The organism is Bacillus cereus group sp. MYBK139-1, assembly GCF_051916915.1.
GTDB classification, from domain to species: Bacteria; Bacillota; Bacilli; order Bacillales; family Bacillaceae_G; genus Bacillus_A; species Bacillus_A pacificus.
The window spans coordinates 692,058-749,728 of record NZ_JBQAHO010000001.1 but is presented as its reverse complement, the minus strand read 5'-3'; the positions used below and the strand labels follow the sequence as shown (position 1 = coordinate 749,728).

Here is a 57,671-nt window from a genome sequence, read left to right as displayed (position 1 = left end):
TCCCCCCTTACAAGAAAAACACCATATGTTCATCATCACTATACACACCATTCATCTTTATAGCTCTCTTTTCAATCCCATACGTTTTAAAGCCCATAGATTCATACAACTTTTTTGCTGGCTCATTTGTGGAAACAACACCTAATGTCAATTGTTCCAAGTCCATTTCTCTTGCTCTTTCAATTGCCTTACGTATTAACTCACGTGCAAGGCCACTTCTTCGATTGCTTGCATCTACATACATGGCAACGATATGCCCTTTATGTTTATACGCCTTTTTCTCTTCTGTTAGTAAAGTGACAACTCCAACTAATTGATTCTCTTCATTAAAAACACCAAATGTACAACTAGTAGCAGCTGTTAAATTACTTTCCACTCGCTTAATAGGATTTTCCTGACGAATCGCCTCTTCATAAGTTGTTACAAATGCCTCAGGGTTTACTTGTAATGCTTGTAACCGTAAGTCCCAATATTTTTTTGCATCTTCTTTGGTAAGTAATCGAATCATATTTCTCTAGCTCCTTTTAATTAACATAATATTTTTATAAACTACTAATTAAAGATTGATATTCTTCTCTTAACATACTATAACGATAGCGATGAATGAACTGACCTTTACGTAATCGATCATTTCTCATTAACCCTTCGCATACAAAACCAGCCTTTTCATAGCTCTTTCTAGCTTGAAAATTATCTTCATCTACACGTAGCCATACTTTTTCTAATTCAAATTCAAAGAATGCCACATGTAACATACTATATAAGGCCGCTATTCCATACCCTTTACCCCAGTATTCTTTATTACCAATTGCGATTCCCAGTTCTGCATTTTCATTTGTTTTATCAAAGTTTTTAAGATCTATCCATCCAATATGTATGCCGTTCTCTGTAGTGATTGCTCTTTGTTCATAACCATTTTTTCGATTTATACATGCTTCAATCCATTTTTTTGTATCTTCACGAGTGAACGGTGGATATTGATCTGGTACAACTAAATGTTTTGTTACTTTTGTATCTAATGACCATTGATATCGGTCTTCTACATCATCTAGTGTCAGTTCTCTTAATTGAACGAATGGTATATTCATTGTATTATCCCCTTTTTACTTTCCTATAGAAAACCCTTCGAACATTCTTCCTCCATACTGTTCTAGCGTTTTTTCTACAAAAGTAATTAATTTCATTTTTTCTCCCGTTGTATAAAAATGATCGAACGCCGCTACAAATTGATCTGCATAATGTTCATCATATCTTCTAAGTACCCTTATAAACCATTTTGAACTTCCAAGCCATTTCCCATTTACTCTTAATACATATTCATGTAATAAATCAGCTAATAAATTCGCGATAAACAACTCTTCTTCTCTTTTTGATGCACCAATAAAATCATCCAGAGTATCTGTAATAAAATAACGCTTCTGCTCCATCATTTCTTCCGTCCATTTAGCTGGTCCTTTATTTAGTAACTCATTCGCTTCGCTTTTTAATTTCTCAACAATTTCATTTTCCCCTTTTAATACAATACCTTCTGCAACTAATTGTGGTAACGAAGGTCTTCCGCGGTCACAATCTATTTTAAAAAAGGTTTTTAACGTTTCAAAATTATGTACAAATACCTCAACTGGCCATCCATTACTATAGAAAGATTCTCTATAACAAGATGACAAACTACAATCTATTATTACAATGTCCAGATCAGATGTTTTTGTCGCTTCTCCTCTTGCAACACTTCCTCCAAGTAAAGCTACATCACAATTCGGAAATTGTGATGTAATGATGCTTTGTGCCGCTTCCATTGCTTTCATAACCGTTCCCCTTTTCTTATTTCACTTTCTTTTTTTCAGCTCTTTCACTCGCTTTTTTTATATACGGCTCTGCGTCTGGTGTTTTGCATGACGTTGCCCCGTGATCAACGTGTACTTTTCCAATTTCACGTGCAATTTCAATCGCTGCTTGCTCTAAGTATTCATTACGAATTCCTATCGCGATTAAAGCACGATTCATCGCTTCTTTTTTTCTATTTTTTTCATTATGTATATTTACTTTAATTTCTTCTAGATACGGAGAGAAGAAATCGTCTTGTAACGTTTTATTTTTAATCGCTATATTTGCTAATAAAGACCAGCCTGCTCTTCCAATCCATTCATCATCACACGTTGTCCATTCTTCCATTCTTTCTATCGCGATCGGCGACGTACAAATAGCCGTCATTAAAACATCCATTAAACAATAATAATCAACTTCCTGTACCCATTTATTTAGCAGTTCTGTCGTAACTTTCTTTGGATCTAAAATCATTGTTGCTAATGTCATTGCATCCATATTTTTTGTTTCCCATAATAAAATTGCTAAATCATGATCTTTTTTTATTTTCTTTTTTAACAATTTTAAATTAGCAAAACTAACTCCGAATAGTGGCTCTTTCGCCCCATGGTTTTTATACGTTTTACGATTCTGTTCTGTTCCGTATTCCTCTAGCTGCTGCATTACTTCTTCAAGTAACATATGTCCACCTCTTTATCTTTTCTGTTGACTTCATATATGTATGTACGATATATTCTACATTACTTTTTGGTTTTCCTATATTTATTTTTAAAATACGGTATGTGAAATTTTATAGGTGCGTTTTAATGCAACAGGCACACTCTTCGTCATCATTCTCTGTATAACTCACTCATTGGGTTTATTATATATAGCAACAAACTACATGCATTTTCATTCCATCCTTGTTTCATTTTAGTAAACCAGCAAAATATTGAAATCTTGCATACTTTTGGACAAACTTTTTTGCTCTTGTAAAAAAGTTTTTTTGCAATTACCTCCCTATAATTGCTAATATAGTAGAGTAGAACTTTTATAGAGAGAAGGAAAATTATGCACAATGGAATTCGAATGACAACTTTAGTGAAAAGGGCTATGTTGATTTGCGCGGGGGTATTATTTACATACGAAGCGGCCTTAGGATCAGCACATACTGCTCTAGCGAGTACAGAGGATGAAGCAAAATCTGTTCAACTTGTAAGTGAAATTCAATCATCTCTTGCACCGAAAGAAGCTCCAAAACAATATAATGGGCAAGTTAGAAAAGTAGCTTACTTAACATTTGATGATGGTCCTGGAAAATACACAGCTGAGCTTTTAGATATGTTAAAGAGAGAAAATGCAAAAGCAACATTCTTCCTTATTGGTTCAAATGTAAAAGCTTTCCCTGATCTTGTAAAACGTGAAGATGCTGAAGGCCACTACGTTGGAATGCACAGTATGACTCATAACTACAAGAAACTTTACACAGAAGGTCATTATGTAGATGAGATGAAGGAAGATCAAGGCTTAATCGCTGGCGTTTTAGGCAAATCACCAGTATTAACTCGTCCGTCTTACGGATCAATGCCAGGATTAAATGAGGCTCTTCGCAACAAAGTTGTTGAGAATGGCTTAAAAGTTTGGGATTGGACAATCGATTCATTAGACTGGAAGTACAACAAAATGCCTGTTGATGCTGCATCAGCAAAAATTGTAGAAAACGTTCTAAATGGCGCTAACAAGCCAACAGAAGTTATCCTTATGCACGATATTCATCCACAATCCGTAAAAGCAGTACCTGGTATTATTAAAGGACTGAAAGAAAAAGGATATGAATTAGAAGCTTATAGTGAGAACGAACACTTCCCATTAAACTTCTGGCATGATAATCGTATGTAATGAAAAAGACTTGATTTCCTTTAGGATATCAAGTCTTTTTTATCGTTTTGGAAATTTTATATGTTGTTCTTCAATGAAACGAATAATATTTTTTCTATCTTCTTGCGTAATAGTAATACAAAATTCGTACTCTTCTTCTTTACACCATGAAGGATTTAGTTCTATAGATAAACGAACTATAATTTGAAATGTCTCTTCTTTTTCTCCTATAAATTCAAACGACAGATTAGGTTCTATGAAGTCTAGTCGGGTATATGTAGGATTCGGCAATGTTTGAAACCATTCTTTCATGTGTTGTAATTCGCTAGTTTGTAAAAAAGGATCCATCGTTTCAAAAACTTTATTTCCCTCTGAAAGTTTCACTTTTATTATTAGCCAATTACGATCAAATGTATCAAATGCATTGTTAAACTCGTATTTTACAGCTTCTAAATGTAATGATACAATTTCATTTTGAAAAATCATAAATTACCTCCTTATTATTCAAGTAGCTTTATCTTCAAGTATAGAGACTATCCAATTAATATTTAATAATGCTTTTTAAATTATTTTATCATAATTTTTAAATGCATTAATGAAATAATAAAAAAGACTTGCATTCATTACAAGAATCCAAGTCTTTTTCATCTTATCTATTAAAAAATATATCCTACTAACTTCACAATTTCACTAATTAAAATACCTACAACTGCAAAATCAGAATCACCAAATGTTGTATTCTCAAATCCTAATCCGCCTAATATCGGTAATAATATTGCTGGTAGGAATGAAATTAGTAATCTATTTACAAAAGCTCCTAGTATTGCGCCTCGTCTTCCTCCTGTTGCATTACCGAATACGGCTGCTGTTGCTCCTGTGAAGAAGTGAGGAATTAACCCTGGCACTATTACACTCAAACCAATAAATGGAAGTATAAACATGGATAGTAATCCGGCAATAAAACTTGTTAAGAAGCCAATAATAACTGCATTTGGTGCAAACGGGAAGATTGTTGGGCAATCTAACGCTGGTTTTGCATTTGGTACAAGTTTATCTGCAATCCCTTTAAATGCAGGTACTATTTCTGCAATTAACATGCGGACACCCGCTAAAATAATATATACTCCTGCTGCAAATGTAATTGCTTGCATGAAAGAATACACAAGGTAATTTTGTTTGTTACTTAATTCCGTTTCGATAAACTCCTTACCCGCAAATGGTGCAACAATAAAGAATAATACAGCCATCGTTAATGACATAGAAACTGATGTATCACGTAAAAAACCTAGTGACTTAGGCACTTTAATTTGTTCTGTTGATTTATCCTTATTTCCAAATTTACTCCCAACAAACCCTGCCGCTAAGTATCCAACTGATCCAAAATGGCCGATTGCGATATCATCCATTCCTGTAATTTTTCTAACGTATGGTTGTAATAATGCTGGAAAAATCACCATGAGTGCCCCTAAAATGATTGATCCAACAATCACTAATGTAGCACCTTTCATCCCGGTAGTTGACAATACCGCTGAAATTAAACATGCCATGAATAAGGTATGATGACCAGTTAAAAACACATATTTAAATTTTGTAAAACGTGCAATTAGTAAATTCGCAATCATACCAAATACCATAATTAACGCTGTTTCTTTTCCTAATGTTTGCTGTGCTATTGCAACTACAGCTTCATTATTTGGTATAATCCCTTTAATATGGAATGCTTTATCAAATATTTTACCAAAAACATCTAAAGCTCCAATTAATATAGTGGCTCCACCTCCTAAAACGACGAAGCCCATAATTGTTTTTAAGGTTCCTGAAACCGTATCTGCAAAATTTTTCTTTTGCAGTAGTAAACCACACATAGCAAATAATCCGACTAATATTGCGGGTTGTCCTAAAATATCCTTCATAATTATATCAAACATAGCACTACTCCCCCTTCATTGTTACTACATTAGGTGTTTTTGTAATGCTTCTTTAATTTCATTTAAATCTAAAATATTCGTTAATCCAGCAACTGTTCGATTACCATCTTCAAGGTTACAAATAATATCTTTCGCACCTAAATATAAATCTGCTTGTTCTGATTTACTTGATGCTAAATCTGTGTGTGATACTTCTGCTTGTAATCCTAATTCATTTAAAATTTTCTTCACATTCATTTCTACAATAAAACTACTCCCTAATCCATTTCCACATACAACTAATACTTTTTTCATTTCAATCTCCCCTTTAATTAGAATATTTAGCTATCATTTTTAGCATTTCGTCTATTGAATTTGAATGAATTAACATTTCCACATTTTTCGGATCCGATAACATCTCACTTAATTGTGCTAATGCTTTCAAGTGTGTCTCATTATCAATCGCTGCCAATACAATAATTAAATTTGCGGCATGCTCTTGTTTTTCTGAAAATAGAACACTTTCTTTTAGTTGTAATAAACTCATCCCTAACTTTTTGACCCCCGCTTCTGGGCGAGCATGAGGTATTGCAATTTTAGGTGCAATAACAATATAAGGACCTAATTTTTCTACATTTACAATCATTTCATTGATATATTCTTCAAAGATGTATTGGTTTTGTAATAACGGATCAGCCGCTAGCCTGATCGCATCTTTCCAATTATCAACACGATCTTCAAGATGAATAAATTCTCTAGTTAAAAGTTCGTTTAACATTGGTTTATATTTCTCCTCCTTCTCAAAATACGCAGGACCACTCATAAATTCAATCAGTTCTCTTTTTAAAGATTTCTCATCCACTACGTCAGCATATTTTCGAATTATTCCCATCACTAAATCCACAGAATCTTTTTGGTTTTCTCCATACAATACTCCACTCACTTTTCTTAATAGAGCTGCTTTTTCAGAATCCGATAAAATTGGGTTAACCTTAAAAACCGGCACATTCCCTTTTTCAATTTCAGTAGTCGTAATTATACAATCTACATCAAATATATTTGATTCATATTCCCGTTTTGAAATTGCATTTAATATATCTATATTTGAAAATAACTTCTCTAATTGATACTGCAACATACGTGATGTACCAATACCATTTGGACAAACAAGTAATGCCGTTTTTCGTGGATTGGGAACGATTCCCTCTTTCCTCATCCAAGCTCCAAAATGCATAGTAACATACACAATTTCATCATCGGAAATAGATTTTTTCACATATTCTTCAAAATGATGAATTACCTTTTTCGTAAGAAAATATACCTCTTCATAGTTTTCTTGAATTGTATTTCGTAATGGGTTTTCAATTTCTATTCCATACTTCACACGATAAAATGCAGGTTTCATATGCAAATATAGATCAGTAAACAGCCCATTAAAGTCTTGAAATAATACACAAGCATAGTGTTGAAAATCTTTAATCATGCGGTCAACAATTGAATGTATTTCATCCATATTATTTTTCTCATAAATATTTTCCTGATAATTTACTTTTGCACCTAACAAATGAGTCGTAATATAATAGATTTCATCTATTGGAAATTTAACAATAAACGCTCGTTCAAACTGCTTTGCTATATATTTTGCAGCTTCAAATTGCTTTGAATCTTGCAGAACATTTTTTTCAGCTTCTTCCATCTCGACGCACTTACCCTTTAGAATACGTCTATGGAACAAATACATGTAAACGCTTAAATTTTCTAGTACCTCATCTGTATATTGGACACCTAAAAACTCTTCACAATTCGCAAGAATTTTTTTTATAGTGTATAATGTTTCTCGTGCAAGAGTATCTGTTTCACTTCCCATATCACACATAATATAATTTACTTGTGATATTAAATACTCCCAGCTATGTTGGCAAATAACTTGAGAGAGGCTTAAAATTAATAAATTTCGTTTACTCTGTTCATCTCCAACGATTTGATATCCTTCCTTACGACCAAAATGTAAAGATAAGTTATACTTATTTAACTCTCCTTTTAGCTTTTTCAAATCTGCGAGTACAGTATTACGACTTACCTGCAAAAGGTTTATTAAGTCTTCCAATAAAATTCTTTTTTCCTGTATTAGCAAATATAATATTAACCATATTTTTCTTTCTTTCGGAGAATATTCATATTGATTAATCACACACTCATTTAATTTTTTTACTATCATTTGTTTCGTTTCTTTATTTAAGCAATAACCTAAGTGTCGTATATATTCAATAGAATGTAATCCTTCCTCTTGTAACCAATCGTCAATCTTCTTAATATCATAATAAAGCGTTCGTTTAGAAACTTGGATTACATCAATTAGTTGATTTATAGGCACATAACCTTCTGCTTGAATAATTTGTTGCAAAATATTTATACTTCGAGTATCTAATATCATATTTGGTGTACACCCTTTCTATACTTGTTCACTAATTGACTTGCAAGTATAGATACTAACTTTGCAAAATTAGATTTTTTGAAATCGCTTTCTATTAATATAATATCTATTATTGCTTTTAAATATAAGTCCAAATTTTTGTTTTTCTGCAGTGCAAAGATTGTGCTTTGAAAATTTCTTATGCCTGTGTTTAATGCTATTATTCCCCTTTCTGTTCCTTTTCAACAAAACATGAATATTACCCCTCAGAATTTTTAATACTGTATAGTAGCTTAGCACATATTACTCTTAAGGAGTGATATGTATATGGATTTTCTTTCAGCTGAATATTTGTCAGCCTTGCTTGCCATTATTGTAATTGATTTAGTGCTGGCCGGTGATAATGCCATTGTAATTGGATTAGCAGCAAGACGATTACCGAAAGATCAACAAAAGAAAGTTATTATATGGGGAACTATCGGGGCAATCGTGATTAGAGCTCTCGCTACTTTAGTTGTCGTTTGGTTGTTAAAAATACCAGGGCTACTTCTAATTGGTGGTGTACTTCTTATATGGATCGCTTACAAATTAATTGCTGAAGGCAAAGATCATGATATTAAAGCAGAAGAAGGTTTTTGGTCTGCTATTAAAACCATTATCATTGCTGATGCATTAATGGGCATTGATAATGTCCTCGCTGTTGCTGGAGCTGCGCATGGCAATTTTTCTTTAGTAATCATCGGGCTATTGGTTTCAATTCCAGTAGTAGTTTGGGGCAGTACATTAATTTTAAAATGGGTCGACCGTTATCCTATCATTATTACAGTTGGAGCAGCTGTTTTAGCTTATACTGCCGCGAAAATGATTGTGGATGAAAAGTGGTTCACTGCATTTTTCGAAAGTAACCCTTTCATTAAATGGGCATTCATCATTATTGTCATTGCTGGTGTAGTGTTCTTTGGAAAGATGAAACAAAAGACTAAAGATGTTTCTATATAATAACAACGTTCTATTTATAAACAAAAGCGCCACTCATATGAGTAGCGCTTTTTAATATTTATTTCGTTTCCCCATCTTCAGTCGTCTTTACCTTCGTTTTATTTTTATCACGATGGTTATAGTTGTACTTCGAACGATCAACCGGTGTAAATCCTTCCGGTGTGTAGAATCGTAATAAGTCACCATTCACGACTTGGTCAGAGTATTTTAACGATTTTTGAACCATTTGTTCATTTTGTTTTATTTCATCTGTAAATTCTACTGGTTTTCCAGTCGTTGTATCATAGTATTTGCCGTTTAATGCAGTAACTGTTGGACTTACGTAGTTACCATTACGGAACGCAACGACTTGTTTATGATCTGGTGATAATAAATCTGAACCAAATTGAACATAATCTTTTGTATCTGTTCCAAGTAAGTGTAAAAGAGTTGGAAGAACATCAATTTCACCACCGTATTGATGTTGTACGCCACCTTTCACACCTGGTACACGAACGATTAAAGGTACACGCTGTAACTGTGCATTTTCAAACGAGTTAATTTCTTTACCCATTACTTTTGACATTGCTGCGTTATGATTATCTGAAATACCGTAATGGTCTCCGTACATAACGATAATAGAATTATCGTATAAACCAGATTGTTTCAAGTAATCGATGAAACCTTTTACAGATTCGTCTAAATAACGTGCTGTTTGGAAATACGTATCTACAGACGAGTCACCTGTGTTCGCTGGTTCAATTGTCGCTTCCTCTTTATCAATTGGATACGGGAAGTGATTCGATAACGTAATAAACTTCGTATAGAACGGTTGTTTCAATGTCTCTAATAACGGAATGGATTCATTAAAGAATGGTTTATCTTTTAATCCATAGTTTACTACATCTTTTTCGTTCATATCATAGTATGAAGCATCAAAGAATTTATTAAAACCAAATGATTTATAAATATCGTCACGGTTCCAGAATGTTTTATAGTTACCGTGGAATACTGCTGATGTGTATCCTTGTTGCCCTAAAATAGCTGGTGCTGATTGATACGTATTATGAGATTTCGTTGTAAATACAGAACCCTGTGGTAAACCAAACATAGAATTCTCTAACATAAACTCCGCATCAGACGTTTTCCCTTGCCCTGTTTGATGGAAGAAGTTATCAAAGTAAAGCGTATTCGCATCTTTTGTGAATGAGTTTAAGAACGGCGTTACTTCTTGACCATTTAATTTATAGTCAATTAAGAAGTTTTGGAATGACTCTAAATGAATATAGATTACGTTCATTCCCTTTCCTTTACCGAAATACTCAGGGTTTGGACTAGCGTAAGTTGATGTTAAATAATTTCTTACTTCTGTCATATTATCTCCATCAGCTAATGCTCGTTCTGTTGATGCTTTCGCACTTTGAATTCCATCATAAATAGTATAGTTATATGCCCCTAAATATTTCACAATATAATTACGATCGAATGTTCTTGTTAATAATTCAGGACGGTCAGATTCTGCAAGTCCTAAGTTAACACTGAATAATAAAATACCTGCTACAAATACTAAAGATAATTTATGTTTCGCAACACGAATTGGTTTTGGATTTGCAAATTTCGTTGCTACTAACACAATTAAAATAATTGTATCTAAGAAGTATAGCGGATCATAAAGATGTAACAACGCAACAATACTACCACCTAAATCTCCAAAGTTATTCGTTTGTGTTAATGTCGGGAACGTAATAAAGTCACTGAAAAAGCGATAGTATACGACGTTTGCGTATAAAAGAATCGACAATAACAAGTTGATAACAATTAACCAAATATAAGATCGTTTCCCTTTTGCAAATAATGCAAGTCCTAAAAATAGAACTGCTGAACTAAGTGGGTTGAAAAACAGCAAGAATTTTTGGATTGTGTTTGAAATTCCTAAATTAAATTCCGTTACATAAGCTGCATATGTTTTGAGCCAAAATAAAATAACGGCAAACAGAAAGAATCCAAAATGATTGCTTAACACACTTTTGCTCTTTAATAAGAATTGTTTCATTTCTCCACCTCTTTTGATCATCCAAGGCTTATTTTTTTATAAGTCTGTCTCTCTATTCAATTTTTTATCTTCAAATAGATTTTATATATTTAACTATATGAAGAATACTAGTAATTATAATTTGAAGCTAGTATTTATTCAACTATTTCTTTTTAGACATTTTGACCTTGGTTTCTATTTAACAAAATAAATTTGTAACATTTCCTGTTTTCTCCCAAGATTCATCCACTAATTATGACATCACATACTATAAACCTTTATTCACTACTTCGCAAATAAATATGTCTCCAGTTCTGGAACATTAATGTAATATAATGAAATTCACAATAGATAGCATTTAATTTTTCGATATATATTATTTCTTCATTCAGTTATTTATGCTTTAGCCATTCTTCTATGTGCAACATCCAAATCTCTTCCCTCTAATAAAGTTATTCTTGAATAATTATTCACAATCCATAAAAATAATGGATTATAAAAAACCTCGCTCTCATAACGAGAGCGAGGTTTTTTATCATTTATTATTGACCTTTGTACATTGCATCTACTTGTTTTTGAAGTTCTTCATTTTCTAAGAACTCATCGTAAGTAGCCTCTTTATCGATTACACCGTTTGGCGTTACTTCGATAATGCGGTTTGCAATTGTTTGTACGAACTGATGGTCATGAGATGTGAATAACATTGTACCTTTGAATGCGATTAAACCGTTGTTTAGTGCTGTAATAGACTCAAGGTCTAAATGGTTCGTTGGGTCGTCAAGTGTGATTACGTTTGCACCACTTAACATCATTTTAGATAACATACAACGAACTTTTTCGCCTCCAGATAATACAGAAACGTTCTTCTTAACTTCTTCACCTGAGAATAACATACGGCCTAAGAAACCACGTAAGAAGCTTTCTGACTCATCTTGTGGAGAGAATTGGCGTAACCATTCAACTAAGTTGAGGTCACTGTTCTCAAAGTACTTAGAGTTATCTCTTGGGAAGTACGATTGAGAAGTTGTAACGCCCCATTTGAATGAACCGCTATCTGGCTCCATTTCACCCATAAGAATTTTAAATAATGTTGTCATTGCAATATCGTTACGACCGATAAATGCAACTTTATCACCTTTATTTAAAGTGAAGTACACATTATCTAACACTTTTTCGCCATCAATTGTTTTAGAAAGACCTTCAACAGTTAATAAGTCATTTCCTACTTCACGCTCAGGTGTGAAGCCAACGAATGGGTAACGACGAGATGATGGTCTAATATCATCTAATGTAATTTTATCTAATAATTTTTTACGAGAAGTTGCTTGTTTCGCTTTAGATGCGTTTGAGCTAAAGCGCGCAATGAAGTTTTGTAACTCTTTTACTTTCTCTTCTTTTTTCTTATTAGCATCTTGCGTTAATTTTAAAGCTAATTGGCTTGACTCATACCAGAAGTCATAGTTACCAACATAAAGTTGAATTTTACCGAAATCAAGATCAGCCATGTGCGTACATACTTTATTTAAGAAGTGACGGTCATGGGATACAACGATAACTGTATTTTCAAAGTTCATTAAGAAGTTTTCTAACCATTGGATCGCTTTTAAGTCCAAGTGGTTCGTAGGCTCATCTAGTAATAGAATATCAGGTTTACCGAATAATGCTTGAGCAAGTAATACTTTTACTTTCTCTGCCCCAGTTAATTCTGACAACTTCTTATCATGAAGATCTTCACCAATACCAAGTCCTTTTAGTAAGATTGCAGCTTCTGACTCAGCTTCCCAACCGTTAAGCTCAGCGAACTCACCTTCAAGTTCAGCAGCACGCATACCATCTTCATCACTAAAGTCTTCTTTCATGTAAATGGCATTTTTCTCTTGCATTACTTTATAAAGTTGCGTGTGACCCATAATTACTGTTTCTAATACTGGGAACTCTTCGTATTCGAAGTGGTTCTGTTTTAATACTGCAAGACGCTCACCTGGCGTAATATGTATGTCACCTGTTGATGGTTCAATTTCTCCAGATAAAATCTTTAGAAACGTTGATTTACCAGCACCGTTTGCTCCGATTAAGCCGTAGCAGTTACCTGGCGTGAATTTTATGTTAACATCTTCAAACAATTTGCGATCCGCGAAACGCAAACTAACGTTACTTACTGTAATCATTTGTGTCCTCCTACTAATACCGCTTATTTCAGCGTTTTCTCACCGATTGTCTTAAAAAATCGCATATTACGACTCAATTATTGTAGACTATAGCTATTATATAGTAGAAGCTGGATGAATAGCAACGGTTGATTGCTATTCCTTTCTTTCCAAACTCGAATAAAATCTTTGTTTTTAATTATATTAAAGTTACATACACACTTTAAGGAGGATTCATTTTGAAAAAAATATTTATAATTGGAGCATTATGTTTATCAATTGAAATAATACAATAATTTATATGCATTTCGCATTATAACTAGCAAGCTAAAACGCTCAGAAAATATTCTGAGCGTTTTTATTTCCTTCTTCAACTAAAGCACCCGTTAGTGTAAAAAGCTATTTCACCATTTGGATTGTTAACTTATCTTTTAGCATTGAACTATATGAGTCAATTTCATATTTTGTATTATTGATTTTTTCTTTTTTCATTTTTAACATATCGAATATTTCTAACTCTAAATCCCTTCTAGCCTCAAGAACTTTTATCGCTCCTTCTACACCTGAATGGTTATGTTCTTTCCCATAGCCTTGGTTCGTGTAATAGTCGACAATTCCTTTGGACCATTCTGGATTTCTTTCTTTTAATGCCTTCCTAAATGAAAATTCAAGATCATCTTGTTCTACATACAATAACATTGGATTTAAATTCTCTATGATTTTTGCAACTTTCATTACATAATTTATTATTTTTTCTTTTTGTTCACCGTATTTAATCATCCCAATTGTTAATGGGTTTTGTATGAAACAACATTCAAAGATATAAACCTTATTGTCTTCTACAGCAATTTCAGCAAAGTCCTGCCATTTATCAGCAATTAATTCAACATTTTTATCGAATGGTAATTCGTATATATCGTTTTTAAAAATATCATTACATAATTCGTCCGAAAACTGGTCACCAAACTCATTTTTTATCTTTCTGTATGGTAATAAGTAATTGCTTCCTTTTTTTAGAACTCTTTTAAGAAGCACTTCTTTAAAATCTCCACTGTTAGATACTAATCTATCGAATTCAAATTTATTAAAACAAGATACACCATCATAGTCGGCTGGATGGTTCAAATTTCCCTCTAAAAATAGTTCAACTTCAATTTTATTTTGGCTTAAAATTTCATTTATTAGCTTTGCAGTGGTAGATTTTCCAAATCCAGGTAAACCTTCTACTATTATTAGTTTTGTATTCATAGTTATAAATCCCTTCCTTCAAAGTATTTAACCAAGATCAAAAAAATTACTTACTCCACTGCAATCACTCCTTCAAAATACGATATTCAATATTTCCTTTGAAAAATCCTTCTTAAAGTAACGTGATCGCTAGTTTAAGAACATTTTTTCACAATCCCTATCATTATTTTAACATAAATTTTCCATTTATCTTGTAAAAAAGATAGTCCACCATTATTTGAGTGAACTATCTAAAGTAAATTATATCTTTTAAATCAAATGGTTTGTCAGGAATCCCCAATCGTTGCGCTGGTGTTTTTACTATTTTCTTTTTCTCTTCCTTTGCAATTTAACTATATATAAGTGTTTAAACACTGTAATAACAGTAAAAAAGGATGCTAAATCATATGTGATTTAGCATCCCTAATTTGTGTGTTATTTTATATTTTCTCTCCTATAACGGAACCAGTTACTTTTAAAAGTGGATTCTTTTATTTCCTTTCACTTAATTTCTTTGCATAATTCTTCATTTTACTCGTTAATCCTATTAAAGCAGGTAACAATATTGGCATCACAATAATAGCTAATAGTAACAGCGCAACACCAACAACGGATGCTACTTGTATAAGCGTTAATACACCTGAAGGGATTAATGCAGCAAATGTACCTCCTAAAATAAGTGCTGCTGATAATACGACTCCTCCAATATGACGAGAAGCAGTTACAATTTTCGTCGCTGGGTCCCCTTCTAACTCATTGTATCTCATCATTACAAAAATACTATAATCCACTCCTAAAGCGACTATCATTATGAAACTAAAGAACGGAACATTCCAGCTTAATGAATCTACATGTAAAACATGCGTACTAATTTGTTCACTTATCCCTAATGATGCAAAGTACGCTAATAGTAACGATCCAATAATAAAGATGGTATTTAATAATGAACGTGTAATCATCATTAATACAATCGCAATTCCAATTAACATAATTGTAGCTGTACGTAAGAAGTCTTGCCCTGTTACTTCTTTTAAATCAACGTTTCTAGCTGTCGTTCCTCCAATTGCTGTTTTCGCATGATTTAATTCCGTCCCCTTCAAAGTAGCATCTATCGTTTTATTGATTTCTTGAATAACTGGCATCGCTTCTTTTGAATACGGATTTACGTCTAAAATGATTGTCATTTTAGCAGTCTTTCTATCATGTGACATGTACGTATTCAAAGCTTTTTGGAAATCTTCTCCCTCCAAAACTTCTTTTGGAATATAGAATTTCTCAGAGCTTTTTGATTCATTTAGTTCCCCTAAATATTTCTGAGCATCCCCTAGGCCGTTACTTACCTTTTCAAGGCCTTCTGTACTTTTAGATAGTCCTGATTGTAATTGCCCCATCTGTTCTTGCAAGTCTTTCAGTCCGGTAAATAGCTGGCCTTGCCCATCGTTTATTTTCGTTAATCCGGTTTGTAATTCAGATGACTTGTTCGCAATTTGTTTTGAACCTGAAGCACCTTCATTTAATCCATTCTTAAGATCAGCTGCTCCTTTTTGTAACTTAGTAACTCCGTTGCTCATTTCTTTTAAGCCATTATCCACTTTCAATAACGATTGATTGGCTTCTTTAAATGATCCCATCGCCGCATTGTGTTGCGTTGCTAATTGATTTAATTCATTTGAAAGCCCACCCAATTGCTTTTGAGCCTCTTTAGCAATTCCTATCGTCTGCAGAATGTTAGGATCATTTGCTAATTCTGGTTTCGTTTGGATGAAATTGGTCATTAACATTTCAATTTGTTCATAACCTTTCTTCGCACCGTCAATCGCTTGAGAAATACTTCCGAAGTATTGATCGTAAGAACTTAAACCTTTTTCTAACTGCGTATAGCCAGCATGAAGTTGTGAAGCTGCATGAGATAATATACTTATATTTTCATTTACTGAAGTTAACCCACTCTCAATTTGCTGCGCACCTTTTGCTCCATCATTTATGCCATTAGATAGTTGATTTAAAGCTGTTCCTAATGCCGATACACCATTCTTCGCTTCATTTGTTCCATCAATTAACTTTTGAACGTTTGCAAGACTATTTGAGTCCTTATTACCCATCTTATCTTTCGCAGTAGTTAATCCATCATTAATTTCCTTTATACCACCATTGGCATCCCCTAAACCTGTATTTAGTTCACCCGCTTGTTTATTTATATATAGTTCTTTAACCCTATCACCAGTTGGACGTGTCGGCGCATATACTTCTGAAACACCTTTCACTTTCAAAATCTTATCAGTTAGTTCATCTAAAGTTTGAAGCGAACTCGCCTCATCTAACTTGTTATTCGATTGAATGACTAACGTACTTGGTGAAGAAAAACCAGGTGGAAAATGTTCTTCTATTACATTAATCCCCATTTTCGACTCATATTTATTGTCTACTTCAAATAAATCATTGTAATTAAGTGTATTAGAATACTTTAATACGAAAGGAATCGATATCACAAATACAATAATTAAAGCTACAAATGGTCTTACTACTGCGTTTTTCGCAAAGAATCCCCATAGACGACTGTCTTCATGACCTTTAAATGTTTTAACGGGATAAAACATCCCTTTTCCTAAAAACACCATGAAAAACGGATTTAACGTAGTTAATACTAGTAATAAAACTGCGACACCGATTGCTACCGCTGAAGTAGATTGATATAATTTAAAACTTGCTAAAGCAAGAGATGCAAAACCAATTAGTACTGCTATCCCGCTATATAAAACGGTTTTCCCTGCCGATTTAAATGTTTCTTTCGTAGCCAAAAATGCGTTTTCTTGTTTACTTAATTCTTCTTTAAATCTTGTAAATAATAAAATATTATAGTCTGTTCCAACCCCAAACAGGACAACAACGACAAACACTTGCGTAAAGTTAGAAAACGGAAAATTAAATTGATCTACTAAATGGGCAATAATCCCCATTGAAACTAAATATGATACCCCAACAGTAAGAAGAGAAACAATTGGAACAATAGGTGAACGGAATACAATGATTAATATTACAAGAATGAAAATAATTGAAATAACTTCAGTCTTTTTCACTCCCTCTTGAGAGGATGTAAGAAAATCACCCGCGATTAAGTCACTTCCTGTTAAGTACGTTGTTACCTCTTTCGTTTTCACTTTATTATGAAGATTATTTGTAACTTTCGATATTTCACCATGCTTTTTATCTATCGATATTTGCGTTAAAATAGTCGTATTATCTTTAGAAACTAATTGTTTCTCTAAATCTTTATTATCTAAATGTGAAACAATTTCTTTAATTCCTAATTGTTCTTTTTCATTTTGCAAAACGTTGATTGTTTTTGTTATTTCCTCTTTTTGTTCAGTCGTTAAAGCTGTTTTACTACCACTATTAAAAACTGCTATAATCTCATACTTTTCTGTCCCGTCTTTATTCATTTCTTTTATCATTTTGTCAGCAATACTACTTTGTTCTGTATTAGGAATCGTAATGTGCCCTTTTTCTTTCACTAATTTATCCATATTAGGCATCGTAACGATCATTGTAATGGTAATAACTATCCACAATAGAAAAGATAAACTTCTCCAATTTTTCAGCTTGCTCATTTGCATCATCTCCCGCGATTAAAATTTCATGTTAGTTTCGGAATGAATATTCATTCCCATCTTTTTAAAATACCATTCCGGAATGAACATTCATTCCTATTACTCTATTACATTGTTTTATAAACTCTATTAAACTACTTTTTCGGAATGAATGTTCATTCCTTTAGTTACACAAATACCCTCTCCTACTCTCATTTTTTAATTCTATTCAGGAATGAATATTCATTCCTGTCCTTATAAAGCTATAGAATCAAATGATTCTTATAGCGTTCCAAGAGCTTTCTTCCAATTCTTTTACTAATTCTTTTGAGTACTCTAATTGCCCTGTTGCAATTACTTTAATTAATTTTTCTAACGGTTGATATACAATAATAATTAAAGCAACTGGAGGTAACGGACGGAGTAAGCCTTTTACAATCCCATCTTCTATAATATTCATAAAGAAGCCTATAAAATCGTCAAATATTTTCTTACTCTGCTCGTCAAGAAAATAACTATCGCAGTGAGAATTTGTAAATAAAAAAGCATCCACATTGTTTCTCGCAAATTCAAATAAACGGTTATACGTATGACTAAACTGTTCACGAATATTTGCTTCAACAGGAAAATCTGTTTTTATCATTTCAGAAAGCTCTAACATACTTTTTGAAAATAATGAGTTAACAAGTGCCTCTTTATTTTCAAAATAGCGATAAATAGTCCCCGCACCGACTTTTGCCTTTTCAGCGATCATTGGAATTGTCGTACCATCGTAACCACGCTCTGCAAAAAGTTGCATCGCAGCATCAAAAATATCCTCTTGTTTGTTTTTAGCCATTTTTTCCACCTCTATTTTCAGGAATGAAAATTCATTCCGTTTTTAATTATAAATTACAGGGAATAAAAGTCAAGTGTGTGACTACGTATAGTTGTAATTTTATTCACTTATTTGTGAATAAAATTATATCAGCGATTTTCAGGATATATCAACTTACCGACAAAAACCGACACCCAAAGAGAAAGCTGTCCCAAAATTTGATTTGGGACAGCCCTATTTTTTAAAAGAAATCATAAATAAATGCTTCTCGTACCGGAACTATTTTCTCAAACGCTCGTATTTCCTCTTCGCTTCCGTTAATTAATTCAAGTTCATTTAGTTCTAATGGGCGTTTGTATCCAAGCAATATTGTAGATAGTGCATTTATATCTAGCTTGATCCCTTTATCCATTGGTTCTTCTATAATTGTTATTTCATAATTTGCAAGTCTCACCGATACATTATTCCACGGTGCAAATGAATCTGTAATATGTAAAATTATTTCTTGTTGTATATTGTTCCAGTTTAACTCATACTGTTTTAAGAACTGCTCTACATCTACAATTCTTCCCATAAAATATGGTTTTATTTCTGTTTTCACACGTGGTTCTTGCAATGTATATAACAACTGTTCGTTTTCACTTACTGTCATTTCAAGTTCTTTAATCATAGAATCATGTTGGCAAATAAAGTTCCATAGACCATTTCGTGCTTCATTATGCAGTGGTACGAATTCTTCTACAGTCATTTTAGATTTTTCTATTTTATATAACATGTAACCTGCTGCAGTTTTATTTTCATCGTAGTAAATTGCTAATGTTAAATCATCATAAACTGCTTGTAACCACCATTTTTCATTGCGAACTAGCATACCAGAAAAACGTTCTGCAAATGTTTCATAAAGCTTCTCGACTTCTTCTGAGTGATTTTCTTTATTGAAACGTTTCACAGTACCATTCACTTGTTTTTTCACAACTAAATCACTCTTTGTCATATGACATACAAGAAGATTCGCACAAAGTTCCCAGCCATATTTACGGTAAAATGCAACAGCAAATGGATGTAACATCGATACTGTATATCCGTCTTTTTTCATCGTTTGAAGTGAATGTTGAAGTAATTCTTTCACATATCCGCTTCTTCTATACTCTGGATACGTTGCTACCCCTGCAACGCCACCCATTTTAAATGTTTCTTTTCCTATGTATATATGAAACGGAATAAGGTGTAGTTTTGCCGCTAAGTCATTACCTTCCATAATACCGTACACTTCATGACTTTCCTTCATTCTTGTAAGTTGCCGCTGCAATCGATCCTCTTCAACTTTATATTGAAAAGCGTATTCTGATAAGCGTAATGCTTCTCTAAATTTATCTTCCTTTAATCGTATAACGTTCATATATTCCTCCCCTTCCTTTGTTTGAATTGTACCATAATTCTAAACGTTATAGTTCGGTGAATGAAATTATACTAGCTTACTAACAAACATCCAATATGAAAAAGCAGATACATCTCGTATCTGCTTCTCATCACTTTATTTAGCTAACTTTTGAAGTTCTTCGAAGAATGTAGGGTATGATACACCAACTGCTTCTGCATCTTCAATTGTTGTTTTTCCTTCTGCAATACATCCCGCAATCGCAAGCATCATTCCGATACGGTGATCACCATAGCTATTAACTGTATTACCTTTTAGAGCTGATTTCCCGTAAATAATCATCCCGTCGTCAGTTGCCTCTATGCGAGCACCAAGTTTTGTTAATTCCGCTACAACTGTATCAATACGGTTTGTTTCTTTTACTTTTAATTCGTGTGCATCTTTAATTACTGTAATTCCTTCTGCTTGCGTTGCCGCTAAAGCGATAACAGGAATTTCATCAATTAATCTAGGGATAATATCTCCGCCGATTTCGATTCCTTTTAATGAAGATGTTTCAATTGTAATGTTTGCAGCTGGTTCTGATGCTCCTTCGTTAATTGGCTCTACAGTGAACGTAGCACCCATTTTCTCTAAAACATCAATAATACCTGTACGAGTTGGATTCATTCCTACATTTTGTAATACTAGTTTACTATTTGGAATAATTGCACCTGCTACTAAGAAAAATGCAGCTGATGATACGTCACCTGGTACTTGAACATCTGTCGCTGTTAACTTTTGTCCACCTGCTAGTTTCACTGTCTTTCCTTCGCGAGTTACTTTAACGCCAAATGCTTCGAGCATTCTTTCCGTATGATCGCGTGAAATATGTGGTTCTGTAACAGCTGTTACACCTTCTGCACGAAGTCCTGCAAGTAAAATAGCTGACTTTACTTGTGCGCTTGCTACCGGCGAAGTGTATTCAATTGCTTTTAAATCTCCACCACGTATTGTTAGCGGTGTAAACGTTCCTTCTTCGCGCCCATCAATGTTCGCACCCATTTGTTTTAATGGATTTGTTACACGTTTCATCGGTCTTTTTGCAATAGATGCATCACCTTGTACGCAAGAGAAAAATGGTGTATTTGCCAAAATTCCTGACATTAAACGTATAGTTGTACCCGAATTACCAACATCTAATACAGCTTTCGGTTCTTGTAAACCTTCTAATCCTTTACCAACTACAGTGACTTCATCACCGTTTTGCACGATGTCTACTCCCATTTCTTTAAAACAAGAAATTGTACTTAAACAATCTGCACCGGGCAAGAAACCTTTAATTGTTGTTTTTCCTTCTGCAATCGCACCGAACATGACAGCACGGTGCGAAATCGATTTATCTCCTGGAATTGTAATGTTGCCATTTAATCCGTTATTAACAGGTTGAATTGTTCTTTCCTTCACGTTTTCACCTTCTCATTTAAATTGTTTCATAAGTTTGGTATTTTTCTTCTCCAAGCGCGAGTTTTGCTTGCATACGATCTTCTTCTCGTTGGAAGCTAATACGTAATACTCCAAGTAATCCTTCACGCGCTTCTAATATTTGCAAGTTCGTAATACTAATTTCCTCGCGAGCCAAAATACTCGTAATATGGGCCAATGCCCCTACTTTATCTAAAACATCGACGTATAAGTCGTGATAGGCAGGAATCGCCCCTCTCTTTCTTACCGGTAAAGAGTCACGGTATTCTTTCGCGTCTGCAAAATAGTTTTGAATCTCGCCTGCATCTCCGGTCGAAACTGTATCATATAAATCTTCCATTTCAGAGATCCACTCTTTTAATAATAACATTAAATGCTCACGATTTTGCTTAACAATATCACTCCACATTTTCGGACTACTAGATGCGATACGTGTAATGTCTTTGAAACCTCCAGCAGCTAGCTGATGAATAAGTGGATTATCTCCTGCATGTTTCTCTACTTGCTTTACTAATCCAGCTGCAATAAGATGCGGGAAATGACTTACAATTCCTGTTACATAATCGTGTTCTTCTGTGTTTAAAACAAGGAAATGTGACCCTGTTCCTTTTAACCAATCTTTCAACTCTTCCACATCTTCATTGGGCACGTGATGCATCGGTGTTAAAATGTAAAATGCATTTTCAAATAAATGCGCTTTTGCACTTTCAACGCCCGTTTTATGAGAACCTGCCATCGGATGTCCACCAATGAAAGAAATTTCCTTTGAAAACAAAGCTTCCGCTTCATTCATAATTGTTCCTTTTGTGCTACCAACATCAGTCACAATAACATCTTTTCGTAAACGAAATGACGCTAATTTGTGTAATAACTTCTTCGTTTCTTCAACTGGTGAAGCAAAAACAATTAAATGTGCTTCTTCACATGCATGTTGTAAATCTACTGCTATTTCATCTACTACGTGTAATTCTTTTGCACGCTCTACTTGTTCTTGAAATATATCATAACCTGTTATCGTTACATCGTGCTCTTTCTTAATTGCTAATGCGAGAGAGCCTCCGATTAAACCAGTTCCAATTAATACTACCTGTTTACGCATTTGCCTCATCTCGAGACTTTCTTTTTTTATTTTCAAAGTGTTGTTGTAACACCGAAATCACTCCTTCATTTTGCTCCCTTGTTCCGACTGTAATACGGACACCATTCGGGAATGGACGAATAATAAATCCTGCGTGTGCACAAGCTTCATAAATCTCTCCAGCATTCTCAACTGGTAAGAAGATGAAATTTGTTTGCGATGGATAAAATGGAATATCATTTTCCTTACAAAAGCTCTCGTATTGTTGTAATCCTTCTGTATTCACACGAACTACTTCTTCAATAAACTCGTCATCACCAAAAGCAATCGTCGCTGCTTTTTGCGCTAATGAAGATACGTTAAATGGCAAACGTACGACATTTAATTTCTCAATTAGCTCTTCCTGTCCAATCGCATATCCAACGCGGAAGGAAGCTAATCCGTACGCTTTAGAAAATGTTCTAAGCACAAGAATATTTTTATGCTTTTCTAAAAGCGGTAATGTCTCTGGGAAATCTTTTGCTGTTACGTATTCATAGTACGCTTCATCAATGACAATTAACGTATTTTCACTAATACCTTCAATGAATTGAGTCAATTTTCGGTCATTCACATATGTGCCTGTCGGGTTATTTGGATTACAAATCCATACGATTTTCGTATTATTATCTACCGCTGACGAAATTTCGTCTAAATCGTATACACCGTTATTTAATGGAACTTCTTTCACTTCACAACCTTCAATAATTGCATGATGACGGTACTGCGGGAATGTTGCCCCAGCCGTTACGATTTTATCTCCTGCTTTAAGTACTGCACGGCTTATGATTTGAATGACTTCATCTAAACCACTACCGCAAAGTACTTGTTCCATTTGTACATGTAGCTTATTTGCAATTGTTTGACGGAGCGTTGTAGCACCTCCGTCAGGGTATAAAGCATGGTCCAACCACGATTTTTGCAACTCATCTAAAACACGTGGTGAGCAGCCGAATGGATTTTCATTCGATGCTAGTTTCACAAATGAATGATCTCCGTACACTTCTTTCATTTGTTCAGGTGATTTACCTGGTTTATATGGTTGTAATGATGATAGTTGATCTTTTACTTGCATGTTAAAACCACCTTTTTATTAAAATTCTTTTGCGTATTTATTATGTTGCGTAATGTTTTGTTGAATTAACTCCATACGATCTTTTCCGAATTGTTCGACTAGTGCATGTGCAAGTTCCCATGCTACAACAGATTCAGCTACTACACCTGCTGCTGGTACTGCACAGCTATCAGATCTTTCAATACTCGCTTGGAATGCTTCTTTCGTATCAATATCAACACTTGCTAACGGTTTGTATAATGTAGGTATTGGTTTCATTACACCTCTTACGACAATTGGCATTCCCGTTGTCATACCGCCTTCTAAACCACCGGCATTATTCGTTTTTCTCGTGTATCCTTGTTCTTCATCCCATAAAATTTCATCATGCACTTTACTTCCTGGCTGTCTTGCTGCTTCAAAACCAACGCCAATTTCAGCACCTTTAAATGCATTAATACTCATAATTGCACCAGCAAGTTTTGCATCTAATTTACGATCGTAATGAACGTAACTACCAACGCCAATCGGCATTCCTTCTGCAATGACTTCTACAATGCCCCCAATTGAATCTCCGCTACTTTTTGCATGATCAATCGCATCCATCATCTCTTGTTCTACTTCTTTATCTAAACATCGAACTGGTGAGTTTTCAGTAATTGTTTGAATTTCTTCAATTGACAAGTTAGAAATATGTTTTGCTTTTACTCCACCAATTTCAAGTACATGCCCTGCAATTTCTACGCCTAATTCTTTTAAAATTTGTTTCGCAACTGCTCCAGCTGCAACCCTTACTGTCGTTTCTCTTGCAGACGAGCGCTCTAGTACGTTTCTTATATCACGGTGACCGTATTTAATTGCTCCATTTAAATCCGCATGTCCTGGACGTGGCTTCGTAATTGTACGTTTCATGTCTTTACTTTCTTTTTCCGAAATTGGCTCTGCACCCATTACTTTTGTCCAATGTTTGAAATCATCATTTTTTACGATTAACGTAATTGGTGAGCCAAGTGTCATCCCATGACGAACACCACTTACAATTTCAACTGTATCCGTTTCAATTTGCATACGTCTTCCGCGTCCGTGCCCTTTTTGCCTTCTTAATAATTCTTTATTTATATGTTCCGCTGCCAGCGTTAAACCTGCTGGTACACCTTCTAAAATAACTGTTAACTGCGGTCCATGTGATTCTCCAGCTGTAATGTATCTCATTTCTCTTGCCCCTTTACTATTTTTTTGTACAAAAAAGTCCCTACTGAGCGCTCAGTAGGGACGATGTTTATCGCGGTACCACCCTAGTTGTAGACTTCTTTCGTCTACCTCTCTTCTTTAACGATCGTAAGACCGTCTTTTCCTCCAAAATTTGGCGAAAAAGATGCTCCAAGGCTGTAATTCATGCTTACCTTTGTACTGATTCACACCGACCATCAGCTCTCTTTAACAGGGAGATAAGCACTACTGTTTCCTCTTCAGCGCATATATGATATGGAATTAAGATAATTTATTTTTGAATCCTTTTAACTCTTCCATGAATTTATGGAATTCTGGAATATCCATTTGTTGTGCAGAATCTGATAATGCAACTGCTGGGTCTGGGTGTACTTCAGCCATTACTGCATCTGCGCCAATTGCAAGTGCTGCTTTTGCTGTTGGTAATAATAAATCTCTACGTCCAGTTGAATGCGTTACGTCAACAACAACTGGTAAATGTGTTTCTTTCTTTAAAATCGGTACTGCTGAAATGTCTAATGTGTTACGTGTCGCTCTTTCGTATGTGCGGATACCGCGCTCACAAAGAATAATTTGGTCGTTACCTTGTGCAATGATGTATTCCGCTGCATTAATGAACTCATCAATTGTTGCTGCTAATCCACGTTTTAATAATACTGGCTTGTTAACTTTACCTACAGCTCGTAGTAAATCGAAGTTTTGCATGTTACGTGCACCAACTTGAATTACATCAACGTAGTCTAATGCCATTTCAACATCGTTCGGATTTAAAATTTCACTAATAATCGCTAAGTCGAACTCATCTGCTACTTGGCGTAAGATTTGTAATCCTTCTACTCCTAAACCTTGGAAATCGTATGGAGATGTTCTCGGTTTGAAAGCACCACCGCGCATTAATTTTAAGCCTTGGTCTTTCATCGCTTGCCCTACTTGGCGAACTTGCTCTAAGCTTTCTACCGCACAAGGTCCCATAATGAACGTTTGTGTTCCGTTACCAATCAATTCACCTTTTACGTCAACAATTGTGTTTTCTTGTTTCTTTTTACGTGATACTAGTAATGCTTTACGGTTATCATCTTCTTGTAATTCTAAGCTAGCTTTGAAGATTGTTTTGAAAATATGTTGAACCGTTGATGTTTCGAATGGTCCTTCGTTATTCTCTGCGATCATATCAAGTACTTCACGCTCACGTACTGGATCAAAACGTTTCGTACCTTGTACTTGCTTTTGCTCCCCAATTTTTTGAACGATTTCACCACGTTTGTTTAAAAGGTGTAATAGTTGTAAGTTAATTTCATCTACCTGTTTACGTAATTGATCTAATTCATGATTTGCCATTTGGAAATCCTCCTCTAATGTTTTAAAAGTTATAGTAAGAGAATGAAAAATTCTCTATTTTCTGAACTGGTCAATTATACAAATTTAAAGTGGAATCGATCCCTCTTCTTATTTTAAACTAATAATTAGTACAAAGACACTATCTACTAGTTAAAAACCCACTTTTTTGTACAAAAAATCCCTACTGATTCAATCAGTAGGGACGATATTTATCGCGGTACCACCCTAGTTGTAGACTTCTTTCGTCTACCTCTCTTCATTGTTAACGATCTTCTGACCGTCTTTCCCTTCATAAAGACAATGCTATCTTTACTACGAAAAAGATGCTCTAGGACTGTAATTTGCTCTTGTTTTTGTACTGGTTCACACCAACCACCAGCTCTCTGTTACAGGGAAACAACAACTACTGCTTTTCCTTTCAACGCATGCATATTTAATTTTCAAGTTGGGCCACTAAAATACAAAAAGTCCCTACTGAATAAATCAGTAGGGACGATATTTATCGCGGTACCACCCTAGTTGCAGACTAAATTTCTGTCTACCTCTCTTCACTGTTAACGATCAATTGACCGCTTTTTCTTCATAAAGACAATACTACTATCTTTACTACGAAAAAGATGCTCCAAGACTGTAATTCATGATTATCCCTGTACTGGTTCACACCAACCACCAGCTCTCTGTTACAGTAAGACTAACCACTACTGTGATCTCTTCATTGCACTTTGTTTATTCAAATGTTTTTTGAAATTGAATAAGTATGATTCGTATTATAGAACGCTTTTCAAAACACTGTCAACAACTTTTTATATATTTTTTAAAATTCCACTTTCGCCTTACATTTCTTCTTGTAAATTCTCCATAACAATTCCGATGCGAATTATCTCATTATCTATTGCATTTATTACACATTTTTCTACTTTATACCCGATTAAAAATTCTTTTATTTGAATGATTTCCGTTTCAAGTAAATCCGCTTCCTGAAGCGTTTGCAGTAAAGTAAAAAATACGTTTGCATACAACTCTTTATACATTTTTATACTCTCTGTCTTCTCAAGTATTTCATTGAATAACTGTTTTAACTCCGTTTGATTTCCCTTTCCACCTACGTCCGAAAATGATTTACAAATTATCGATAACCCTCTTTCTACTATTTCATCCATAAATAAAATAATACGTAAAAGCATTACATATTCTCTAGCTGTGATTTCACCCATTTTCGGTCGTTCTCGCAAAAATATACTGAGCCAAGCTGCCCAAAATTTTTGTTGCTCTTTTGCGCTTAACGTTTTGACGTAATAGCATAAAAACTGCATAAACTTAATTTTATTTTCTTCATTTTCTCGTATAAGTAAAGGGTATAACCAGTCTGTTTTTTGTTCCCAATACAGTACACATTTAATAAATACAAAACTGAGCCATTTTAAGAAAGCTTCCCTCGTATGCGGATGTAATACTTCTAAATGTTCTACTGCATACTTAATAAATCGCTTCATTTCTGTAAATAAAGGTAAATTTATTTGCGTGTAACATAAGCCGGCCCATGCATATTTCGTAATCTCATTTTCCTTCTTTAACTCTAAGTACGGTAACAAATATTTTCGGCACCATTGTTTCTCAATATGATAAAGAAATGTAATATCCGCTACTAAACGCGCTAACATAAAATTTGTCCGTTCTGTACTAATTCTTACTTGTTCTTCAAATAAAAATAAATATTCATACACATTACGATCGTATAAATGATCATATGATAACAGTTTTAATAATACAGCTGTCATTTTCCCAACAGGATGCTGAATCGATTCATTGTAAAAATCTTGTTTTCCAAGCTTAAAATCCGTGTCACTTTTCATTACTTGAGGGAATACTGAAAAAGCAAACCGTTTTACATTGCGTATACTATTTTCCTCTAACTCTTCTAACCGATTGCTAATTTCATATAGAAAGCTACTAATTAACCAATGAAATGCAGTATTTCTAACGAATTTCTGCAACAGAGGAATAACTTTTTGTATTTGTTCATTTGTCAGTCCTCGGTTATTTCGCCACTCTCTAATACAAACAAACCAAACTTCATTACTTATTTCGTGCATACCTACTAATTGATAAGCAAATGAAATACTCCATTCTGTATTCAATTTACATGCTTTCGATAACATCTCTAAAAAATGACGTTGTTCAAACACACCATCTTGAGAGAATTGGCGAACTTGTTTCATAATTTCTTCATCTTTCAGCTGTAATAATCCATCAGCAGTTACATTACAAGTAATACTTTGTTCTGTCGTCTCTCTCTTTTTTACACTGTATCGATCAGAATGAAAGTGTGGATGTTTTTGCTTCATTAACTCATAACCTTTTGCTGTAGATGGACTATTTGAATCACACGTGAATAATAAATCTAACAGTAAACAAACATCAAATGCCCTCTCCTCTGCAAGGTTCTTTAATACAATTTGAATGACTTCTTCCTTTGTTTTTTCTAAAGAGAGTGCGTAATGATTTTTTATAAGTTGAAAAACTTCTTGTTTATACGTGACATCTAAAAGAATTTCTTCCTGTAACAACCATTTCATCTTCTCATCGGCGCTTACGAATATATTTTTATTCATCGCATCAATGGCAATTCGATTTTGAAGTATGCTGCTTGCTTCTATCATTTCAGTAATATAATAATTTGCTTTTTTCTCATTATTTTCACATAAATAGGCTAAACACTCTTTTACAATTTGAATTAAAAACGCAAGATCATTTTGCTGAAACTCTTTTTCCACATTTTCCTTATCCCTTTTTTTCAGTGCCGTTTGCCTTAGTGATAACATCCGCAACTTCTCTATTCCCATCATCATAATTGGAACGGCGTAATAAGAAATATGCGGTTTCATCTTTTCATTCCAAATTTTCTCCACATAAGAAAATGTAGACACGGGTAAACGACTCGACTCCTCAAGTTCTATTGATTCTTGCGTATTATCATTTCCCCACTTTCTTTCACGCTTCAATTTAAGTTTTCCGTCCAAAATAAACGTTAATAACAATAAAGCGATTTCTTTATGCTCAGGAAAAGAACATTTTTGCAGTAAGTAAGAAATTGTTTCGATCGATTTACTATCTTTTTCAGCTGTTTCTAATAAAAGCAGTGTCCACCGTGCAAACAACAATGGGTCCATCTCAATTTTCGTCTCACTTAAGTAACTACAAATTGTTCTCCATAATAACGGAGATAGTTTAGATTGATTTTTAAAAATTAATTGAAATAATTCTTTTTGGTGACTAAAAAGAAATTGTTCCACTAACCATTTTGCAAGTAATTCATCTACCTCGTTATAGTTTGATGTAATTAAAAATAAATTTTGTAATTTCCCTTCCGCTTCAAGCCATTCCACCCACTCATAATCATGAGCAAATTCAACGAAGTAGCGGACTGTTTCAATTTTTTTAATGGATTGTTTTATGTATGATAATTGTTCCTGCTCTACAGAAGGTGGAACTGTTACTATGTCACGAATGCGCATTCGTTTTGTAATATAATTATCACCCATTAACTCCGCCCATCGTTTTACTGCTTTAACGAGAGACTGATGATTATTACCTTTATTTGGATATACAATCGGCCGTATTCCTAAATGCTCCCAATGATATGTATTTTCTCCTTGTGCGACAAATGCATAACGCCTTGTACTTGGTGGTAAACCAGTTGCTAAATATTTCATTACTGGATCATTATGGCTATATCCAACGAACAAAACGGTATAATTCGAGAATAAATCAACTAAAAATCTTCTCGCCCATCCTTCCGTCAAGTAAGCCCTTCCAAAATCACCATCTGTTAAAATTAATGCTTCTTTCTCTTGTTCTATATTGCCATGTATGTAAGCGAGTCCTCTAAACGCTCTACCTGTAGGTAACGCAGGTGCGTAATATACGTTTAATTCTCTATTCATTTCTTTTATCGCAGTTGTAAAATGTCGATCAAAATTTGTCGTTACAATACGAACTTCCGTGTCTAAAGGAAACAACCTAGGAATTGCATAATGAAGCGGATTCGGTTTTGACTTTTCTATATGAACTAGATCTCTTGCAACTTGATGTACATCTTTTGATTTCGCAATTTTACCAAGATAATAATCATGTGGTTCTGTTATTTCACGTTTTTCTACATATAACGTTTTCGCAATTTCATCAACAAGATCATCAAAATTCGGTAAGTTTGATTTCCCTTTCATAGAAACTCCCGCTCCAACAAATAATACTAACTTTCCTTGTTCAAGATGATCAATTAACTCGTCTGGAATTTCTACTTCTGAAGTAATCCACACCCAGGATTCCCCCTTACCTAAAAATGTCATATACTCTCATTTTACTATAACATTTTTTCTTTGTTTTTTTAATATTTAGACAAAGATTAAACATGAAAAAGTTTTATATAAATATATTCGTTACAATGTATGAACTCCTAAATTTATTGTAAAACTATGTATAAATCGGAGGTGTAAATATTGAATGGTTTTACTGTAGTGCTTATCAAGTTTATATCGTGCATTATCGCATTTAGTATTGGACTCGCTTTATTTTTCCCTGCAACGTTCGTCCAAATTATTTCATTTAGTCTCTTTGTAACAATCGTATCTTATATGTTCGTTGATAAAATCATATTAAATCGAATCGGCAATACTGGTGCCATTATGTCGGATTTCTTACTAACATATTTAAGCGTATGGATTTTCGGTAATATTTTATTAGACAACTATATGCAAATTGCATGGGGAAGCATCCTTTCCGCAATTGTCTTTACATTATCTGAAGTAATCGTTCATCGTTTCTCTGGCTCTCACACAAGGCACCACAACGATAATATTCGTATTAATCGCCGCTTCGCATATGGTACGGAGTTTGCTGAAGAGCAGAATATATTGGATAAAGATAAGAAGAAGTAATATTTTGATGTAGGAGCGCCCTTTTTAATTATGTGGTGCTCCTTTTTTGTGTTTTCATTATGGTACGTGAAATTATATCAACGTTTATTTCAATATATCGACGTTTCGACAAAAAATATCGACTTACCGACACTATTTGACATGATTTCCTCTAATAAAGTGAAACTTTAATCAGTGGGGGTTTTCTTCATCCCCCACTGATTATTAGTTGAACCAATCGGACTTTTATGGGCAGCCCGCCCCCCACCTAACTTCTTTGCTTTCGCTGCATTTTGAGGTGGGGGTCTTACTGCCCATTAACGTCGGATAAAAAACTGCCTCTTATTTAGAGACAGTTTCTTTCAAATCTTTTAATGTAATGACATCAGCAAACGCTCCAAACACTACGTTATGATGCTTCACAATGTCTTCAGCACGTAACACCTCTGTATCAAACGTACTATGTGCATCGCTCACTAACGTTACTTTATACCCTTCACTAAACGCCCTGCGAGTTGTCGTATCCACACAATACTGTGTTTGCATTCCTGAAATGATAACATGATCGATTCCATTGTCTTGCAATACTTCTTTTAGGTCCGTCTTGTGGAATGAATCTGGGGTCGTTTTTTCAACAACACAATCCCCTTCTAGTGGAGCGATTGCCTTATGAATCTTCCACCCCTCTGTACCCTTTTCTAACGGATGATCTTTCGGTCCATTATGTTGCACATAAATTACCGGAATATCATTTGAACGGCATTCTCCAATAAGCTCTTGCAATATTTCTAAAAACTTTTCCCCATTATGTACTGGCATTCCTGCTGTATACATACCTGCTTGCACATCGATTACGATTAATGCTTTTTTCATTTCGCGCAGCTCCCTTTGTTTATATTCCATCATCCAACAATCTTCTAATACCCCTTCATGCAGTTCATGTTCTTTTAAAACCTTTACCTTTTTAAATCCACATTTTTCATAACACTTTATTGCACGTTCATTATTTACTTTCGGGTCCATTGCAATGGCTTCTGCTCCCGTGTTCTCCATAATATATGTAATTGCTGTCTGAACGAGTTTCGTTCCAATGCCTTTTCCCCAATAAGTCGGTTCTCCAATAAATTGATCCATTCCCCATACATGTTGCGATTCTTCATAGCCATATAATGTTTTCCACTCCGAATCAACTGGATACATTTGAATATAACCAATTGGCACATCATCAAACTCTATTAAACATCTTTTTTCATGACTGTTTGGATTATGTATGAAATGATCCAGTACCATATCTACTGATTGGGGATTATCTCGTCCTTCGTAATATTGCAGGACTTCTGGTTCTGTTAACCATTTTGAAATGATTGGTGCATCCTCTTCTTTTACGTACCGAACCGATACATTATCTTTTTGAAATAGCATATAATACCTCTTTTTAATTATTTATATTTTTCCTTTTTGTGAAATCTTTCATTGCACCTATTAATGCGTATGGTAACAATGTAATCGCAAAAAATGCTGTAAACACATTAAATTGAGGGATTTTATATGGCGTGAACCATTCTGTGAAAAATTGAGAATTTAATACTCTATTAAAAAATTCTCCGCCAGGTCTAAAGTTTGGTGCCCATGCAGTTACTTCACAAATAATAAACAGTAATTGTAAAATTATAAATGCCCCTAGATAGCGAAACCATGTCCGTTTCCAAATCGGCTGCGCCCTATTTAATTTACCTTCCATTTAACCCCCACCTTTTTTATTTGCATCCTTATTAATTATACACTTTCTACGTTTAATTTGTTAAAATTTTCTATATAATCATTCATGCTGGGGGAATTCACTATGTCTAATCCTATACATAAATCAACATTAATCATTCTTAGAGGAAACTCCGCAAGTGGTAAAACAACAATCGCAAAGCAACTACAAGAATATTTCGGACAAGGGACACTTTTAGTATCACAAGATGTTGTACGTAGAGATATGCTTAGAGTACACGATACGATGGGGAATTTATCACATGATTTACTATGTGAAATTACAAAGTATGGAAAAGGAAAATGTGAACTTGTTATTTTAGAAGGTATTTTAAACAGTCGAAGATATGGTGATATGCTGAAAGAATTAATACATTTTTTTGAAGGAAACGCGTATACATATTACTTTGATTTATCGTTAAAAGAAACGATTCGACGACATAACACAAGGGAAAAAAGGCATGAATTTGGTGAGGATTCCCTAGAAAAATGGTATAATCCGCACGATACAATTGAAGTTGCTAGGGAAACTATTTTTACAGATCACTTCACGCAAAAAGATATATTTGATGTGATTCTTAATGATATTATGGTACGAAAATAAGACCTACAAAATATGTCGGTCTTATTTTCATTATGTTATATTCTAGATTTATTATAAAATTTTCACTTTAACAGTTTGTCTTCCCCAATTCATAGCTTTACTTTTTGAGCCCATTAAAACATCAATGCGATTACCTTTAATTGCACTTCCGGTATCTCCAGCGATTGCTTCTCCATAACCTTCTACCCATACTTTAGATCCTAAAGGAATTACTTTCGGGTCAACTGCGATAATTCTCATATTCGGATTAGCCGTTAAATCATGCCCCATCGCAGTTAAAACGCGTCCACCATATGTACCATTTTCACTTGGATCAGCAGTATATGCTGTCGCCACCACTGTTAATTCACGTTTAGCGGACTGCGTGTTATTTTTAGACTCTTCTTTTGCCTTTATTGCTTCTCGGGCTTTTGCTTCTTCCTTGGCCTTAGCTATTTCTCGTGCTTTCGCCTCTTCCTTAGCTTTGGCTATTTCTTGGGCTTTTGCTTCTTCTTTAGCCTTTGCTATTTCTCGTGCTTTCTCTTCTTCTTTAGCCTTCGCTATTTCTCGTGCTTTCTCTTCTTCTTTAGCCTTCGCTATTTCTTGGGCTTTTGCTTCTTCTTTAGCCTTTGCTATTTCTTGTACTTTCTCTTCTTCCTTAGGCTTTACCACTTCTTGTACTTTCTCTTCTTCCTTAGGTTTTGCTTCTTCTTGTACTTTTGCTTCTTCCTTAGGTTTTGCTTCTTCTTGTACTTTCTCTTCTTCCTTAGGCTTTACTACTTCTTGTACTTTCTCTTCTTCCTTAGGTTTAATTGTTTCTTTTGCCTTTGTTACCTTCTGTGTTTTAGCTTCTTCCTTAGCTTTAACCATTTTTTGCACTTTCGCTACTTGCTTCGTTTTCTCGTCAGCCTTTTTTTCAACTGGTGCTGTACTAGATAAGAAAGAAACATTTACATAAGCTGTTTTTCCTTTATACTCAAATTGTAGCCATCCATCTTTTACTTGGTTCGTTGATTCAATTACATCATCTTTTTTCAGTCTGCCAAGAATTTTTGATTCTGTGTTTGCTTCCGTACGAACATTTAATAAATTTGCTGTTACATGGTAAATATCTTTTGTAAACTCCGAGCTTACAAATACTTCTTTACCATTCAACTCAATTTTTGACCAGCCATCTTCAGTATTGATGACTTTTAATTCTTGCCCATTTTTTACCTTTTCGACTACTTTTGATTCCGTAGTCGGTTTTTCACGTACGTTGAGTACATCTGCTGTTACGATTGTTTCTGCGGTAGCAGTTGTAGTAAATGCTCCCAATCCGAAAACAGTTGCTGTTGCTGCGCCAATTACTTTTTTCATATGAGCCTCCATTATATTTTTTTGAATTCTATCAAATGCTTCCATAAATTCATGGAAGTATTTGCAACAATATATTAGTACCACTTAATATACTGCTATTAAAACTCCTTACTCCAATACTATCAAATTCTTATTTCTAATTCTATATATTATAAGTTTCCTTATCTTCTAAAAACGTTTCATGTCCGTCTTCACACTAAATAGTTGTCGCAATTCCCACCAAAATAAACTTACGATTGCTAAAAATTGAGTAGCGACTATAGCCCCCTCATGATCTTTCACACTACATTCGCTCGGTTTTTGCAAAAAGTTCATTTTACATAAATAAACTGGTTTCACGAAGAAGAACCGAAGATTTTTTATGAAGTACTATACTAATGAACTACATAACTATTTCTATTACTATTACACGTAAACAAAATGACTATTTTACTTTAATAGAACTCACTTTATTAAAGCTGAAAGGATGATATTGATGGCATGTGTCCATGATTTTGGAATAATTGATGATTTTACTTCTCGAAAAAATTACGAGGATTATACACCAGAGAAATATCATTGTATTTCTGTTGATGATGATATTATCAGTAGTTTAAATCAAAATTTATCAATTATGAAAACCTACTTCCATACAGTCAAAAATCAGGAATACGGTTTAGTCTATTACGGTATTACAATTATCCCACCTGAATCATTAGCAATATTCTATGAAACAGTTACATCTTCAAAGTTCTTCAAAAGTTCTGATGAGCTGAATGAGTTAGCTTTAAAAATTGTACAAGCTACAGCAGAACAAAAGTACATGATTCATTATGGGGTTTAAATGTAATACAAAAAAACTCTTAGGATTTCTCCTAAGAGTTTTTTGTATAGTACTAATAAATTTATTCATTAGTCATTTAGTCAACGCTTGAACCTATACCCTCATCTTTTACAAGTGAGGGCGCTCCTATTAATCTAAATAAGCGTCTCCTTCCCAAGCTTCCAACTAAACCATCTCCCATGCCCTTCTGTTTCTCCGACTGTTTCACGATATTCGTTTCCGTTAATATAATAATCAATATGAAGATCCCGGTCCCACATGTTGTTATATAAGTGGAATACATCACGTTTTGCACCTATTTCTTGGATTTGTTTTTCCAGCTTACGTTTTATTTGTTCAGGTATTTGATTTGCGACATGTGTATGAAAAATGCAGATAACAGCGTCGCTACTTATTTGTTCAATAATAGATGGTAATAGCTCTACACCGTCTCCTTCTATTAATTGAACAGATTTATTTTTTACTAAAGATGCAGCTTGGTCAAACAGTTCAAGCCTTTCTTTATGTTCTGGCCAAATGAGTGCACGTAGCCATAAATAATCTTCATCACTATGTAAATCATTTACATGTAAATCTAGTCCGATTCTTTCTACGACAGGTGGACTTTCTTTTAATAAATGAGGCACATTCTCTCCTCTTATTTCAGAAGTTACATGTACATTCGAATTTATATTTCCGTATGTTTCATCTGTACCGTACGAATAGCTATATTGGTCCCAAAATAGTTGTAATCCAGAACTTGTCCCAATTTCTATTAACGCTAACGGTTTATTCACTTTGCTAAATATGTAACTGAAACTTGGATATAAGTACGCACATCTTCTTACTTCATTCGTTTGAACAAGTTTCGTTTGTAATAAAGTAATGATTTCCTCTCTGTATATTTTACAGAAATCTTTAAAATGAGCAAAAGCTTGATCTAAATCTGTATTAGCATTTTCAACTAAGCTACTATAGTACGTTTTTAAATGATGTTCTTTCCCTGCTAATAATAAATAATGTACTGCACCTAATAATAAGTTTGGGACTGGTTGACCTGCTTGAGCGTAGGAAGATAGTGTAAGTACTTCCTCATCTTCAGCAATTTTCATTGATAAATATTCATATAAGTCACTTGACCCTTTACATTCCTTTATTGAAAAATTTCGAAATAAGTTTGCGATTTGTTCTTGTGTACGCATGTGTATCCCTCCTTTTAATATTCAGAATAACCATACAATAATTAGAGCAAAAAGTCCCATAAAAAGGTACTCGATTTAGTCACTTAAGGATATGTAAGCTTTTTCGAGATAATTTCAAACTGTAATTTTTTTCTATTTATCACCTTAAAAGAGCTTGTTAAATAAGATTTTTGGCGAATAAAACGTTAAATAGTTTAAAATTATCAGATAACACTAGATATTTTAGTCTATTAATTATTATAATAGAGTATGAGATGGTTATATAATTGAGACAAAAAAGGTAAATACCTAGGTGGGGCCTAGGCGGTGTTTCTCTTTTACGGCTTAGACATAGAAAACACCTACTCTTTTTTGCCAATATAGGGGATGGAGAGATTATCATGAGCAACATGCAGCAAAAAACAGACGTTATCTTAATTGGTGCAGGAATTATGAGTGCAACGTTGGGCTCATTACTAAAAGAATTAGCACCTGAATGGGAAATTAAAGTTTTTGAAAAACTTGCAAGTGCCGGGGAAGAAAGCTCTAACGAATGGAATAATGCAGGTACAGGGCATTCTGCACTATGCGAACTGAACTATACTTCCGAAAAATCTGACGGATCTATAGATATTAGTAAGGCTGTAAAAGTGAATGAGCAATTCCAGCTTTCAAGACAATTTTGGGCATATCTTGTAAAAAGCAAATTAATTCGTAATCCACAAGATTTCATTATGCCTCTACCTCATATGAGTTTAGTACAAGGTGAAAAAAATGTTCAGTTTCTAAAAAACCGTTTTGAAGCGCTTTCAAAAAATCCACTGTTTCAAGGAATGGAATTTTCCGATGCTCCTGAAACATTAAAAAAATGGCTTCCACTCATTATGGAAGGTCGTACATCTAATGAACCGATGGCTGCAACGAAGATTGACTCTGGAACTGATGTTAACTTCGGTGCATTAACACGTATGCTGTTTGATTACTTAAAAACGAAAGATGTCGAGCTAAACTACAAACATAGTGTCGAAAATATTAAACGCACGAAGAATGGTTTGTGGGAAGTAAAAGTACACGATATGAATAGTGGTAAAATCGAGCATCATACTGCAAAATTCGTCTTTATCGGCGGCGGCGGCGGTAGTCTACCTCTACTACAAAAGACTGGTATTCCTGAATCAAAACATATCGGTGGATTCCCAGTAAGTGGACTATTTATGGTATGTAAAAACCAAAAAGTTGTAGAGCAACATCATGCAAAAGTATACGGTAAAGCTAAAGTTGGCGCTCCGCCAATGTCTGTACCTCACCTTGATACGAGATATATAGACAATAAAAAAGCTTTACTATTTGGACCGTTCGCAGGGTTCTCTCCTAAGTTCTTAAAAACTGGATCAAACCTTGACTTAATCGGTTCTGTAAAACCGAATAACGTCTTAACGATGTTAGCTGCTGGTGTAAAAGAAATGGGATTAACAAAATACTTAATTCAGCAAGTTATGTTATCACATGAAAAACGTATGGAAGAATTACGCGAATTCATTCCGAACGCAAAAAGTGAAGATTGGGATGTTGTAGTTGCTGGTCAACGTGTACAAGTAATTAAAGATACTGACGCTGGCGGTAAAGGAACACTTCAATTCGGTACTGAAGTTGTTAGTGCGGCTGATGGATCAATCGCGGCGTTACTAGGTGCATCACCGGGTGCTTCTACTGCCGTTCATGTTATGCTTGAAGTATTAGAAAAATGTTTCCCAAGCCGAATGGTAGAATGGGAAGGAAAAATAAAAGAAATGATTCCTTCTTACGGCATTTCACTAACTGAAAATCCAAGATTGTTCCAAGACCTTCACACTTCTACAGGTCGTACGCTTGGATTAAATGAAAAAGAAACGGTTCATAATTAATGAAGAAATAAAAACGTCCGATACATTCGGACGTTTTTTCGTTACTAGAAATTATATTTATCAATATTATCCTTTGTAAATACGACTCGTTCTGGTAGTACGATAATTCCGTTCCCTTCTGCCTCATAGTCATATCCTTGAATGGAGTTTGGCTCTACTTTTACTTTTCCAATTCCTTTTACTTCGAAGCTATCCCCCACTTTTAACTTCTTCCCTTTTACAACAATTTCATTTGCTACATACGTTGCGAGTGCACCTTGTTGTTTGACATCCCATAAACCAAATTGCGCTACTGTTCCTCGTTTTACGTAATCACGCATCACGTTTGGTGTAGAGAAGCCAGTTACGACTACTTTTTTATCCATTTTTAAATTTTCAGCTGCTTGTGCCATTGCTGGAAGTGCCGTTGCATCCGGGCAAATGACTGCATTAATATCTGGATACGTTTTTAAAATATTCTCCCCTACCGACAAAGACTTTTGTGCATTATTTTCACCGTACTGCGTCGTTACAATTTCCCAGTTCGGATATTTCTTTTTAATAATTTCTTTCGCTTTCGTTACCCATTGGTTTTGATCCGTTACTGTTGGACTAGAGTAAAAGAAGGCTACTTTTCCTTTATCTCCAATTTGCTTAGAAGTCATTTCAATTAATAAGTTAGCAAGTTGATCCGGTGTTCCTTGGCTTATATAAAAGGAACGGTCTTTCGGATTGACATCAGAATCCCATGTCAACACCGTCATGCCTTTTTTCTTAGCACGTTGCAATGATTGCGATAGACCATCTACTGACGTAGAAGAGACCATAAGTGCATCATAGTTTTGGTTAATGAAATTGTTTATATATTTTACTTGACCAGAAACACTCGCTTCAGATGGTCCATCGTATTTCACTTGTACGCCTAACTTATCTCCCATCTCTTTTGCTCCTTCACCCCCTGATGTAAAGAAGCCAACTCCAGTTAATTTTGGGATAAATGCAAATTTCACATCATCAGCTTTTTTCTTATCTGCGGTTTGACTAGAGCAAGCGATTAAACCGATTAAACAAATGCATACAATGAATACAATCCCTAATTTTCTCTTCATGACATTTCCCCCTTATGCAAGTTCTTTCTTTTCCGCGGTGTGAATTGATGTAATTTGAAATGCCTCATAATAACTGAAAGAATAAGAATAATACCAATAACTACATTAGATTGTTCATTTGTTATACCCGTCATTTGCAAACCATACTGCATGAGTCCTATAAAAATACTCGCAAGTACAGTACCGATAATACTTCCTTTTCCCCCTGTAATAAGTGTCCCGCCTAACACGACTGCTGTAATGATTGGTAATATTGTTTCACTTCCCATATCAGCACGTGCGGAACCGAAATAGGCAGTTAAGAAAGCGCCTCCTAATCCACCCCCTAATCCGGACAGTATGTAAGCGATGATGACTACTTTTTTTGTTTTAATCCCGGTGTATTTGGCTGCATTTTCGTTCGCACCTGTTAATTTTACGTGGCGCCCATATATGGTGCGATGAAACAATATCGTGCATAAAATCATTAATATAATTAGTAACCATAATAAATTCGGTATTCCTATAAAACTACCGTTTGCTAGTTGTACAAATGTGTCAGGTAAACCACTTATTCCTTCATACCCAGAAGCACCTGCCCCTCCTGAAATGACGAGTGCAATTCCTCCGTATAAAAACATCGTTCCGAGTGTAACGACGAGTGGTTCGACATCTGTCATTTTTATAATAAGTCCGTTTAAAGTGCCTGCTAGGCAACTAATTATTAGGGCTATTATGACAGCAAACAAAATAGGTATTCCGTTCAGCCAAAGTACACCGATTAAGATCGAAGTGAGACCCATTATGGAGCCGACCGATACATCAATTCCTCCTGTTACTATAACGAAAGTCATTGGTATCGCCGCAATTGCGATAAATAGGAAATCATTTGTACTAAAAAGGAGATTACTAATATTTAAGAAATCACTATTTATAAAACTAAAGAGAATGAATTCTAAAAGAAGTAATACGATTAGAACACCTTCCCATCTGTATACATACTTCATAGATTCATCCTCCTTTCTGCCTTCCACTTTTTCATAACGCTATCTAATATGACGATTAGTAATAATAAGAAACCTGAAATAGCATTATTCCAAAATGCTGGTATTTTTAAAAAGACGAGTGAACTGCTTATCGCCTCTAAAAATATCGCTCCTAATGCAGCTCCAACTATAGAACCCGTTCCTCCTTTTAAATGAACTCCTCCTAGTACAGCAGCTGCGATCACCTGTAGTTCTATCCCAGTTCCTGTTTGATTTGGAACGAATCCGATATTCATAACAAATATGCAACCAGCGAGCGCAGCACTTATGCCTGAAATTATAAACGCGTATATCTTCACTTTATTAACAGGTATACCAATAAGTCTCGCGCCATCTTCATTATCACCTACCGCATAAAAGTATCTTCCAAATGGCACTTTCCTTAAAAAGAAGTATAGTAGTAGTAAAATAATAAGAACAACCCATACAATGATCGGCAAACCAAGTATGACAATCGATGACAGTTGCTTAAAATCGTTTGGTATATCTTCAATCCATTTTCCACCTGTAAAGATTAACATCGCACCTCTAATGACCCCTAACATACCTAATGTCATAATAATGGCCGGTATCCGAAACTTCGCAACACCAATTCCATTTATAAAACCGAGAATAGCGCCAAGTAAAATAGCAGCAAGTATAGACAAAGATGCATGATATCCATCCGTTAACAACATTCCGCTAACTGCTGCACTTAACCCCATGCTTGAACCAACTGATACATCTATATTTTTCGTAAATAAGACGAACGATTGGCCAATTGCTAGCATGACTAAAATAACGCTTGATTTTATCAGTAAAGATAACGAGTTAAATTGAATAAAACTAGGGTTTATTATTCCTACAATAGCTATATAAATTAGTAGTAACAGTATGATAGATGTTTCATGCATTTTTAACATGCGTTTCATTCCGCTACACCTCCGTGTGCAAGGCGTGTAACTTCATTCACACTTAGTTGTTCTTTTTCCATATGAGAAACAAATCGCCCATTTCGCATTACATATACACGGTTTACTAATTGCACAATTTCTTCAACATCGGAAGAGATTAATAATATTGCGAGTCCTTCCCTTTTCATTTTTTCTATCGTCTCATACACTTCAAGCCTTGCCTTCGCATCAATTCCACGAGTCGGTTCATCAAGAATAATAATTTTAGGATTACATGCGAGATACTTCGCAAGCACGACCTTCTGCTGATTACCTCCTGATAAAGATGCCAGTTCTTCATTCATATTTTGTATAACAATTCGGAACTGTTCTATAAATGAATTAACTAAAGCGCTTTCTTTTTCTTGATTTATAAAAAAGCGATTATTTTGCTGTAAACTTGCTGCTGCAATATTTTCTTTAACAGAAGCAATTGAGAAGATTCCATTCCTCGCCCTATCCTCTGGCACATAAACCAGTCCCTCTTCTAGCCTTTTATGCAAAGAACACGCATCAATTGATTTTCCCTCTAATAAGATAGACCCTGATTTTATAGTTTTCAATCCAAATATCGCTTCTGCTAATTCAGTCCTGCCAGATCCTATAATGCCAGCAACACCTACAATCTCACCCGCATGTACAGTGAATGATATATTTTTGAATGCGTGGCTCGTTATATCGATCACTTCTAATATTTTTTTCGTCCTTGCTGTCTCTTGAACTACTTCTATTTTCTCTTTCTGTTTATACCCTTTTGGCAATAGCCCCTCCATCAGCATGTCATATGTATAGTCACATACGTCACCTTGGCTTACAATCATTCCATCACGTAGTATTGCTACTTTGTTGGCAATTTCAAAGATTTCTGGAAAGCGATGCGTAATATAAATCATCCCAATTCCTTTTTCTTGTAAACTTTTCATCAACACAAAAAGACTCTTAATTTCGTGAGTTGTTAATGTCGATGTTGGCTCATCTAAAATAAGAATCTCAGCTTCTCGTATTAATCCTCTAACAATTTCTACTAACTGTTGTTGCGCAATCGATAATGATCCTCCTAGTTCATTAAGGTCAATATCCCACCCTAGACTTTTAATCAATTGCTCAATCTGTACTCTTAATTTCTTTTTCTTTTCTGTTAACCCGATACAGATATTTTCTTCAATAGTCATATGCGGAAAAATGAGCGGTTCTTGCGGTATTAAATAAATACCTTTTCGGTGTGCTTCTGACGGATTTGAAAACTGTTGCTTCGTTCCTTTTACATACATTTCTCCATCATCATACGAATATAACCCCGTTAATATTTTCATTAATGTTGATTTCCCGGCGCCATTTCCCCCAACTAAAGCGTATATATCTCCGCGCTCTACTTGTAAGTTCACTTCTTTTAATACAAGTTGATTTGAAAACGCCTTACTCATTTTATTTACTTGTAATAAAGGTATGTTCTCCACTTGATGTCACCTGCCTTTATCCAGAACATTTTTTGAGAAAATGATTATTTGTTCTACTTGTTTTGTAGCATTGTATATTCCTTTTTTCATATCTAGAACACTTTTTTCTACATACTATTTATCGTTTCAACTGGAATAAACAAAATATATGGCACATATGTTTAAGCAGTGGTCAATTGTTGAAAGGGATGAAGAGTATGACTCAGCTGAACTTTGAAGAGAATTTATTAACTAAAGTAGCTTGGTACTATTATAAAGACCAATTAACACAACAGGAGATCGCTTCACTTCTTCATATTTCAAGAAATAAAGTCGTCCGGTTATTAGATAAGGCGCGAAGTGAAGGTATCGTTACATTTCACGTAAAAGGGACTGGTTTACACTGTTTAAGTATTGAGCGTGACTTAATGAAGAAATTCCACTTAAAAGATGCTTTTATTATCCCGACCCCAGTAAACAATTATCACGCTTCTCTCGGAAAAGCTGCTGCACAATATTTAGAAACTCATCTCCAGCAAGGCGATTTACTCGGTATCGGATGGGGAGAAACAATTAGCAAAATGCTAGAAAACATTCATTTTGAGACTTCTATTAATCTTTCAATCGTAACGTTAACAGGCGGAGTAAATCACTATCTCTCGAGAAAACAAAACTATTTACACTACATGCAGGGCGATCTTCACATTATCCCTACGCCGTTTCTAGCATCTACAACCGAAATGGCACAAAGTATTCTATCAGAACCGAGTGTAAAAGATATGCTTCATGTCGCTTCACTTGCACATACAGCAGTTGTCGGTATTGGAGGATTATCTCAAGACGCTACGATTGTAAAGGAAGAAAAATTAACACTACGTGAAATGACGTATATTCGTAGCCAAAACGGTGCTGGCGATATTTTAGGACAGTTTTACAATACGAATGGTGATTTATTAAAGCTCCCACATCATAATCGACTAATCGGTACGCCGCTCTCGTTTCTGCGCAAAATGAAACATGTTGTTGGTGTTGCTGGAGGTACAGAAAAGATAGACGCAATTTATGGTGCCTTAAAAGGAAAGTTTATTCATACATTAATTACCGATGAGGAAACGGCCCTCTCCTTATTACGAAAGGATGGTGATTGTTAATGTCTCATTTATTAGCTTTTGATGCTGGTACAGGAAGCATTCGAGCTGTTCTTTTTGATTTACTAGGTAATCAAATTGCTGTCAGTCAAAAAGAATGGGTTCATAATACAGATCCTCGTTACCCAGGTTCTATGAATTTTGATGTAATAGAAAACTGGAAGCTAGTACAACAATGCACGAAAGAAGTTTTACAAAGGAGCAATATCTCGCCCTCTTCCATTCAAGCTATTAGCGCTACTAGTATGCGAGAAGGTTTTGTTTTATATGATAAAGATGGGCAAGAAATATGGGCTTGTGCAAATGTTGATGGGCGCGCGTCCGCTGAAGTTAGTGAGCTAAAAGAAATACGGTCACATCTTGAAAAAGATTTATATACAAAGTCTGGTCAAACTTTTTCATTAGGTGCTTTACCCCGCCTACTTTGGATTAAAAAACATGAACCAGAAGTCTATAGCAATATTCATTCTTTTACGATGTTAAACGATTGGATTTTATATAAATTAAGCGGCGTACTACAAATCGATCCTTCAAACGGATGTACGTCCGGTATTTTTGACTTACAAAATAGAGTGTGGGATAACGATGTCGCTAAGGAGTGCGGTTTAACATTGCCATTTTCACCAACAGTAAATGAAGCTGGTACAGTAATTGGCAACGTCACAAAAGAGTGTGCAGCATTAACTGGATTACGTGAAGGAATTCCTGTCGTCGCCGGGGGCGGAGATGCTCAAATGGCATCGCTCGGAACTGGAGTCGTGAAACCGAATCAAACATTAATATGCGGAGGTAGTTTTTGGCAACAAGAAGTGAATGTTACTGAGCCAATAACAGATCCACATGCTGCGATTCGTATAAATTGTCACGTCGTACCTAATCTATGGCAATACGAAACGATTGCTTTTTTCCCAGGCCTCGTTATGCGCTGGTTTCGAGACGCTTTTTGCCAAGAGGAAAAGAAACTTGCTGACAAACTCGGTGTAGATGCTTATGAATTACTAGAAGAACAAGCGAAAGACGTACCTGTCGGTTCACATGGCATTATCCCTACTTTTTCAAACGTTATGAACTACATTTCTTGGCGTCATGCCGCACCTTCTTTTTTAAATTTAAGTTTAGATGCTGACAAATGCGGAAAAAAAGAACTGTTCCGTGCTATTGAAGAAAATGCAGCCTTCGTTACACTTGGAAACTTAAAATTAATAGAAAATCTCACAGGGGCATTCCCTTCTGAAGTCGTTTTTGCTGGGGGTGCCGCTAAAGGAAAACTATGGCCACAAATTCTATCAGACGTCCTTGGTATTCCTGTAAAAGTACCTGTTGTAAAAGAAGCAGCTGCTTTAGGAACTGCAATTGCTGCTGGAGTTGGCGCTGGCATATATGCATCTATGGAAGAAACTGCCGAAGAGTTTGTACAGTGGGAGCAAACATTCGAACCAGTTACTGAAAATCACGAACTATATAAAGAGTTCTATGAAACATGGAAAACTGTGTATGACAGTCAGCTCGCTTTAGCTGATAAAGGGCTCACTTCACATATGTGGATTGCGCCTGGTGCACTGTAACAGATTACATAAAGTGAAACTTTAATCAGTGGGGGTTTTTGTTCCTCCCCCACTGATTATTAGCTGAACCAATCAGGCTTTTACGGGCAGTTGATCTCCACCTACCTTCTTTGCTCCAGACAAATTTTGAGATGGGAGTTTTACTGCCCGTTAATACGGGATAAAGGAGTGAAATGTATGTTAAAAGCGAATGAAAATGATTTCTCTTATCGCTTCGGTGATAATGGGCCGAAATATTTAATACAAGGGCCGAATATTGATTTAGGCCTTGTTGTCATTCAGCCTGGGCAAGAGTTTCAAAACCATTATCATACAACGTGCGAAGAGGTCTTCTATGCATTAGAAGGTGAAATAGATTTCTATGTAAATAACGAAAGAGTTCCAATTAAACAAGGGGATGTCCTGCAAGTTCGCCCACATGAATCTCACTATCTTATTAACCATTCTGACAAACCTTTTAAAGCAGTTTTTATTAAGTCACCACATTTACCAAGTAAAGATACGGTACAAACGGAAAATCCAACATTAACGAAGGAGTGATTTCGAATGACTTGGGGATTTAAAAATCGATTAAATACAATTTTACCTGATGGCAGAGCGGTTATGTTAGCGATAGATCACGGCTACTTTTTAGGACCAATTCATGGGCTTGAACAGCCACTTGAAACAGTTAAAAACTTACTTCCTTATACGGATTCTCTCTTTTTGACGCGTGGTGTACTTAGCTCCTGCATTCCTGAAAACTGCAGTACACCGATGGTTATGCGTGTATCTGGCGGGGCTACTGTCGTCGGTAAAGATTTAGCGAATGAGACAATTGTTACACCTGTAAAAGAAGCAGTAAAACAAAACGCGATTGGCGTAGGTGTGTCTGTTTTCGTCGGGTCCGACTATGAGACACAAACGGTTACGAATCTCGCAAACGTAGTTTCAGAAGCTCACGATTATGGTCTGCCAGTACTCGGCATTACCGCCGTTGCGAAAGAACTACAAAAACGTGAAGCTCGCTTTCTAGCACTTGCTTCCCGTGTATGTGTTGAAATGGGTGCTGACATTATTAAAACGTATTACTGCGAAGGGTTCGAAAAAATTACGAGCACATGCCCTGCCCCAGTCGTAATTGCTGGTGGGCCAAAACTGGATTCAATTGAAGACGCATTAAACATTACGTACAATGCACTACAAGAAGGGGCAATCGGCGTAGATATGGGCCGAAACATATGGCAATCTGAACATCCAGCTGCGATGATTCAAGCGATACATGGTATTGTGAAAAATGGATTGAATGTGAAAGAGGCACTCCAATTATACGAAGATGTAAAAAATTAAAACAAACGAGCAAACTATTGCATTTAAAAGAAAAGCCCATATGTTAGATTACTGAGGAATCTAACATATGGGCTTTCTTTTACATTTTTCATTATTTTGAATTTAACCTACAGATCGCGAACATTCCAAACAATCTCACCGCGTTCACCATAAGTACTGTGATGCCGATGAAACCCTAACTTTTCTAATACCCGAAAAAACGCAGTATTCCAAGCGCCTACAGTAGACCAAAGTCTATGGCGCCCCGTAGCAATCGCAGCTTCCAGCACTGCTGATGCTGCCTCTGTCGCATAACCTTTGCGATGAGCACTTTTGAACAATTCGTATGCAATCTCCGGCTCTTCAAGCGTAGAACGACCGATGATTAAGCCACAGTATCCGATGAAATCGCCTTCGTCTCGTCTACGAATTGTGAGAAGAGAAATACCATTTTCAGTTGCATTCTTGCGCATTTCGATAAGAGAGCTACGAACAGATTCAATGGTTGGCATTTCCACTCCACGTTCACCAATTAGTTTTCTAAGCCAGACTGCATCGGATTCCTCCCACATATTTAGGTCGAGTCGTTCCGTTTTTAGCTGGAACGCCATATCTTTAAATACATCTGTCATAGTGGTAACCTCCTATTTATATCACTGTACTACTTATAATCGTTTCGTACTGTACCATATGGGAAACATGCTTGGTTCTCTAGATTTTCTTGCATTAAGATTGAATTTTAATTAACGAACTATGCAACCAATGAGAAATACCCTTCATTTTGTCGCTAGAAACTCGATAGTTTTCAAATTCATATGTAGCTATTTCCTTTAACTTTTTTAACTCACCGCTTTTATCAAACAAAGTTTTCCCTTCTAGAAATGAGTATAGTTCCATCGGATTGTTTTTAAAGTTTATTTGAATTTGATTAAAATCTGCACTCTTATATTCAACTAAAATATCTTCTCTCATTTCAGAATGAAATTTCTTCTTTTGTCCTTCTTGTAAAAGAATATAAAAATCTAAATCCGAATCAGGATATGCGTCACCTCTTGCGACAGATCCAATTAGCATGAATCCATTTACCTTTTCCGTACACAAGGTTTCCGCTACTATTGTTTGCACTAATTTTTTATGTTGTTCATGTTTAAATATTTGTGCTTCTAACATTTGTAACCTCCACACACATTATTAAGGAGTTATTCGTTACCTATATATTTTACTTCTCTTATATCTTTCATCTTCTACATACTTATTCAACAATTGTCAGTTCATATACAATTACATCTTCACTGCTTTTTGTTTTATCTTGAATCGTTACAATATCTCCAGTTTTTATTTTCGAAGCGTTCACTACTTTTACCATCTCTGGCGGAACATATCCTCCATTGTTCTCTTTATTTAGTGGAAACCACTTTACTGATTTAATAGTTGCTTCTAAAATTTTATATTTAATTGTACCATCATATTTTATTTCACCAACAAGATCTTTTACTAATGTAGGTGTATATTTACCCTCTTCTTTTTCCAAAGAGATATGATCACCTATATCTAGGATACCGTTTCTTTTAGGCGCCTTCCATTTTGTTGAGTTTAAATCATTTAAACTTACTTTCACACTGTCTTCTTTATTTGAGCTAGCATCTTTTAGAAATATATCATTATGTTTCTTATCAATAATGATATACTCCTTCTGCTCTATTATTTTTGCACTGCTTTCACGTTTTTCTTCCTCATTCTTAAATACTTCTTTTTTCACATTATTACTACACGCTGACAATAATATCGTTGCCAAAGATGTCATTAGTAATATTCTTTTCACTTCATTTACCTCCATTTACAAATAAACATTTATCACATCCATATTTTACTATAAATCAAAAAAAGAGGATATTTGTTTATTAATAAACAAATATCCTCCACCTTTACTTATATATTACGACTGTTGATAAGCCGCTTTCGATGATTTCACATAATAAACTGAGTGATCAACGTTAATGATATGATCTGGTTTTGGCTTACCCCGACTCGCTCTATGACCTGCTAAATGTTCTTCACTTGTTTCCCAGTTTTTCCACGCTTCTTCAGATTCCCAGCGGATCATAACGACAACTTCTTCGTCGCCGCGTCTTACTTTTTTCACAAGAACACTTAAATCGATAAATCCTTCAAATTTTTCAATAATTCCTTCTCCAGTGAAACGTTCTACAACTATATTTGATGTACCTTCTTTTACTGTAAATGTTTTCGTTTCAATAAACATATAATCCACTCCCTCTTTTTATTACGAATACTAGTATTCTTCTATTATAATTGATTATGATAATTATTTTCAATTAAAAAGTTATAATTATTTGAATTATGCTGTTTTCTCTTCAACTGTCTCATCTAAAAATTTGAAATACGGAAGTAATATTCCTATTAAAGAAGTAACACATATAATCGTACCGATAATAAAGTATAGTGCTCTTATTCCCAACATTTCACTTAGTATGCCTCCTAATAAAACACCTAACGGCATAGCGGATCGTATGAAAAATAATCGTACTGAAAAAACTTGTCCTATCATCTTATTCGGGACTGACTGTTGGCATATTGTCGTGTTATGAACATTGAAAAATGAAATACAAATGCCTGCTATTACTTCAATTATTATCGCTATAACGATACTATGATTAAACCCTAAAGAAATGTATGTGAGTCCTCCTATAAACAATCCTCCAAGCATAAGTATACGTCGGCTTTTATATGTTACTTTACCAACTAATATAGATCCAACTACATAGCCAAGCGGGAATCCGGCCATAAAATAACCAAATTCCGCATATCCCCCTGACAGCTCGTCTTTTATATAAGGAAGATTTGTAACCATCGTTACCCCAACTCCAAATTGCACGAAAGTAAGAAAGACACCGAGCCAAACGATGATTGGTTTTGTAAAAAAATATGTAAAACCGTGAAGAAACTGTCCAAGCCACGTTTTCCGAATAGGTTGCGACGTTCTATTTTCTTTTATATAAAGTAAGAAAGTGCCACTAACAAATAAACAAATGCATACGAAAGATAATGTAAGTTCTGTTCCAATGAAATGAATGACTACTCCACCTAATACTGGCGCAAGAAACATCATAAGTCGAGTCATTCCATCAATGTACGCATTCGCATCTTGAAGTTGTTCTTTCCTTACAATGCTTGGTGTAATGGCTTGACTTGCAGGTGTATAAAGTGGTGTAATAAGTCCCACTACAATTTGAACAACATAAATGTGCCAAACTTCTATACTACCCGAAACTAACATCACCAAAGGTAATAAGAATACGGACGCTCGTATCCATTGTGAAAAAATCATAATCCACTTCCGGCTCCATTTATCAATAAATGGGCCGCTGATTAATTGCAGTATGAGTGATGGGATGAAATATAATAACCACATACTACTTAAAGCCATTTCCGATCCTGTTAACTCATATACTAGAATTGAATTACATAACGTTCCGAAACCCCCGCCTAATTCTGAAATTGCACTACCAATCCACATAAAAAAGAACGAACGATTTTTCAATAAATTTTTCAATTTCATACACCAACTTTTCTTTTATATTCCTCCCTTTATGTACATTCTCGTTGTTAATTATCTATTCAAAAACATATCTAATTCCTTCGCTAAAGACTGTACTGCTTTCTTCCTTAATACATATTTCCCATCATGTATATCCACTAACTTCGCTGCACGTAACAATTTCAAATGGTGGTGTACAGTCGATTTACCAAGTTGCAGTCTTTCTGTAATTTCCTGCAATGTTCGTTCTTTTTCGAACAACATTTTTACAATACGTAACCTCGCTTCATCTCCAAGAGCTTTATGTTTTTGAACTAAAAAATAATTCGGTTCATATGGATCTTCAGGATGAATACTTTCGTTTGCAACTGGATAATGGAATACTTTCGTATCTTCAATATCGGCCTCAATATTCCACGGTCTGTACGTCATTTGCGGAATAAGAAGTACGTGATGAACACTTGGCTCTGGCATGTAGTTCACGCCACCAGTGGCCCACTCGACGAACTCTTCTGGTTTCATCCGTTTATTCATTTCATTCTTTGCTTCATAATCTCGTTTTAATATAGAACGTATTTCTTCTTCCTCTTTCTGAATAACGCTCTCATACCAACCTGTCATTACAGCGATTAAATGAGGTTTCAGCACTTGTACATCAACATTACATATAAAACGAATATATGTAGAGAAAAACTGATGACCTTGTGTCAGCTCCTCTAGTTCATATATTGCAGTTACATTTCCACTTGCTGCTAAATGTCTTTTCTCTTCATACTTCTCCCCTAAAAACGGTAAACATATATATTTCAAATCTACTTCTGAAAGCGAATCGATTTTACCATGAAACTGTGCTAAGTCCTGAAAATCCTCTTCATACAACAACTGAAGCAATGCTTTCCACGTATTATGTTCTTCGACAAATTGTAAGTGCTCTCTCATTTCTTCTGTTAATGATTTCTTAATTTCTTCCCATTCATTTTGACTCTTTTCAAGAGTATCAATTAACCTCTTATGAGTAATTGCTGCAATGCCAAGTGCACATTCGAAAAGTATCGAATATTTCACTCGAACGTTATAAGTTTCCCTCTTTCTACTCGTTATGTGATAGACCTCCATTTTTATCCCCTCCTTGTTTGCTATATATTAAATTCTATTTTTATCGAATTTATCCTTCTATATTTTTAGAATTAATAAATTTCACTTTGAAATACATTCATTCTAAATTAAAAAGAATAGGAGCTTTTTTATATACAAATAATAATCTTCAAGGAGTTGTTGAGATGCATTTCTTATTGAATATGTTAGGGGTTTTCGTTGTCATATTAATCGTTTTCTTATGTTCGCCTAATAAAAAACATATAAAATGGAGACCGATTGTAATTCTCATCATATTGGAGCTTTTTATTACGTGGTTTATGTTAGGCACAAAGCTAGGCAGTATTATTATTAATCAAATAGCGTCATTTTTTAGTTGGCTACTGGCATGTGCGAATGAAGGAATTCGATTTGCATTTCCTTCATCTATGGACAGTCCACACATTGATTTCTTCTTTAGTGCATTACTTCCTATCATCTTTGTTATTACTTTTTTCGATATTCTATCTTATTTTGGAATCTTAACTTGGATTATTGATAAAGTAGGTGCAGTTATTTCAAAGATTTCTCGTTTGCCAAAGTTAGAAAGCTTCTTTTCGATTCAAATGATGTTTTTAGGAAACACCGAAGCACTTGCGGTTGTTCGTGATCAATTATCTGTTTTAAAAGAAAATCGATTATTAACTTTTGGGATTATGAGTATGAGTAGCGTTAGCGGATCCATTCTTGGCGCTTATTTATCAATGGTTCCAGCAACTTATATTTTCAGCGCAATCCCATTAAACTGTATTAACGCCTTAATTTTAGCCAATGTATTAAATCCTGTGGAAGTTTCGAAAGAAGAAGACGTTGTTTACACACCTTCCAAACATGAAAAAAAGGATTTCTTTTCTACTATTTCCAACAGTATGTTAGTCGGGATGAATATGGTTATCGTTATTTTAGCTATGGTAATTGGATATGTAGCTTTAACAGCATGTTTAAATGGGATTTTAGGATTTTTTGTAACAGGTTTAACAATTCAAAAAATCTTCTCCATTATCTTTAGTCCTTTCGCTTTTTTACTCGGTTTATCGGGCAGCGATGCTATGTATGTAGCTGAACTAATGGGGATCAAAATAACGACGAATGAATTTGTTGCAATGATGGATTTAAAATCAAACTTAAAGTCGTTACAACCGCATACAGTTGCGGTTGCAACGACATTTCTAGCTTCTTTTGCTAACTTTAGTACAGTAGGTATGATTTACGGAACTTACAATTCATTATTTGGCGGAGAAAAATCATCAGTCATCGGTAAAAATGTTTGGAAGCTTCTTGTGAGCGGAATGGCTGTTTCCTTATTAAGCGCTATGCTCGTTGGGCTTTTTGTATGGTAAATAATTTTAAAAATAAAAGACACCCAAACGAAAATTGAGTGTCTTTTATTTTTATTTTCGAATTTGTCCATTACCACGAATCACATATTTTGTAGAAGTTAATGAAGGAAGTCCCATTGGGCCCCTTACGTGTAGCTTTTGTGTACTAATGCCAATTTCAGCGCCGAATCCGAATTCAGATCCATCAGTAAAACGAGTTGATGCATTATGATACAGTGCAGCTGCATCAACAGATACGAAAAATTTGCTGACGTTTTCCTCGTTTTCTGAAATAATCGCTTCGGAATGCATAGACCCATACGTATTTATGTGATGAATCGCTTCTTCAATAGAAGAAACTACTTTAACCGCCAGCGTGAGAGATAAAAATTCTGTCCCCCAGTCTTCTTCTGAAGCAAGTACAATTGAAGAATCCAATGCCAATGCTCTCTGATCACCACGTAGCTCCACGCCTCTTTCTTTCAAAGAAGAGAACAGCTCGCTACCATATTGCTGTGCCCACTTCTCATGAAGTACAATCGTTTCAATCGCATTACATACAGATGGTCGCTGCGTTTTTGCATTTATAATAATATCAATTGCCATTTGTTTATCTGCTGTTTCATCAATGAAAATATGACAATTTCCCGCACCTGTTTCAAGTACTGGAACAGACGCTTCTCTCACAACAGTATCGATTAATTGTTTACCACCTCTTGGAATAAGAACGTCTAAATAATCATTCATTGTAAACAACTGCTTTGCGCTATCTCGCGTTGTATCTTCTATAAGCTGTACAGTTTCTTCTGGTAAGCTTGTTTGTTTGAGCGCTCTGTGAATAACAGCAACGATCGCTTTATTAGAATGAATAGCAGAAGAACTACCACGTAATATAACTGTGTTTCCTGTTTTCAAACAAATTGTAGCAGCATCCACTGTTACATTCGGTCTTGCCTCATAAATCATGCCAACAACACCAAGTGGTACACGCATCTCCTGAATAGATAATCCATTTGGCCGTTCCCATTCCCTTACACATTCTCCTACAGGATCACGTAATTCAATTAGCTGCTTAATCCCCTCTGTCATATCAATAATACGATTTGCAGTTAGCATAAGACGATCAAGGAGTGAATCAGAAAATCCTTTTGCCTTACCTTCTTCTATATCCCGTTTGTTTTCCTCTAAAATATAAGCTGTTTCATGTATTAATTGATTTGCAACTGCAGCAAGTGCTTCGTTTTTTTCATTTGTAGATTTTAGTACAAGTTCCCTAGCAACCTCTTTTGCTCGTTTCCCCTTTGCCAACACTTCATTCATTTTTATTTCCTCCTTTTTAAGATTATCTTAAAGTGAAACCCAATGATCCCTATGGATGACTTCATAATTATGCCTTTCGCCTCTTGCTTGAATATGTTGACTTTGCATACCTTTTATCTCTCTTAATTCCTCTGCGCTATATGTGCATTGTCCTTTTCCAATTACGCGCCCTTGTTGCGTCATTACTTCTACAACATCGCCAACTTTGAAAAATCCTGACACATTTGTAACACCAGCAGGAAGAAGACTTTTACCATGCTGAATGATAGCTGTAGTTGCTCCGGCGTCTATTTCAATTTGACCGCTAACAACCGAATGCAAGGCAATCCATTGCTTGTTCATCTTCATTTCTTTTTGAGGGGCATTTCCGACATACGTTCCGTCACCTTTCCCCTTCAAAACATCAACAAATTTCTCTTGTCCACGTCCTGTACCGATAAATACACTTACCCCAAGAGATAGCGCCGTCTTTGCAGCATCAATTTTTGATTTCATACCGCCAGTCCCAAGTTTTGAGCCAGCATCTCCAGCAAGAGAAGCAATTTCTTCTGTAACTTCAGGAAGGAAATAATATTTTTTCGCATCCTCATTTTTTTGAGGATTTTTATCATATAAACCGTTCACATCTGTAAAAATCATAAGCATATCTGCCGAAACAAGTCCGCTTACTAAAGCTGACAGCATATCATTATCACCGAACGTTAACTCCTCTAAAGAGATGGAATCATTTTCATTAATAATTGGAAGAGCAGAACGGTTTAGTAACTCTCCTAACGTAGCGTATGCGTTACTATATTGTTCTTTTCTAGAAAAATCACTTCTCGTCAGCAAAAGTTGTGCAGTAACAATACCATATTTACGGAATTCCTCCGTGTACGCCTGCATTAATAAACTTTGTCCGACAGCTGCTGCAGCCTGTTTCCCTTTAATTGTTACAGGTCTGCTAGGATATCCTAGAGCAGAAAAACCTGCAGCAACGGCCCCAGATGTAATTAACAAAACTTCATGCCCTTCCTCTTTCAATCGAGCCAATGCGGCAACATGATCTGAAAGTTGTTCTTTAGAAATGCCTCCATGACTATCCGCCAGAGAACTACTCCCAATCTTTACAACTATTCGCTGTTTCTTCACTTTTTTATCCCCCAAGTCTAAAATCAAAGTTTTTTATACATTACACTTCTATTCATACAGCTTGCAGCGATTTCTATTCTAATGAGTGCTGCACCTAGCCTATTTAAGAGCAAAATAAAAATGACCGCTTCGCCCTTCATAAAATAAAAAGGACGAAACGGTCATTGTTCCGCGGTACCACCTTAATTGATATACATAGATATCCACTTGGCGCCTATAACGCAGGCGAACGCCTAAACTTTCATTTAAGACTCAGGGATAGGTTCGATATATTCTATACGAGGAATCTTTCAGCCGGTGAATTCCACTCTCTTTCGCAAGAAGACATATGTACTATTTCCCTTCAACGATTTACTGTTTAATTTTTTTATATTATGCGACATAGTTCGATTTGGTGTCAAGAGGTATTTTTAAAAATACATAGAGCTGCAAGTTACTTGTATGGAATTATTTCCCTACTGAATGAAAATACAAATCGATATAAGTTCAACTCATATTTATAAGTATAAACCTTATATTATAGTGTATATATTTACAGAATGTTGAATATAATTAATTTTTATCTTTTCGTATTGCAAAAAGGAATATATTCTCTTAGAATGTTTCTTTATATTGCACAGAGATGTTATTGTTATATTAAGATAACAATTTCGAAATGATATAATTTATTAAAAAAGGAGCAAGATTGAATTATTATGGATAAACAAATTGGATTCATCGGATGCGGAAATATGGGGATGGCTATAATTGGCGGGATGCTAAACAAAAAGATAGTGTCTTCAAATAAAATCATGTGTTCAGATTTAAACACGACGAATTTAGAAAATGCTAGTGAAAAGTACGGAATAACTATAACTACTGACAACAATGAAGTCGCTAAAAATGCTGATATTTTAATTTTATCAATTAAACCAGACTTATACCCATTAGTAATTAACGAAATTAAAGAAGTGATAAAAAACGATGCTATCATCGTTACGATCGCTGCTGGTAAAAGTATTGAAAGTACTGAAAATGCCTTTAATAAAAAATTAAAAGTTGTACGAGTAATGCCTAATACTCCTGCTCTTGTTGGAGAAGGAATGTCTGCATTATGCCCAAATGAAATGGTGACAGAAAAGGATTTAGAAGATGTGCTAAACATTTTCAATAGTTTTGGTCAATCAGAGATCGTAAGTGAAAAGTTAATGGATGTTGTAACATCTGTAAGTGGCTCTTCACCAGCATACGTATATATGATTATAGAAGCGATGGCAGATGCTGCTGTACTAGATGGCATGCCAAGAAATCAAGCATATAAATTCGCTGCTCAAGCAGTATTAGGCTCTGCAAAAATGGTACTAGAAACAGGAATACATCCAGGTGAATTGAAAGATATGGTTTGTTCTCCTGGCGGAACAACGATAGAAGCTGTAGCAACTTTAGAGGAAAAAGGCTTACGAACAGCCATCATTTCAGCTATGCAACGTTGTACCCAAAAGTCTGTTGAACTATCTGGTCAAACGAAAAAGTAAAACTATAACTTCACATGAATGTAATTAGAAATACACTACATGATAAACAGCCAAACTCGAATATACTTGAGTTTGGCCGTTTTAGTTGTTAATTATATTAAAATAACTTCAATCACCCCTTCCCTACTATACTTGTGTAATTTTATTAGAAACAAGTAATTTTTCAATACAAATCGGTAACATGTCTAATAGCGTTTCAAATGCGTAATTTACATCTAGACGTTCTGTCCATTGATGGGCATCTTTTCCTACCGGTCCCATATTTAAAACTGGAACGTCAAATGCTTCTAGTTCCTGAAGTGGAATTGAGTAACCTTTA

The 57,671-nt window shown here is 35.0% G+C and carries 48 protein-coding genes, 2 pseudogenes and 4 other annotated features (1 of these 54 only partly in view); of the genes and pseudogenes, 12 read left to right on the top strand and 38 right to left on the bottom strand.

The window, feature by feature from the left end; all coding sequences use genetic code 11:
- Positions 1-7: 7 nt before the first annotated feature.
- The 4 genes from ACTFRS_RS03695 to ACTFRS_RS03680 are packed head-to-tail and all read right to left on the bottom strand — an operon-like array spanning position 8 to position 2,505.
- Complete coding sequence (locus ACTFRS_RS03695; protein ID WP_139865917.1) at positions 8-508, bottom strand: GNAT family N-acetyltransferase; 501 nt, start codon at positions 506-508, stop codon at positions 8-10.
- A 34-nt stretch (positions 509-542) separates the two neighbouring features.
- Positions 543-1,088, bottom strand: coding sequence for a GNAT family N-acetyltransferase (locus tag ACTFRS_RS03690; protein WP_175251866.1), 546 nt, complete (start codon positions 1,086-1,088; stop codon positions 543-545).
- Positions 1,089-1,103: 15 nt separating this feature from the next.
- A complete protein-coding gene (locus tag ACTFRS_RS03685; protein WP_139865918.1) occupies positions 1,104-1,805 on the bottom strand; it encodes a nucleotidyltransferase domain-containing protein in 702 nt (233 codons plus the stop codon).
- 16 nt (positions 1,806-1,821) lie between these two features.
- Complete coding sequence (locus ACTFRS_RS03680; protein WP_139865919.1) at positions 1,822-2,505, bottom strand: DNA alkylation repair protein; 684 nt, start codon at positions 2,503-2,505, stop codon at positions 1,822-1,824.
- 369 nt (positions 2,506-2,874) lie between these two features.
- Between ACTFRS_RS03680 and ACTFRS_RS03675 the strand changes: the two genes are divergently transcribed.
- Entirely contained in the window at positions 2,875-3,702 is an 828-nt protein-coding gene (locus ACTFRS_RS03675; RefSeq protein ID WP_431084675.1) for a peptidoglycan-N-acetylglucosamine deacetylase, read from the top strand.
- A 39-nt stretch (positions 3,703-3,741) separates the two neighbouring features.
- On the opposite strand, the gene ACTFRS_RS03670 is transcribed toward ACTFRS_RS03675, so the two are convergent.
- From ACTFRS_RS03670 to ACTFRS_RS03655, 4 genes are all read right to left on the bottom strand, one after another.
- Positions 3,742-4,167, bottom strand: a complete 426-nt coding sequence (locus ACTFRS_RS03670) for a WapI family immunity protein (protein ID WP_431084676.1) — start codon at positions 4,165-4,167, stop codon at positions 3,742-3,744.
- A 170-nt stretch (positions 4,168-4,337) separates the two neighbouring features.
- Entirely contained in the window at positions 4,338-5,609 is a 1,272-nt protein-coding gene (locus ACTFRS_RS03665) for a PTS ascorbate transporter subunit IIC (protein ID WP_440024225.1), read from the bottom strand.
- Between the two features lie 24 nt (positions 5,610-5,633).
- Positions 5,634-5,903 (bottom strand): PTS sugar transporter subunit IIB, encoded by a 270-nt coding sequence (locus ACTFRS_RS03660; RefSeq protein WP_000757315.1) that lies wholly within the window; start codon positions 5,901-5,903, stop codon positions 5,634-5,636.
- A 13-nt stretch (positions 5,904-5,916) separates the two neighbouring features.
- Complete coding sequence (locus ACTFRS_RS03655) at positions 5,917-8,022, bottom strand: BglG family transcription antiterminator (protein ID WP_431084678.1); 2,106 nt, start codon at positions 8,020-8,022, stop codon at positions 5,917-5,919.
- Positions 8,023-8,328: 306 nt separating this feature from the next.
- On the opposite strand from ACTFRS_RS03655, the gene ACTFRS_RS03650 reads away from it, so the two are divergent.
- On the top strand, positions 8,329-9,000 hold the full coding sequence (locus ACTFRS_RS03650; protein WP_431084679.1) for a TerC family protein: 672 nt from the start codon (positions 8,329-8,331) through the stop codon (positions 8,998-9,000).
- 58 nt (positions 9,001-9,058) lie between these two features.
- Here ACTFRS_RS03650 and ACTFRS_RS03645 read toward each other — a convergent pair whose 3' ends face one another.
- The 12 genes from ACTFRS_RS03645 to ACTFRS_RS03590 form a co-directional block, all read right to left on the bottom strand.
- Positions 9,059-11,032, bottom strand: coding sequence for an LTA synthase family protein (locus ACTFRS_RS03645; RefSeq protein ID WP_016717780.1), 1,974 nt, complete (start codon positions 11,030-11,032; stop codon positions 9,059-9,061).
- Positions 11,033-11,553: 521 nt separating this feature from the next.
- Positions 11,554-13,179 carry an ABC-F family ATP-binding cassette domain-containing protein gene (locus ACTFRS_RS03640; RefSeq protein WP_000633862.1) on the bottom strand — a complete coding sequence of 542 codons (1,626 nt, stop codon included), beginning with the start codon at positions 13,177-13,179 and terminating at the stop codon, positions 11,554-11,556.
- Positions 13,180-13,557: 378 nt separating this feature from the next.
- Entirely contained in the window at positions 13,558-14,406 is an 849-nt protein-coding gene (locus ACTFRS_RS03635; protein ID WP_139865922.1) for a hypothetical protein, read from the bottom strand.
- A 470-nt stretch (positions 14,407-14,876) separates the two neighbouring features.
- On the bottom strand, positions 14,877-17,993 hold the full coding sequence (locus ACTFRS_RS03630) for an MMPL family transporter (protein ID WP_440024228.1): 3,117 nt from the start codon (positions 17,991-17,993) through the stop codon (positions 14,877-14,879).
- 250 nt (positions 17,994-18,243) lie between these two features.
- Positions 18,244-18,810 carry a TetR/AcrR family transcriptional regulator gene (locus ACTFRS_RS03625; RefSeq protein WP_139865924.1) on the bottom strand — a complete coding sequence of 189 codons (567 nt, stop codon included), beginning with the start codon at positions 18,808-18,810 and terminating at the stop codon, positions 18,244-18,246.
- Positions 18,811-19,030: 220 nt separating this feature from the next.
- Entirely contained in the window at positions 19,031-20,188 is a 1,158-nt protein-coding gene (locus ACTFRS_RS03620; RefSeq protein ID WP_440024230.1) for a GNAT family N-acetyltransferase, read from the bottom strand.
- Positions 20,189-20,323: 135 nt separating this feature from the next.
- Positions 20,324-21,613 (bottom strand): 3-phosphoshikimate 1-carboxyvinyltransferase, encoded by a 1,290-nt coding sequence (gene aroA / locus ACTFRS_RS03615; protein WP_000664609.1) that lies wholly within the window; start codon positions 21,611-21,613, stop codon positions 20,324-20,326.
- A gap of 16 nt (positions 21,614-21,629) precedes the next feature.
- Entirely contained in the window at positions 21,630-22,730 is a 1,101-nt protein-coding gene (gene tyrA, locus ACTFRS_RS03610; RefSeq protein ID WP_139865926.1) for a prephenate dehydrogenase, read from the bottom strand.
- A complete protein-coding gene (gene hisC / locus ACTFRS_RS03605) occupies positions 22,723-23,823 on the bottom strand; it encodes a histidinol-phosphate transaminase (RefSeq protein WP_139865927.1) in 1,101 nt (366 codons plus the stop codon). The genes tyrA and hisC overlap by 8 nt, the downstream gene beginning before the upstream one ends.
- An 18-nt stretch (positions 23,824-23,841) precedes the next feature.
- A complete protein-coding gene (aroC, locus tag ACTFRS_RS03600) occupies positions 23,842-25,014 on the bottom strand; it encodes a chorismate synthase (RefSeq protein ID WP_029438735.1) in 1,173 nt (390 codons plus the stop codon).
- A gap of 53 nt (positions 25,015-25,067) precedes the next feature.
- Positions 25,068-25,284: a binding site (T-box leader), on the bottom strand.
- 9 nt (positions 25,285-25,293) lie between these two features.
- Complete coding sequence (locus ACTFRS_RS03595; protein ID WP_001273581.1) at positions 25,294-26,370, bottom strand: bifunctional 3-deoxy-7-phosphoheptulonate synthase/chorismate mutase; 1,077 nt, start codon at positions 26,368-26,370, stop codon at positions 25,294-25,296.
- A gap of 195 nt (positions 26,371-26,565) precedes the next feature.
- Positions 26,566-26,801: a binding site (T-box leader), on the bottom strand.
- Between the two features lie 54 nt (positions 26,802-26,855).
- Positions 26,856-27,095 (bottom strand) — a binding site (T-box leader).
- 108 nt (positions 27,096-27,203) lie between these two features.
- Positions 27,204-30,719, bottom strand: a complete 3,516-nt coding sequence (locus ACTFRS_RS03590; RefSeq protein ID WP_440024233.1) for a DUF4020 domain-containing protein — start codon at positions 30,717-30,719, stop codon at positions 27,204-27,206.
- A 150-nt stretch (positions 30,720-30,869) separates the two neighbouring features.
- Here ACTFRS_RS03590 and ACTFRS_RS03585 point away from each other — a divergent pair, with 150 nt between their 5' ends.
- Positions 30,870-31,307 carry a YndM family protein gene (locus ACTFRS_RS03585; RefSeq protein ID WP_076870606.1) on the top strand — a complete coding sequence of 146 codons (438 nt, stop codon included), beginning with the start codon at positions 30,870-30,872 and terminating at the stop codon, positions 31,305-31,307.
- Positions 31,308-31,628: 321 nt separating this feature from the next.
- On the opposite strand, the gene ACTFRS_RS03580 is transcribed toward ACTFRS_RS03585, so the two are convergent.
- The 3 genes and pseudogenes from ACTFRS_RS03580 to ACTFRS_RS03570 all read right to left on the bottom strand — a co-directional run bounded on the left by ACTFRS_RS03580 (position 31,629) and on the right by ACTFRS_RS03570 (position 33,027).
- On the bottom strand, positions 31,629-32,159 hold the full coding sequence (locus tag ACTFRS_RS03580) for a cysteine hydrolase family protein (protein ID WP_440024612.1): 531 nt from the start codon (positions 32,157-32,159) through the stop codon (positions 31,629-31,631).
- Between the two features lie 15 nt (positions 32,160-32,174).
- Positions 32,175-32,708 (bottom strand): annotated as a pseudogene (locus tag ACTFRS_RS03575) (GNAT family N-acetyltransferase); the annotation flags it as partial.
- Positions 32,709-32,721: 13 nt separating this feature from the next.
- Positions 32,722-33,027: a YfzA family protein gene (locus ACTFRS_RS03570; RefSeq protein ID WP_000398605.1), complete on the bottom strand. Its 306-nt coding sequence runs from the start codon at positions 33,025-33,027 to the stop codon at positions 32,722-32,724.
- Positions 33,028-33,129: 102 nt separating this feature from the next.
- Here ACTFRS_RS03570 and ACTFRS_RS03565 point away from each other — a divergent pair, with 102 nt between their 5' ends.
- Entirely contained in the window at positions 33,130-33,648 is a 519-nt protein-coding gene (locus tag ACTFRS_RS03565) for a kinase (protein ID WP_016717791.1), read from the top strand.
- A 51-nt stretch (positions 33,649-33,699) separates the two neighbouring features.
- Here ACTFRS_RS03565 and entB read toward each other — a convergent pair whose 3' ends face one another.
- Positions 33,700-34,986, bottom strand: coding sequence for a cell wall-binding protein EntB (entB, locus tag ACTFRS_RS03560; RefSeq protein ID WP_440024235.1), 1,287 nt, complete (start codon positions 34,984-34,986; stop codon positions 33,700-33,702).
- A 475-nt stretch (positions 34,987-35,461) separates the two neighbouring features.
- On the opposite strand from entB, the gene ACTFRS_RS03555 reads away from it, so the two are divergent.
- Positions 35,462-35,809 (top strand): short-chain dehydrogenase, encoded by a 348-nt coding sequence (locus ACTFRS_RS03555; RefSeq protein ID WP_098922141.1) that lies wholly within the window; start codon positions 35,462-35,464, stop codon positions 35,807-35,809.
- 134 nt (positions 35,810-35,943) lie between these two features.
- Here ACTFRS_RS03555 and ACTFRS_RS03550 read toward each other — a convergent pair whose 3' ends face one another.
- Positions 35,944-36,990, bottom strand: a complete 1,047-nt coding sequence (locus tag ACTFRS_RS03550) for a DUF2332 domain-containing protein (RefSeq protein ID WP_440024237.1) — start codon at positions 36,988-36,990, stop codon at positions 35,944-35,946.
- A 380-nt stretch (positions 36,991-37,370) separates the two neighbouring features.
- On the opposite strand from ACTFRS_RS03550, the gene ACTFRS_RS03545 reads away from it, so the two are divergent.
- A complete protein-coding gene (locus ACTFRS_RS03545; RefSeq protein WP_139865936.1) occupies positions 37,371-38,873 on the top strand; it encodes a malate:quinone oxidoreductase in 1,503 nt (500 codons plus the stop codon).
- Between the two features lie 44 nt (positions 38,874-38,917).
- Here ACTFRS_RS03545 and lsrB read toward each other — a convergent pair whose 3' ends face one another.
- From lsrB to ACTFRS_RS03525, 4 genes are read right to left on the bottom strand one after another with little or no spacing between them, the layout of a single operon-like run.
- On the bottom strand, positions 38,918-39,961 hold the full coding sequence (lsrB, locus tag ACTFRS_RS03540; protein WP_000823633.1) for an autoinducer 2 ABC transporter substrate-binding protein LsrB: 1,044 nt from the start codon (positions 39,959-39,961) through the stop codon (positions 38,918-38,920).
- On the bottom strand, positions 39,958-40,947 hold the full coding sequence (locus ACTFRS_RS03535) for an ABC transporter permease subunit (protein WP_431085191.1): 990 nt from the start codon (positions 40,945-40,947) through the stop codon (positions 39,958-39,960). Before ACTFRS_RS03535 ends, lsrB begins: the two co-directional genes overlap by 4 nt.
- A complete protein-coding gene (locus ACTFRS_RS03530; protein ID WP_431085192.1) occupies positions 40,944-41,897 on the bottom strand; it encodes an ABC transporter permease subunit in 954 nt (317 codons plus the stop codon). The genes ACTFRS_RS03535 and ACTFRS_RS03530 overlap by 4 nt, the downstream gene beginning before the upstream one ends.
- On the bottom strand, positions 41,894-43,375 hold the full coding sequence (locus tag ACTFRS_RS03525) for a sugar ABC transporter ATP-binding protein (RefSeq protein ID WP_242293247.1): 1,482 nt from the start codon (positions 43,373-43,375) through the stop codon (positions 41,894-41,896). The genes ACTFRS_RS03530 and ACTFRS_RS03525 overlap by 4 nt, the downstream gene beginning before the upstream one ends.
- Before the next feature lie 197 nt (positions 43,376-43,572).
- Between ACTFRS_RS03525 and ACTFRS_RS03520 the strand changes: the two genes are divergently transcribed.
- The 4 genes from ACTFRS_RS03520 (at position 43,573) to lsrF (ending at position 47,396) form a co-directional block, all read left to right on the top strand.
- Positions 43,573-44,505, top strand: coding sequence for a sugar-binding transcriptional regulator (locus ACTFRS_RS03520; protein ID WP_431085193.1), 933 nt, complete (start codon positions 43,573-43,575; stop codon positions 44,503-44,505).
- Positions 44,505-46,067 carry an autoinducer-2 kinase gene (lsrK, locus tag ACTFRS_RS03515; RefSeq protein WP_431085194.1) on the top strand — a complete coding sequence of 521 codons (1,563 nt, stop codon included), beginning with the start codon at positions 44,505-44,507 and terminating at the stop codon, positions 46,065-46,067. The genes ACTFRS_RS03520 and lsrK overlap by 1 nt, the downstream gene beginning before the upstream one ends.
- Positions 46,068-46,244: 177 nt before the next feature.
- Entirely contained in the window at positions 46,245-46,607 is a 363-nt protein-coding gene (locus ACTFRS_RS03510; RefSeq protein ID WP_000909987.1) for a cupin domain-containing protein, read from the top strand.
- A gap of 6 nt (positions 46,608-46,613) precedes the next feature.
- Complete coding sequence (gene lsrF / locus ACTFRS_RS03505) at positions 46,614-47,396, top strand: 3-hydroxy-5-phosphonooxypentane-2,4-dione thiolase (RefSeq protein WP_070806325.1); 783 nt, start codon at positions 46,614-46,616, stop codon at positions 47,394-47,396.
- Positions 47,397-47,503: 107 nt separating this feature from the next.
- On the opposite strand, the gene ACTFRS_RS03500 is transcribed toward lsrF, so the two are convergent.
- The 6 genes and pseudogenes from ACTFRS_RS03500 to ACTFRS_RS03475 form a co-directional block, all read right to left on the bottom strand.
- Positions 47,504-48,007 (bottom strand): GNAT family N-acetyltransferase, encoded by a 504-nt coding sequence (locus ACTFRS_RS03500; RefSeq protein WP_440024242.1) that lies wholly within the window; start codon positions 48,005-48,007, stop codon positions 47,504-47,506.
- A 97-nt stretch (positions 48,008-48,104) separates the two neighbouring features.
- Positions 48,105-48,545: pseudogene (locus ACTFRS_RS03495) on the bottom strand (nucleotidyltransferase domain-containing protein); the annotation flags it as partial.
- 82 nt (positions 48,546-48,627) lie between these two features.
- Positions 48,628-49,212 carry a hypothetical protein gene (locus tag ACTFRS_RS03490; protein ID WP_431085197.1) on the bottom strand — a complete coding sequence of 195 codons (585 nt, stop codon included), beginning with the start codon at positions 49,210-49,212 and terminating at the stop codon, positions 48,628-48,630.
- A 99-nt stretch (positions 49,213-49,311) separates the two neighbouring features.
- Entirely contained in the window at positions 49,312-49,638 is a 327-nt protein-coding gene (gene hmoA / locus ACTFRS_RS03485) for a heme-degrading monooxygenase HmoA (RefSeq protein WP_139865944.1), read from the bottom strand.
- 96 nt (positions 49,639-49,734) lie between these two features.
- Positions 49,735-50,955, bottom strand: a complete 1,221-nt coding sequence (locus ACTFRS_RS03480; protein ID WP_431085198.1) for an MFS transporter — start codon at positions 50,953-50,955, stop codon at positions 49,735-49,737.
- 51 nt (positions 50,956-51,006) lie between these two features.
- The gene (locus tag ACTFRS_RS03475) at positions 51,007-52,050 is read right to left on the bottom strand and encodes an ArsR/SmtB family transcription factor (RefSeq protein ID WP_431085199.1); all 1,044 of its coding nucleotides are present in this window, start codon (positions 52,048-52,050) and stop codon (positions 51,007-51,009) included.
- Between the two features lie 164 nt (positions 52,051-52,214).
- Between ACTFRS_RS03475 and ACTFRS_RS03470 the strand changes: the two genes are divergently transcribed.
- Entirely contained in the window at positions 52,215-53,408 is a 1,194-nt protein-coding gene (locus ACTFRS_RS03470; RefSeq protein ID WP_139865947.1) for a NupC/NupG family nucleoside CNT transporter, read from the top strand.
- Between the two features lie 51 nt (positions 53,409-53,459).
- On the opposite strand, the gene ACTFRS_RS03465 is transcribed toward ACTFRS_RS03470, so the two are convergent.
- Together ACTFRS_RS03465 and proB are read right to left on the bottom strand one after the other, a co-directional pair.
- Positions 53,460-54,707 (bottom strand): glutamate-5-semialdehyde dehydrogenase, encoded by a 1,248-nt coding sequence (locus ACTFRS_RS03465; RefSeq protein WP_139865948.1) that lies wholly within the window; start codon positions 54,705-54,707, stop codon positions 53,460-53,462.
- Positions 54,708-54,734: 27 nt separating this feature from the next.
- On the bottom strand, positions 54,735-55,838 hold the full coding sequence (gene proB, locus ACTFRS_RS03460) for a glutamate 5-kinase (protein WP_000744724.1): 1,104 nt from the start codon (positions 55,836-55,838) through the stop codon (positions 54,735-54,737).
- 145 nt (positions 55,839-55,983) lie between these two features.
- Positions 55,984-56,194, bottom strand: a binding site (T-box leader).
- A 339-nt stretch (positions 56,195-56,533) separates the two neighbouring features.
- Between proB and proC the strand changes: the two genes are divergently transcribed.
- Positions 56,534-57,352 carry a pyrroline-5-carboxylate reductase gene (gene proC / locus ACTFRS_RS03455; protein ID WP_000360707.1) on the top strand — a complete coding sequence of 273 codons (819 nt, stop codon included), beginning with the start codon at positions 56,534-56,536 and terminating at the stop codon, positions 57,350-57,352.
- A gap of 126 nt (positions 57,353-57,478) precedes the next feature.
- Here the strand turns inward: proC and ACTFRS_RS03450 are convergent, their stop codons facing one another.
- Positions 57,479-57,671: the final stretch of a M20/M25/M40 family metallo-hydrolase gene (locus tag ACTFRS_RS03450; RefSeq protein ID WP_139865949.1), read on the bottom strand. The gene runs 1,448 nt beyond the window's last position; the window shows 193 of its 1,641 coding nt (coding positions 1,449-1,641); its start codon lies beyond the right edge, outside the window; its stop codon occupies positions 57,479-57,481.

What these genes read in the sequence shown, in the direction of transcription:
- hisC (WP_139865927.1), bottom strand. Translation starts at nt 23,823, where the DNA reads ATGCAAGTAAAAGATCAACTATCATCATTACAACCATATAAACCAGGT.
- ACTFRS_RS03630 (WP_440024228.1), bottom strand. Translation starts at nt 17,993, where the DNA reads ATGAGCAAGCTGAAAAATTGGAGAAGTTTATCTTTTCTATTGTGGATA.
- ACTFRS_RS03465 (WP_139865948.1), bottom strand. Translation starts at nt 54,707, where the DNA reads ATGAATGAAGTGTTGGCAAAGGGGAAACGAGCAAAAGAGGTTGCTAGG.
- ACTFRS_RS03590 (WP_440024233.1), bottom strand. Translation starts at nt 30,719, where the DNA reads ATGACATTTTTAGGTAAGGGGGAATCCTGGGTGTGGATTACTTCAGAA.
- hmoA (WP_139865944.1), bottom strand. Translation starts at nt 49,638, where the DNA reads ATGTTTATTGAAACGAAAACATTTACAGTAAAAGAAGGTACATCAAAT.
- ACTFRS_RS03470 (WP_139865947.1), top strand. Translation starts at nt 52,215, where the DNA reads ATGCATTTCTTATTGAATATGTTAGGGGTTTTCGTTGTCATATTAATC.
- ACTFRS_RS03645 (WP_016717780.1), bottom strand. Translation starts at nt 11,032, where the DNA reads ATGAAACAATTCTTATTAAAGAGCAAAAGTGTGTTAAGCAATCATTTT.
- ACTFRS_RS03555 (WP_098922141.1), top strand. Translation starts at nt 35,462, where the DNA reads ATGGCATGTGTCCATGATTTTGGAATAATTGATGATTTTACTTCTCGA.
- ACTFRS_RS03655 (WP_431084678.1), bottom strand. Translation starts at nt 8,022, where the DNA reads ATGATATTAGATACTCGAAGTATAAATATTTTGCAACAAATTATTCAA.
- ACTFRS_RS03695 (WP_139865917.1), bottom strand. Translation starts at nt 508, where the DNA reads ATGATTCGATTACTTACCAAAGAAGATGCAAAAAAATATTGGGACTTA.
- ACTFRS_RS03595 (WP_001273581.1), bottom strand. Translation starts at nt 26,370, where the DNA reads ATGGCAAATCATGAATTAGATCAATTACGTAAACAGGTAGATGAAATT.
- ACTFRS_RS03650 (WP_431084679.1), top strand. Translation starts at nt 8,329, where the DNA reads ATGGATTTTCTTTCAGCTGAATATTTGTCAGCCTTGCTTGCCATTATT.
- ACTFRS_RS03530 (WP_431085192.1), bottom strand. Translation starts at nt 41,897, where the DNA reads ATGAAACGCATGTTAAAAATGCATGAAACATCTATCATACTGTTACTA.
- lsrB (WP_000823633.1), bottom strand. Translation starts at nt 39,961, where the DNA reads ATGAAGAGAAAATTAGGGATTGTATTCATTGTATGCATTTGTTTAATC.
- ACTFRS_RS03640 (WP_000633862.1), bottom strand. Translation starts at nt 13,179, where the DNA reads ATGATTACAGTAAGTAACGTTAGTTTGCGTTTCGCGGATCGCAAATTG.
- ACTFRS_RS03480 (WP_431085198.1), bottom strand. Translation starts at nt 50,955, where the DNA reads ATGAAATTGAAAAATTTATTGAAAAATCGTTCGTTCTTTTTTATGTGG.
- ACTFRS_RS03635 (WP_139865922.1), bottom strand. Translation starts at nt 14,406, where the DNA reads ATGAATACAAAACTAATAATAGTAGAAGGTTTACCTGGATTTGGAAAA.
- ACTFRS_RS03475 (WP_431085199.1), bottom strand. Translation starts at nt 52,050, where the DNA reads ATGGAGGTCTATCACATAACGAGTAGAAAGAGGGAAACTTATAACGTT.
- lsrK (WP_431085194.1), top strand. Translation starts at nt 44,505, where the DNA reads ATGTCTCATTTATTAGCTTTTGATGCTGGTACAGGAAGCATTCGAGCT.
- ACTFRS_RS03570 (WP_000398605.1), bottom strand. Translation starts at nt 33,027, where the DNA reads ATGGAAGGTAAATTAAATAGGGCGCAGCCGATTTGGAAACGGACATGG.
- ACTFRS_RS03520 (WP_431085193.1), top strand. Translation starts at nt 43,573, where the DNA reads ATGACTCAGCTGAACTTTGAAGAGAATTTATTAACTAAAGTAGCTTGG.
- ACTFRS_RS03535 (WP_431085191.1), bottom strand. Translation starts at nt 40,947, where the DNA reads ATGAAGTATGTATACAGATGGGAAGGTGTTCTAATCGTATTACTTCTT.
- entB (WP_440024235.1), bottom strand. Translation starts at nt 34,986, where the DNA reads ATGAAAAAAGTAATTGGCGCAGCAACAGCAACTGTTTTCGGATTGGGA.
- ACTFRS_RS03580 (WP_440024612.1), bottom strand. Translation starts at nt 32,159, where the DNA reads ATGAAAAAAGCATTAATCGTAATCGATGTGCAAGCAGGTATGTATACA.
- ACTFRS_RS03510 (WP_000909987.1), top strand. Translation starts at nt 46,245, where the DNA reads ATGTTAAAAGCGAATGAAAATGATTTCTCTTATCGCTTCGGTGATAAT.
- ACTFRS_RS03690 (WP_175251866.1), bottom strand. Translation starts at nt 1,088, where the DNA reads ATGAATATACCATTCGTTCAATTAAGAGAACTGACACTAGATGATGTA.
- aroC (WP_029438735.1), bottom strand. Translation starts at nt 25,014, where the DNA reads ATGAGATACATTACAGCTGGAGAATCACATGGACCGCAGTTAACAGTT.
- ACTFRS_RS03660 (WP_000757315.1), bottom strand. Translation starts at nt 5,903, where the DNA reads ATGAAAAAAGTATTAGTTGTATGTGGAAATGGATTAGGGAGTAGTTTT.
- ACTFRS_RS03550 (WP_440024237.1), bottom strand. Translation starts at nt 36,990, where the DNA reads ATGCGTACACAAGAACAAATCGCAAACTTATTTCGAAATTTTTCAATA.
- proC (WP_000360707.1), top strand. Translation starts at nt 56,534, where the DNA reads ATGGATAAACAAATTGGATTCATCGGATGCGGAAATATGGGGATGGCT.
- ACTFRS_RS03500 (WP_440024242.1), bottom strand. Translation starts at nt 48,007, where the DNA reads ATGACAGATGTATTTAAAGATATGGCGTTCCAGCTAAAAACGGAACGA.
- ACTFRS_RS03685 (WP_139865918.1), bottom strand. Translation starts at nt 1,805, where the DNA reads ATGAAAGCAATGGAAGCGGCACAAAGCATCATTACATCACAATTTCCG.
- ACTFRS_RS03620 (WP_440024230.1), bottom strand. Translation starts at nt 20,188, where the DNA reads ATGAACGTTATACGATTAAAGGAAGATAAATTTAGAGAAGCATTACGC.
- ACTFRS_RS03625 (WP_139865924.1), bottom strand. Translation starts at nt 18,810, where the DNA reads ATGGCTAAAAACAAACAAGAGGATATTTTTGATGCTGCGATGCAACTT.
- ACTFRS_RS03675 (WP_431084675.1), top strand. Translation starts at nt 2,875, where the DNA reads ATGCACAATGGAATTCGAATGACAACTTTAGTGAAAAGGGCTATGTTG.
- ACTFRS_RS03665 (WP_440024225.1), bottom strand. Translation starts at nt 5,609, where the DNA reads ATGTTTGATATAATTATGAAGGATATTTTAGGACAACCCGCAATATTA.
- tyrA (WP_139865926.1), bottom strand. Translation starts at nt 22,730, where the DNA reads ATGCGTAAACAGGTAGTATTAATTGGAACTGGTTTAATCGGAGGCTCT.
- ACTFRS_RS03565 (WP_016717791.1), top strand. Translation starts at nt 33,130, where the DNA reads ATGTCTAATCCTATACATAAATCAACATTAATCATTCTTAGAGGAAAC.
- ACTFRS_RS03680 (WP_139865919.1), bottom strand. Translation starts at nt 2,505, where the DNA reads ATGTTACTTGAAGAAGTAATGCAGCAGCTAGAGGAATACGGAACAGAA.
- lsrF (WP_070806325.1), top strand. Translation starts at nt 46,614, where the DNA reads ATGACTTGGGGATTTAAAAATCGATTAAATACAATTTTACCTGATGGC.
- ACTFRS_RS03670 (WP_431084676.1), bottom strand. Translation starts at nt 4,167, where the DNA reads ATGATTTTTCAAAATGAAATTGTATCATTACATTTAGAAGCTGTAAAA.
- ACTFRS_RS03490 (WP_431085197.1), bottom strand. Translation starts at nt 49,212, where the DNA reads ATGGAGGTAAATGAAGTGAAAAGAATATTACTAATGACATCTTTGGCA.
- ACTFRS_RS03545 (WP_139865936.1), top strand. Translation starts at nt 37,371, where the DNA reads ATGAGCAACATGCAGCAAAAAACAGACGTTATCTTAATTGGTGCAGGA.